The sequence below is a fragment of the Enterobacter cloacae complex sp. 372C4 genome (genome assembly GCF_050030615.1).
GTDB classification, from domain to species: domain Bacteria; phylum Pseudomonadota; class Gammaproteobacteria; order Enterobacterales; family Enterobacteriaceae; genus Enterobacter; species Enterobacter intestinihominis.
Genome location: NZ_JBLGUQ010000001.1, coordinates 3,902,094 through 3,957,586, shown reverse-complemented (window position 1 = coordinate 3,957,586; position 55,493 = coordinate 3,902,094). Strand labels below are relative to the sequence as shown.

Below are 55,493 nucleotides of genomic sequence, written 5' to 3'. Positions count from 1 at the left end.
TCTGTAAAGGCGTGGGCTTAAGCGCGGTGTAAAAGCCGGGTAATTCATCGTGCCAGTGAGCAGTAAAAGACAGGGTCATAAGTCCTCCTGCTTTAAGTGTAGAGGGTTTCCCTTGACGTAAACACGGGCGAAGAAAGGGGTTATTGCTGAACGAGGGTCGTTACGCGTTCTGCCGGGACGGCAGGCCACAGGGTTCCCTGCATTGCGCCAAAATTGAAGGGCAGCACGCGTTGTAAGATGCCGTGATCGTCAATTCCCGAGACCATGACCGACTGACAATGCGGCGCGATCTGCCAGAGAATGGCGCGCATAAATGGCTCGAAAGAGAGCGCCGAGACGCGCTGATGAATAAAGTTTTTATCCAAAATCACCCGTTTGAACAGACCATCATAAACCGGTTTAAGGGATGCAGCCCCTGCACCAAAGTTAGCCAGCACTAAGGGGAAATGGATCGCCATTCTTGCAAGCGTCAGATCGTCTTTCCCGTTATTTAAACCTGGATAGTTCTCATTAACAGTAAACTCAAGAAACGGATAACGATCAAGGATTGAAACAGCGTTCTCATTAGTTAATAAAAACTCAACAATTGCAGGTGTAATATTGATCCATGCAATTAACTGATGCTGAATAAAAAATAGCTTACAGGTATCGAGTAATTGCAGTTTTTCCTGAAACAGCACTAATTCATCTTCCTGAGAAAGATGAGGGATAACCAGTTCAGTCGGGATTCGTACGTCCGTACCCACGCCAGTAAAGTTAACCAAAATCTCTAAACCTTTAAGCAAACCTGCACTATCACGCGCCGGAAGGAGTAAAAGTTCAGACTGGTAAGCATTATCTAGCGTAATAATCATCGCCCTTGTCCTGCATTAAAGATGAGAGAGAACATCCTGGAGCAATTGCAGGCACAATTCCACTGTCTTGATTTTAATAAGATTAATTTCATTCTTTCCGTATTAATTTTCAGATTTTTCCCTGAATCTAAAATAATCTTATCCTGGTTATTGAATAATAGCCAGTTTTAGATAAAACAGGCACATGCTGACAAAAATAAGTGGGCAAAAATTTTACTTTAATCCACCAGCAAGAAAAGCCTGACGTCTATTTTCACCGCCAGGCCCTCCGCACTGCATCTTTATGCAGCGGTTAAATACGCCTGGCCTGCCAGAAATTTTTACGCCAGTAAACATTATCGAGAGAGGAGCGCATCACGCCGCGGCTGGTCGAGGCATGAATGAACTGATTATCGGTGTCATAAATGCCGACATGAAGGCCGCTTTCACCGGAACCTGTTTTAAAAAAGACCAGATCGCCGGGCAGGAGCTCGTCTTTATCAATTTCAGTGCCGATTTTCGCCTGCATACGCGTTTCACGCGGAAGCTGTAGGTCAAATTTATCGCGGAAAGTCATCAGCACAAATCCCGAGCAATCCACCCCGCCCCGGCTCATCCCGCCGTAGCGATAAGGGGTGCCGCGCCAGTTGCTGAGCTGATCATTCAGGCTGGCAATGACCGTAATGGAATCGGAAAGCCGTGGGTTAGGCGGAGGTGCACGATGGCTGCTGCATCCTGCAAGAAATAGCGCCGCAACAAGGAGAAACCAGAATCGCATTTCAGACGAATCCTCTGCTTTTTTTGTTCTTTCGGTAATTTAGCGTGCATCTATGCGGCTGTGCAAGAAAGGTTATTCCTGCGCCGTGGAAATGAGCATCTTGTGGCCTTCAATATCCAGCCTCCGGAACGACATGTGGTAAGCACTCGCAAGATTGGGGGCCGTCAGCACGCTGTCGCGCGTTCCGCTGGCAATCAGTTTGCCACGCGCCAGCAACCACACCCGATGCGCGTGGCGCAACGTATGGTTTAAATCATGGCTGCTCATCACAATGGCGATGCCCTTGCGACACAGCGCGCTGAGCAGAGTATCCAGCGCTGCCTGCTGGGCAACGTCCAGCCCGCTCATCGGCTCGTCCAGCAGCAGCAACCGCCCGTGAGGATTTCCCACCGGATGAACCTGAAGGATGACGGCGGCCAGACGCACGCGCTGCCATTCGCCACCGGAAAGCTGGCTGGCCTGTCGGGTGAGCTTATCGTCTAACCCGAGCGCCGCAGCAACGTCATGGAGCAATGCTACCTGATTTTTATCAGGCAGGTGCAGCGTCAGGTAGTGCCAGACGGGCATTGCAAAGGGCGGAATCTGCTGCTGAACCAGATAGCTTCGACGGGAGGCGAGTGTAGAGGGTAGCCAGTTGACGAGCGATTGCCCGAGAAAGGTAATCTCCCCTTCCCCGCGGGTCAGCCCCGCCATGCGCGCCAGCAGCGTGCTTTTTCCGGCGCCGTTAGGCCCAACCAGGTGAAGGATTTCACCTGCGTTGACTGCGGCGGTAACAGGCTCAAGACGTCCCTTCCCGGCAACGCCTGTGAGCTGCATAAGCAGCGTCATTATTTCGCCAGCGCCAGTTTGATTGATTCCATCACGATAGGATCTTCAGGCGTCATGTCAGGCGAGAAACGCTGCACGACCTGACCGTCACGGCCAATCAGGAATTTTTCGAAGTTCCACAGAATATCGTCCGGATAGAGCGGCGCGCGACCTTTGCTCGCCATACGCTCATAGAAACCACTCTCTTCAGGCGCAACGGCGGTCGGCGCCGCAGCCACCAGTTTGGCATACAGCGGATGACGATTTTCCCCGTTTACATCAATTTTGCTGAACATCGGGAACGTCACACCATAGGTTGTGCTGCAAAAGGTCTTAATCTCCTCTTCGCTGCCCGGCTCCTGGCCCAGGAACTGGTTGCACGGGAAGCCGAGTACGGTAAAGCCGTCTTTTTCCCAGGCTTTATGAATGTTTTCCAGCTGTTCATACTGCGGCGTAAGGCCACATTTCGATGCCACGTTCACGATGAGCAGTACCTTGCCCTTGTAGCCTTCCAGCGTGGTTTTCTCGCCGTCAATGGTAGTCACTTCGGTATTCAGAATATCAGACTGCATAGCATTCCCTCAGGTTGACTTACAGGTTGTGTTTTAACGTCCAGCTTTTAATAGTAGCCAGATAAAGACCGGTGCGCCCAGCGTCGCGGTCACCACGCCTATTGGCAACTCAGCGGCCGTCAGCGCAAGCCGGGCGATGATATCGGCAATCAGCAGTGTTGCCGCCCCGGCAGCCGCCGAGGCAGGAAGCAGGGTTCGGTGGTCCGTAATACCGCACAGGCGCAGTATATGCGGGATCACCAGCCCAATAAAGCCAATCGCCCCCGCCAGCGCCACGCTTACGCCCACCATCCAGCCGATGGCGATAACCAGCGCGTTGCGCCAGAAGCCAATCGGCATCCCGAGCTGGCGAGCAGACGTTTCGCCCAGCGCGAGAATATTTAGCGGCTGCGCCTGGAACGCCGTCCATAGGATGACTGGGATCAGGAGCACCATCAGCCACCCCTGACGCCAGTCAACGCCACCAAATCCCCCCATCATCCAGTACATTAACTGGCGCAGATCGAAAGAGGTGGAGAAGTAGACGGCCCATGTCATCAGCGCGCTACAGATGATCCCCAACGCTACACCGGCAAGCAGCAGCCGGCTGGTGGATAAATGGCGACGAGCAAAGCGCAGAAGGATGAGGGTTATCAACAGCGCGCCAAGGATGGCGCTGAGGCTAATCCCCCAAGCGGAGAGCTCGCCTCCCCCCAGCATCACGGCGGCGATAAGCCCGACGCCTGCGCCATTCGACACCCCGAGAAGTCCGGGTTCCGCCAGAGGGTTTTCAAATAATGCCTGCATGATCGTGCCGCACAGCGCCAGCGCAGCGCCGACTAAAAGCACAGCCAGCGTCCGTGGCAGGCGGATCTGCCAGACAAAGAGCTGTCCCTCAGGCGTAAACCAGCTTTCCGGTCCCAGCCACCGATCGCCCGCACACAGGCTGACGGTGGTGGCGACAATCATCAGCACCCCGAGCAGACACAGGCGGCGGAGATCGGAGCGGTGCTGAAGACGGGCAAGATCAAGCATAGACGATAGGTTATCCGGTTGAGATATCATTGATTTTACGGCGGGTTTAGCAAATAGCGCAAAGAAAAAAGGCCGCGTGAGCGGCCTTTTTAGTTAGTTCATATTACTCTGCTTTGGGCGTTGCGTTTTCGACACGGCTTTTTAACTTCTGTCCGGGTCTGAAGGTCACCACGCGGCGGGCTGTAATGGGAATATCTTCCCCCGTCTTCGGGTTACGGCCCGGACGTTGGTTTTTGTCTCGCAAATCAAAATTGCCAAAGCCGGAGAGTTTAACCTGCTCACCATTTTCCAGAGCACGACGGATCTCTTCGAAAAACAGCTCTACCAGCTCTTTGGCATCCCGTTTGCTAAGCCCAAGCTTATCAAACAGATATTCTGACATTTCAGCTTTTGTAAGCGCCATAGGTTCAATCCCTCAATGATGCCTGGAATCGCTCTTTTAATGCCTCTACACATTTGGCGACGGTAGCGGCAATCTCCTCTTCTTCGAGTGTACGGCTGGTATCCTGAAGGATAAGGCTAATAGCGAGGCTCTTGAAACCTTCTGCTACGCCCTTGCCGCGGTACACGTCAAATAAGTTTACGCCAACTACCTGATTTACGCCAACTTTCTTACATTCGGCCAAAATATCTGCTGCGGGCACATTTTCAGCGACCACAACCGCGATATCACGGCGGTTTGCCGGGAAGCGTGAGACGTCCTTTGCCTGAGGAATGACGCGGTCTGCAACCGGGTTCCACTCCAGCTCGAATACGATGGTACGGCCATTCAGATCCAGCTTACGTTCCAGCTCCGGGTGAACAACCCCAATAAAACCAACACGTTTGCCGTCTAAATAGATCGCCGCACTCTGGCCCGGATGCAGGGCTGGAATCGCTTCTGCGCGGAATTCAATTTCGGATAATTTACCGGTCAGATCGAGAATCGCTTCCAGATCGCCCTTCATATCGTAGAAATCAACCGTCCCTTTTGCCAGGTCCCAGTGCTCTTCATAGCGGTTACCGCTGATGGCGCCAGCCAGCATGAGATCCTGACGGATGCCTAAATTGGCCTGAGTATCCGGTACAAAGCGCAAACCGCTTTCGAAAATACGCACGCGGTTCTGCTGACGGTTCTGGTTATAAACGATAGTACCCAGCAGTCCCGTCCACAGGGACAGTCGCATCGCTGACATCTCGCTGGAGATCGGGCTTGGCAGGATCAGGGCTTCCTGACCCGGGTGGATCAGCTGTTGCAGCTTAGGATCAACGAAGCTGTAGGTGATCACTTCCTGGTAGCCTTTGTCGTTCAGCATGGTTTTCACACGCTTCAGTGACAGATCGGCTTCGCGATGGCTGCCCATCACCAGACCCGCCTGCACCGGCTCGTCAGGGATATTGTTGTAGCCGTAAACGCGGGCCACTTCTTCCACCAGATCTTCTTCGATCTCCATGTCGAAACGCCAGGATGGCGCAACGGCTTTCCACTCATCCTGACCTTCAGTCACTTCGCAGCCCAGACGCGTCAGAATGTCGGTCACCTGCGCATCGGCAACGTGGTGACCAATCAAACGATCCAGCTTGCTGCGGCGCAGAGTAATGGTCGCACGCTTCGGCAGCGCCGCTTGGTTGGTCACATCGATAACCGGACCCGCTTCACCGCCGCAGATATCGATCAGCAGGCGAGTCGCACGCTCCATCGCTTTGTATTGCAGCGCAGGATCCACGCCACGCTCATAGCGGTGAGAAGCGTCAGTGTGCAGACCGTGACGGCGTGCGCGGCCGGTGATGGAGAGCGGGCTGAAGAACGCGCATTCCAGCAGGACGTTTTGCGTCTCGTCGTTAACGCCAGAGTGCTCGCCGCCGAAGATACCGCCCATCGCCAGCGCTTTGTTGTGATCGGCAATCACCAGGGTGTCGGCGTTCAGTTTCGCTTCGCTGCCGTCCAGCAGAACCAGGGTTTCGCCCTCTTTCGCCATGCGCACGACGATCCCACCTTCGATACGATCTTTATCAAAGGCGTGCATTGGCTGGCCCAGCTCCAGCAGAACATAGTTGGTGACGTCAACTACGGCGTCGATAGAACGGATACCGCAGCGACGCAGTTTCTCTTTCATCCACAGCGGGGTTGGCGCTTTAACGTTAATACCTTTCACCACACGACCGAGGTAGCGTGGGCAGGCCTCAGGCGCGTCTACCTGAATCGGCAGCACGTCACTGATGGTTGCCTCAACCGGAGCGATCTCCGGCTCGTTCAGTTCGGTCTGGTTCAGAACGGCCACGTCGCGGGCTACACCGATGATACCTAAGCAGTCGGCACGGTTTGGCGTCACGCTGATTTCGATGGTGTTGTCATCAAGCTTCAGGTATTCGCGGATATCGGTACCCACTGGTGCATCCTGCGGCAGCTCGATAATCCCGGAGTGATCGTCGGAAATGCCCAGCTCGGAGAAGGAGCACAGCATGCCTTCAGACGGCTCACCGCGCAGCTTAGCCGCTTTGATTTTGAAATCGCCCGGCAGTACCGCGCCGACGGTCGCCACGGCTACCTTCAGGCCCTGTCGGCAGTTTGGCGCACCGCAGACGATATCCAGCAGACGGTCACCGCCCACATTGACTTTTGTTACGCGCAGTTTGTCGGCGTTAGGGTGCTGGCCACACTCAACCACTTCACCTACCACGACGCCGGTAAAGGCGCCAGAAACAGGATCCACGCCATCAACTTCCAGACCCGCCATGGTGATCTGGTTAGAAAGCGCGTCGCTGTCCAGCGTGGTATTAACCCATTCGCGTAACCACAGTTCACTGAATTTCATTGTTCTTTCCTGCCCTTATTTAAACTGTTTGAGGAAACGCAGATCGTTTTCGAAGAACGCACGTAAGTCGGTTACGCCGTAGCGCAGCATGGTAAGACGCTCCATGCCCATACCGAACGCAAAGCCGGAGTATACTTCCGGATCGATACCTACGTTGCGCAGTACGTTTGGATGTACCATGCCGCAGCCCAGCACTTCCAGCCATTTACCGTTTTTACCCATCACGTCAACTTCCGCAGAAGGTTCAGTGAACGGGAAGTAGGACGGACGGAAACGAACCTGCAAATCTTCCTCAAAGAAGTTGTTCAGGAAATCGTGCAGTGTGCCTTTCAGGTTGGTGAAGCTGATGTTTTTATCAACAATCAGACCTTCCATCTGGTGGAACATTGGGGTGTGGGTCTGATCGTAGTCGTTACGGTATACGCGACCCGGCGCGATGATGCGGATCGGTGGAGCCTGCTCCTTCATGGTACGGATCTGAACGCCAGATGTCTGAGTACGCAGCAGACGGGTGGCGTCAAACCAGAAAGTGTCGTGGTCAGCGCGTGCCGGATGATGGCCAGGAATGTTAAGGGCATCGAAATTGTGGTAGTCATCTTCAATTTCCGGGCCAGTCGCCACGGTAAAGCCGAGCTCACCGAAGAAACTTTCAATACGATCGATAGTACGGGTAACCGGATGCAGACCGCCGTTTTCGATACGGCGACCCGGCAGAGAAACGTCAATCGTTTCTGCCGCCAGACGCGCATTCAGTACTGCACTTTCCAGCTCGGCTTTACGTGCGTTCAGCGCCTGTTGTACCTGCTCTTTGGCTTCGTTAATCACTGCACCTGCTGCCGGGCGCTCCTCTGCTGGCAGTTCACGCAGGGTAGTCATCTGAAGGGTCAGATGCCCTTTCTTGCCCAGATATTCGACGCGGACATTGTCTAACGCGGCAACATCTGAGGCCTGGTTAATGGCGGCCGTTGCACTGGCAACCAGCTCTGCGAGATGTGACATGGTTTTCCTCATTATGTCGGTGCAGACACCGAATTGTTGGACGTAATCTCTCAAATTCAGGCACAAAAAAAGCCTCCATCGGGAGGCTTATCTGGCGCTGTTTTTCGTTTCATCTTTCACGCGCTAGCCTCCTGAAGTCAGGTGCTAAAGTAAAAGAAGAAGCGGAAAATAGCAGCATTCATGCTTGCGTTACCTTGTAGGGTAAAAACCGTTAAGACCTTATTGAAAAGCCTGGACGGGTAAATGTCAATCTTCTGATAAGGCGATATGAAAAGAGGGAGCAAAGCCCCCTCTTTCAACTGGCTTATGCCAGTGCTGCTTTCGCTTTTTCGACCAGAGCGGTGAACGCTACTTTGTCGAATACTGCGATGTCAGCCAGGATCTTACGGTCGATTTCAACAGAGGCTTTTTTCAGGCCGTTGATGAATTTGCTGTAAGAAATACCGTTCTGACGTGCTGCTGCGTTGATACGCGCAATCCACAGTTGACGGAACTGACGCTTACGCTGACGACGGTCACGGTAAGCGTACTGACCTGCTTTGATAACAGCCTGGAAGGCAACGCGGTATACGCGTGAACGCGCACCGTAGTAGCCTTTAGCTTGTTTCAAAATTTTCTTGTGACGTGCACGTGCAATTACACCACGTTTTACGCGAGCCATGTGTGCTCTCCTGTATCTATTCTAAGTTAAAAAAGTTAAACGTTAACGACTTATGCGTACGGCAGGCACGCGATGACCAGGCCCAGATCGCCTTTAGAAACCATGGCTTTTGGACGCAGGTGACGTTTACGCTTGGTAGCTTTCTTAGTCAGAATGTGACGCAGGTTAGCGTGCTTGTGCTTAAAACCACCTTTACCGGTTTTTTTGAAGCGCTTAGCAGCACCGCGTACGGTCTTAATTTTTGGCATTTTAATAACTTCCACTTCGCATTGTTAAATAAACGAAACATAGGCGAACAAAACCTATGGGGCCCGAAGGCTCCACAGATTTTGCTGCTTGAAGGCCTTACTGTTTCTTCTTAGGAGCGAGCACCATGATCATCTGGCGGCCTTCGATCTTCGTTGGGAAGGATTCGACTACTGCCAGTTCACTCAGATCTTCACGGACGCGGTTAAGCACTTCCATACCAATCTGTTGGTGGGCCATCTCACGACCGCGGAAACGCAGCGTGATCTTGGCCTTATCGCCATCTTCCAGAAAGCGAATCAGGCTGCGGAGTTTTACCTGATAATCGCCATCGTCGGTACCAGGACGGAATTTGATTTCCTTAACCTGGATAACTTTTTGCTTCTTCTTCTGTTCCTTAGAAGATTTACTCTTTTCATAAAGGAACTTGCCGTAGTCCATAATACGACAAACTGGCGGTTCGGCGTTAGGGCTGATTTCAACTAAATCTACTCCAGCTTCTTCAGCTTTTTCGATCGCTTCTCTCAGACTCACAATCCCCAGTGGTTCACCTTCAAGATCTGTTAAGCGAACTTCCTGGGCGCGAATCTCGCCATTGATACGATTCGGACGTGCCGTTTGAACTCGTTTTCCGCCTTTAATACCTTATTCCTCCAGTTGTTGAAGACTGCGGCTGCGAATCTCTTGTTGCAGCTTCTCAATCACTTCACTTACGTCCAGGCTCCCCAGGTCTTTACCACGGCGGGTGCGAACGGCAACTTTGCCTGCTTCCACCTCTTTATCACCACAGACCAACATATACGGGACACGACGTAAAGTGTGCTCGCGGATTTTAAAGCCAATCTTCTCATTTCTCAAGTCTGCTTTTACGCGAATGCCCGCATTTTGTAGTTTCTGCGTCAATTCTTTAACGTAATCCGCCTGAGAATCGGTAATGTTCATCACAACTACCTGCACTGGCGCAAGCCAGGTTGGGAAGAAGCCCGCGAACTCTTCAGTCAGGATGCCGATGAAGCGCTCCAGTGAACCGAGAATCGCACGGTGAATCATAACCGGCACCTGACGCTCGTTGTCTTCGCCAACATAAGAGGCGCTTAAACGCTGCGGCAGGGAGAAGTCCAGCTGTACCGTTCCGCACTGCCATGCGCGATCGAGGCAGTCATACAGGGTAAATTCAATTTTTGGACCGTAGAATGCGCCCTCGCCCAGTTGGTATTCGAACGGAATACCGTTCTCTTCCAGCGCCACGGCGAGATCCGCTTCTGCGCGATCCCATGTCTCATCGCTACCGATACGTTTTTCCGGACGCGTTGAGAGTTTGACCACGATCTTCTCGAAGCCAAAGGTGCTGTACATATCGTAGACCATACGAATACAGGCGTTAACTTCATCACGTACCTGATCTTCAGTACAGAAGATATGCGCATCATCCTGAGTAAAGCCACGAACACGCATCAGCCCGTGCAGCGCACCTGATGGCTCGTTACGGTGGCAGCTACCGAACTCCGCCATACGCAGCGGCAGATCGCGGTAGGATTTCAGACCCTGGTTGAAGATCTGAACGTGGCCCGGACAGTTCATTGGCTTGATGCAGTATTCACGGTTCTCAGACGAAGTGGTGAACATCGCATCTTTGTAGTTGTCCCAGTGGCCGGTTTTTTCCCACAGCACACGGTCCATCATGAACGGGCCTTTCACTTCCTGATACTGGTACTCTTTCAGCTTGGAGCGCACGAACGTTTCCAGTTCACGGAAGATTGTCCAGCCGTCGTTATGCCAGAACACCATCCCCGGCGCTTCTTCCTGCATATGATACAGGTCAAGCTGCTTACCGATTTTACGGTGGTCACGCTTAGCCGCCTCTTCCAGGCGTTGCAGGTACGCGTTCAGGGCTTTCTTATCGGCCCATGCGGTACCATAGATACGCTGCAACATTTTATTGTTGCTGTCGCCACGCCAGTAGGCGCCTGCGATTTTCATCAGTTTGAAGTGATGACAGAAGCGCATATTCGGCACGTGCGGTCCACGGCACATGTCGACATATTCTTCGTGATGGTACAAGCCAGGCTTGTCATCATGAGCGATGTTTTCATCAAGAATCGAGACTTTATAGCTCTCGCCGCGCTTCACGAAGGTTTCACGCGCTTCATGCCAGCTGACTTTCTTCTTGATGACGTCATAGTTCGTTTCGGCGAGCTCATGCATACGTTTTTCGAGCGCGTCGATATCTTCCTGTGTCAGGGTGTGGTCAAGGTCAACGTCGTAGTAGAAGCCGTTGTCGATAACCGGGCCGATCGCCATTTTGGTGTTGGGCCACAGCTGCTTAATAGCATGACCTAACAGGTGCGCACAGGAGTGACGAATGATCTCCAGACCTTCTTCGTCTTTCGCGGTGATGATCGCAAGCGTTGCATCGCTTTCAATCAGATCGGACGCGTCTACCAGCTCACCGTTTACGCGGCCTGCAATGGTTGCTTTTGCGAGTCCAGGACCGATATCCAGGGCAACATCCATTGGGCTTACAGCGTGGTCGAAATGGCGTTGGCTGCCATCAGGAAGAGTAATTACAGGCATTTTATATCCTTATTTGCAGTGATGCCCCACACATAAGAGCATATACAAAGAAAATAATCGTGATTAAACAGTAGATTACGAAACCATCTGACCAACAATCGTCAAATTGGTTCGTCATCATGCACCTGCCGATTCAGATAAATGCGGATTTACGGCAAGCAGCGTAATGGTAACACTATTAACAGGGCGAATGCACCTTCCCGCGACCGATTTGAACCGCTCATCCTTATGTCTGCGTTCATGAACTTTTGTTGACGGGGGCTCGCAATCCGAAAGTGCTGAGCTATTCTTGATCTGGTCCTTAAACATCGAAGGGGTATCACATGAATGTATCGAGCAGAACCGTTGTGATATTGAATCTACTTTCCGCTGCTGGTCTGGTATTGATACTGGCCGACAGATTCCACTGGTTTTAAGCCGAACCGCTGTTCTGGCATAACCTGTTGTCCCGGGTAAAGCGCTTTCTGGCGCAGACTTTGGTAGACTAAGGGTATCAACTGACAAGGATTGGGTTATGCCAACAAAAAGATTTGCCGTTAAGCACTGGAAAATGGTCGTGGTGTTAATCGCTATTTGCGGCGCGATGTTGCTGCTGCGCTGGGCCGCGATGATCTGGGGCTAATATTATGTCAGCGAAAACGTGCCGTGAATTTACTGAATAAATCTTAACTATCTTTACGAAAATTTATGGTCCAAAACCGGTACGTCATAATCCGGTTTTCGCCAGGCTGTGACAGCGTATATATTCCATCACATGTGGCAGTTGAAATATCAGGACCACTCACCCGCCACCAGCTTGTGTACATCAAATGCATCATTCATTGACTGGCCGGTAGACTGGGAGCCAGGGGCAATGTTGGAGCCTGCTTCAACATCAGAGGCTTTAGCGATCCCGACTGGGCTGTTAACGTCACTGGCAGGTTGCGTCATATTATCAGCAGCAAATACGCCAAATGAAAGTGCGGAAAGCACCATCGCTGCTGTAGCGGTTTTGATTTTTTTCATAATTCTGTTCTCATACTTAATTAATGCAGAAATGCCTGAGGCGAGTTTTTTGCCTGTGCCGTAAGTGTAGATCTGGATCACACTTTTGCCTAGTCAAATTATTTATCAAATCGTGTCAAATAAACTGAATAAGGCCTGGCCGCCTAATTATGGAGAAATTATGAAGACGAAACCATGCCTATTATTTCAAAACGCCGTTTAATATAAATAAGCACAGTTTCAAAAAATAAAAAACAGGCCGAAAATAGTCCCGGCCCAAAGAAATTACATTTTATAACCTAAAGAAATCGTGGTTCGGCGATCGGTATGTTCCGGCGCGGAATCAGGCGGTGAAGAGTTCCAGGTTACGTTGTACGCCACCTTGAGTCCAAAGTGTTCGTTGATAGCCACGTTCAACGCACTTTCAGAGTTCAGCGTTGTATCTTCAGCACCAAACACCGACACACCCTGGGTGAATTTAGCGTTGTCAGTCATTTGCCATGCGTAGGTGCCCGATGCATAACCCAGCGGCTGGGTTTCATCTTCGCCGTTGGTGTACTCGTCGTAACGGACACCCGGACCGAATTCAAAACGGAGGCTGTGCACCGGTCCATTCAGGAACTGACGACCATAACCCGCAGTCATGACATCGCGCTGGCGATAGCCGTTGTAGCGGTCAGTAAGCCAACTCGCCTGCCCGAACAGGTAGTCATAATCTGTCATGTTGTAACGGCTACGCCCACCTACCGCGTATTTCTCAGAGGAGCGTTCATCGTTAGCAGACGTGTTGCTGGCATTGCCCCACAGCGACCAGGCCGTGGTGTTGCCGTACCAGGTCAGGGTGCTGTCTGCGGTCATGGAGGAGCTTTTCGTGTTACCGGATTGCGCCAGATACCCGGCATTCACGTTACCTTCAAAGGGTTTTTTGGCAGTGGAGGGATCGTCCATGACAGTAAAAACGGTATCATCGGCGGTTGCATTCAGTGACGCAAATACGCCACCCGCCAGCATCAGTGCTGCGGGTACTGTCTTCAAAAGCTTCATTTATTTTAGGAGTCCGTACAACATAAAAAGAGACCGTCACGGTCTCGGAAACTTTCTTGCGGATCAATGACAAGGCGACCATAGAAAGGTAACAAATTATAAAAAGCCGCAAATAACATAGCAATAATTTCTTCTTTCATTTTTTGAATAAGAACGATCCCAAAACGCGATTTAATGTATATACCCGGCCAAGGTTTTTTGTCAGTATTCATTTTTAAAATCATACTGTTATTTACGTTGCCTTCCTGCCAAACGGTGCCAGGCTTAAAATAACCCATGATAAAAGGAGGTCATGATGGCTTCGATTTACACGCTGACGCTCTCCCCTTCCCTCGACTCTGCGACCATGACGCCGCAAATCTATCCGGAAGGTAAGCTGCGCTGTAGCGCGCCGGTGTTTGAGCCGGGCGGCGGCGGCATTAACGTGGCGCGCGCCATTACCCATCTCGGCGGAAAAGCAACCGCCATCTTCCCCGCTGGCGGCGCCACGGGTGAGCATCTGGTTGCGTTGCTGGCAGATGAACAGGTTGCCGTAGATACCGTTGACGCCAGAGACTGGACCCGGCAAAACCTGCATGTCCATGTTGAATCCAGCGGCGAGCAATATCGTTTTGTGATGCCAGGGGCGAAGTTGAGCGATGATGAGTTTCGTCAACTGGAAGAGAAAGTGCTGACCATTGAAAGCGGCTCATTGCTGGTGATCAGCGGTAGCCTGCCGCCGGGCGTCAAAACAGAAAAGCTGACGGCACTGGTTCAGGCGGTGCTCCAGCGCGGCATCCGCTGCATTGTCGATAGCTCAGGCGATGCCCTGAAGGCGGCGTTAGAGCCCGGACAACTTGAACTTGTCAAACCTAACCAGAAAGAGCTCAGTGCGCTTGTCAATCGCGAGCTCAACCAGCCTGATGACGTGCGTACTGCCGCAGAAGAGCTGGTACGCACGGGCAAAGCGCATCGCGTTGTAGTCTCTCTCGGTCCTCAGGGTGCGCTGGCCGTCGACAAGACGGGCTGCGTGCAGGTTGTTCCACCGCCGATGAAAAGTCAGAGTACTGTGGGTGCCGGTGACAGTATGGTTGGCGCGATGGTGCTGAAGCTGGCGCAGGGCGCTTCGCTTCTGGAGATGGCACGCTATGGCGTCGCGGCAGGGAGCGCTGCCACCATCAATCAGGGAACCCGTCTGTGTTCGCTTGCGGATACTCAGAAAATTGTCGATTACCTGGCGAGAAGCTGAACGTGCTTCCCCTTCCCGTGGAGGGGGAAGTCGCCAAATATGGCTTATCGACTATGCTAAGAAAACTTTCAGGATAACAACGAGGTGAATTATGAGCAGTGGTGATATCACCCGCTACGTCGTAACCGTCAATATTCATGAAGCATCGCTGACCGAACTGAATGAACTCAACAACGCTTTCACGCGGGCGAATTTTCTGCTCACGCTGACGGACGATGAGGGCAATATTCACGATCTCGGCTCGCTGGCCTTTGGCCTGATAAGCCCGCTGAGTCAGGAGGAGGTGAAGGCGCTGGCCAGTAGCCTGGTGGAAAGCGTGACTGACAAAGCCACGGAAATTGATGTGGATAGCTGGGAAAACTGGCATAAAAAAGAACAATAAGTGCCCTGTACAAAATTAAACCGCTCAGTTGTGCGTTAGTTCCTGTTTTTTTATAGCCGTTTTGCGCTAACTTTATGATCTGGCAGACAACATGGGAGAGACATCATGTGGCAGGCTATCAGTCATCTTTTAAGTGAGCAACTGGGTGAAGGTGAAATTGAACTGCGTAACGAACTGCCAGGCGGAGAGATCCATGCCGCATGGCATTTACGTTACGCCGGGCGCGATCTCTTCGTGAAATGTGATGAGCGCGAATTGCTCCCCATTTTTACGGCCGAAGCCGATCAGCTTGAGTTGTTATCGCGCAGTAAAACAGTCAACGTTCCACAGGTTTTAGCCGTTGGCAGCGATCGTGACTACAGCTTTCTGGTGATGAACTATCTTCCGGCGCGCCCTCTGGATGCGCACAACGCCTTTATTCTCGGCCAACAGATCGCCCGTTTGCACCAGTGGAGCGATCAACCTCAGTTTGGGCTCGATTTCGATAACGACCTCTCTACCACCCCACAGCCAAACGCGTGGCAACGCCGCTGGTCGACTTTTTTCGCCGAGCAGCGCATAGGCTGGCAGCTGGAGCTGGCCGCTGAAAAGGGACTAGCGTTCGGCAACATCGACGCGATTGTTGAACACATTCAGCAGCGTCTGGCTTCGCATCAGCCTCAGGCTTCCCTTCTGCACGGTGATTTATGGTCGAACAACTGCGCGCTTGGGCCTGATGGTCCCTATATATTTGACCCGGCCTGCTACTGGGGCGACAGAGAATGTGACCTGGCGATGCTGCCGTTGCACCCTGAACAGCCGCCGCAAATTTATGATGGCTATCAGTCTGTCTCGCCGTTACCTGCGGGTTTCCTTGAACGTCAGCCGGTTTATCAGCTGTACACCTTGCTAAACCGGGCGATTTTGTTTGGCGGGAGTCATCTGGTGAATGCCCAGCGAGCGCTGGATCGTATCCTGGCGGCATAGCGGGAGGGGGCGGCAATACGCCCCCTTTGATATTACAGGAAGCCGAGCAGTGTAAAGAAGAAATACCCGGCCACAATGATAATAACCGGCAGGATATAGAGCGGGAAAAACTGCACAAAAATGGTATGACGCGGAACGACAATGCGCGATTCGATCTGCTCGCGGCTCATCCCGTCAGGGCCTTTCGCCTTCTCAAGTATCAGCTGATCTTCTACCCCTTCGCGTAAAAAGCGGGTCTGGCGGCTCATGCGTGCGCCGGAGGCCTGCAACGCCATCGCGATAAAGATCAACGCATAGATTATCCAGAACCCGACATTCAGCTGGTGGTGAAAATCCGGGGTGGGCGAGTTGAACCAGAAGACGTTCAGGAATGGGGTGTTAAACCGCATCATCTCAATCATGACGTGGGCAAAATCAAGCATGACGGCATTAATGCCCGGCTGTTTTTCGCTGTGATCGTACATAAATTTAAGTACGGAGATCAGCGTTGAAATCAGGGCGGGAATGAAAATAACCCAACCAGCAATACGTTTTAAGACTGCGATGCGTCCAGCTTGTTGATACGTCATTAGTTCCTCTTCATAAAGACGCGTTATTTGTGCCTAAGTCTACCTGCTGTCGGTCATTTTCGCCCGATCTTTGAATGCAATATGCTAAATTGCTTGTGCTTAGCACCGTTCGTCTTACCCCCAAGATAAGGAGATGTTGTAATGTCGACACCGCGCCAGATACTTGCCGCTATTTTTGACATGGATGGATTGTTGATTGATTCCGAACCCCTGTGGGATCGGGCTGAACTGGACGTGATGGCCAGCCTCGGCGTCGATATCAGTCGTCGTAATGAGCTTCCCGATACCCTGGGGCTGCGCATCGATATGGTGGTTGACCTTTGGTATGCCCACCAGCCATGGGTTGGCCCGGATCGCGACGAAGTTACGGCGCGCATTATCAACCGTGCTATCTCCCTTGTAGAAGAGAATAAGCCTCTGTTACCGGGCGTACGCGACGCTATCGCCCTGTGCAAGGCGCAAGGGCTGAAAGTGGGGCTTGCCTCTGCCTCACCTCTGCATATGCTGGAAAAAGTGCTGACGATGTTCGGGCTGCGCGACAGCTTCGACGCGCTGGCCTCGGCCGAAAAGCTTCCTTACAGCAAGCCACATCCGCAGGTGTATATGGACTGCGCCGCGAAACTGGGGCTGGATCCGCTTACCTGTGTGGCGCTGGAAGATTCGGTTAACGGCATGGTGGCGTCCAAAGCCGCACGTATGCGCTCCATCGTTGTGCCGGCTGAAGAAGGCCGACACGATCCCCGCTTTGCCCTCGCGGATGTCAGGCTGACGTCTCTTGAAGAATTGACTGCCCGCCATCTGCGCGGAGAGTAACGCTCTTTCAGGCAGCTTCGGCTGCCTGTATCACAAAATCAAAACAACGTTTTACTTTATTTGCATTTCTCATTCCAGACTCCTATCCTTACGTGCAGAATGACAATAACCTGACTTCTGAGGCGCGTATGATACTGGATGCTTTTACTCTGGCAGGAAAAGTGGCGATGGTGACCGGGTGCGATACCGGTCTGGGGCAAGGCATGGCCATTGCCCTCGCCCAGGCAGGATGCGATATCGTGGGGGTAAACCGCAAGGTTCCTGACGAAACGGCAGCGCGCGTCACGGCGCTGGGACGGCGCTTTATCGCAATTCGCGCCGATCTCGGCAAGCATGAGAGTATTCAGAGCGTCGTGGATACCGCCGTCACAGAGATGGGCCGCATCGATATTCTGGTTAACAATGCCGGCACCATTCGTCGGTGCGATGCGCTGGAATTTAGCGAGAAGGACTGGGACGAGGTCATCGATCTCAATCTGAAATCGGTCTTTTTCCTCTCTCAGGCAGTAGCGAAACAGTTTATCGTGCAGGGTCAGGGCGGCAAGATCATTAACATTGCCTCCATGCTCTCCTTCCAGGGCGGCATTCGGGTGCCGTCCTATACGGCTTCGAAAAGCGGCGTCCTCGGGCTCACCCGCCTGCTGGCAAACGAATGGGCGCCGCTAGGTATTAACGTGAACGCTATCGCGCCGGGTTATATGGCGACAAATAACACCCAACAACTTCGCGATGATGAGCAGCGCAGCCAGGCGATCCTCGACCGTATTCCGGCGGGCCGCTGGGGACTTCCGGAGGATTTACAGGGTCCGGTGGTGTTTCTGGCCTCGGCGGCGTCGGATTACGTTAACGGCCATACCCTTGCCGTAGACGGTGGCTGGCTGGCGCGCTAACCGCCGGTTTGTGACAAAGAGTTACACCGTCACCTCTTTCACACACTGTATAAAAACCCTATACTGTATAGATTGACAGTTTACCGAGTTTTATCATGACGGCGGAAGGCCACCTGCTTTTTTCACTTGCCTGTGCAGTGTTTGCTAAAAACGCTGAACTGACCCCTGTGCTGGCCCAGGGGGACTGGTGGCATATTGTCCCTTCTGCCGTGCTGACCTGCCTGCTGCCGGACATCGATCATCCAAAATCATTCCTTGGTCAGCGGCTGAAGTGGATTTCAAAACCCATCGCCAGAGCCTTTGGTCATCGCGGGTTTACCCACAGCCTGCTGGCCGTATTTGGCCTGCTTACACTCTTCTATTTGAAGGTTCCCGAGAGTTGGATAGTCCCGGCGGATGCCATTCAGGGCATGGTGCTCGGCTACTTAAGCCATATCCTCGCCGATATGCTGACGCCAGCGGGCGTTCCGCTGCTCTGGCCCTGCCGCTGGCGTTTCCGCCTGCCAATCCTCGTGCCGCAAAAAGGCAACCAGCTGGAGCGCGTTCTGTGCATGGCGCTGTTTGCCTATGCCGTCTGGATGCCGCAGACAGTGCCCGAAAATGGTGCAGTGCGCTGGTCATCGCAGATGATCAACTCGCTGCAATTTCAGTTCAATCGTTTTATTAATCACCAGATTGAACATTAAACCGACAATATAATCACTTTTGTCATAAACCATTCCATATGGATATAAGCGCCACATCACACTTCTGATAACCTTGCGCCAACAGGTTCGGTAAAAACCGACCGTATAATAAATCAGGAGAACGGGGATGAATTTTCCACTCATCGCGAACATTGTTGTGTTCGTCGTATTGCTATTGCTTCTCGCCCAGGCTCGCCACAAACAGTGGAGCCTGGCGAAAAAGGTACTGGTTGGTCTGGTCATGGGCGTGGTGTTTGGCCTGGCCTTACACGCTATTTACGGCTCCGACAGCCCGGTACTGAAAGATTCCATTCAGTGGTTCAACATTGTCGGTAACGGCTATGTACAGCTGCTGCAAATGATCGTTATGCCGCTGGTATTCGCCTCAATTCTGAGCGCCGTAGCCCGCCTGCATAATGCTTCTCAACTGGGTAAAATCAGTTTCCTGACCATTGGCACCCTTCTCTTCACCACGCTGATTGCGGCGCTGGTGGGTGTGCTGGTTACCAATCTGTTTGGCCTGACTGCTGAAGGTCTGGTGCAGGGTAGCGCTGAAACCGCGCGTCTGACGGCGATTGAGACCAACTACGTGGGTAAAGTGGCCGATCTGACCGTTCCGCAGATGGTGCTCTCCTTCATTCCGAAAAACCCGTTTGCTGACCTGACCGGTGCAAGCCCAACCTCCATTATCAGCGTAGTGATCTTCGCTGCGTTCCTGGGCGTGGCTGCGCTGAAGCTGCTGAAGGACGATGCGCCGAAAGGCGAGCGGGTTCTGACTGCCATCGATACCCTGCAAAGCTGGGTAATGAAGCTGGTGCGTCTGGTCATGCAGCTGACGCCGTACGGTGTCCTGGCGCTGATGACCAAAGTCGTGGCAGGTTCTAACCTGCAAGACATCATCAAGCTTGGCAGCTTTGTGATTGCCTCGTACCTCGGTCTGGGCATCATGTTTGTTGTGCACGGCATCCTGCTGGCGGTGAACGGCGTTGGCCCGCTGAAATATTTCCGCAAAGTCTGGCCGGTGCTGACCTTCGCCTTCACCAGCCGTTCCAGCGCGGCATCGATTCCGCTGAACGTGGAAGCACAGACACGTCGTCTGGGCGTACCCGAGTCTATCGCCAGCTTCTCGGCCTCCTTTGGCGCCACCATCGGGCAGAACGGCTGTGCGGGTCTCTACCCGGCGATGCTGGCCGTGATGGTTGCCCCAACCGTGGGTATTAACCCGCTGGATCCGGTCTGGATTGCGACGCTGGTCGGTATCGTGACCATTAGCTCCGCCGGTGTTGCGGGCGTGGGCGGCGGCGCGACCTTCGCTGCGCTGATCGTTCTGCCTGCGCTGGGGCTGCCGGTAACGCTGGTTGCCCTGCTTATCTCTGTTGAACCACTGATCGATATGGGTCGTACCGCGTTGAACGTGAGTGGTTCAATGACCGCCGGTACCCTGACCAGCCAGTGGCTGAAGCAGACCGACAAAACGATTCTCGACAGTGAAGATGATGCCGAACTGGCACATCGTTAATCACTGCTGAAATAAAAAAACCGCCATCGGGCGGTTTTTTTATGGCTGTTATTCTTCAACCTCTTCATCCTGGCGGGTCTGCATTGCCCATCGCTGCGCCGATTCCGGCACCGTAAACGCAGGGGAGCGACGGAAGTGCTCGCCAATCAGCACGAAGGCAACGTATTTACCCCGCAGCATCCAGACATCGCGAAAACCATCCACCTTCAGGGCATGGTCTGGCGGCGCGGGCTCAACGCGGGGTACATAGCTAATAACCTGGCGGTTTTGTTGACGAAGAGGTTTCATAAGCGACGGGTTCACTAAAGCAAATTCTTAAAGCAGGAAATTTCTATCATAGCCGATTCTCCCCCCGCCCGTCGCGCCTGACGTATCGCAGATGGCTCCTTTCGCTAATCAATATCTGAAAACGCTTAGTTCGCCTGCTAATTCTTAACATTGTTCTATCCTTAATAGGGTTTTTAGGAATGAACAAAGGAGAAGCGTGCAATGTCGAACAATGATAAACCACATCAGTCACCCATTCATGGGACTGAAGAATCTCAACCGGGAATGGACTCACTTGCCCCAGCCGACGGCTCACACAAACCATCACCGGGTCCTTCCGCACCGGGTGAACAGCCTACCGCCCCGGGCAGCATGAAAGCCCCGGAAACGGAAAACGAAAAGCTGAAATCGCTCGATCCTCACCGCAAGGGCGGTGAAGGCCATGCGCTGACCACGAACCAGGGCGTTCGCATTGCCGATGATCAGAACTCCCTGCGCGCCGGAACGCGCGGCCCGACGCTGCTGGAAGATTTCATCCTGCGCGAAAAAATCACCCATTTCGACCATGAGCGTATCCCTGAGCGTATCGTCCACGCTCGCGGCTCCGCGGCGCACGGCTATTTCCAGCCCTACAAGAGCCTGAAGGAGATCACCAAAGCAGATTTCCTTTCCGATCCGAACAAAATCACACCGGTGTTTGTGCGTTTCTCTACCGTACAGGGCGGCGCGGGTTCGGCCGACACGGTGCGTGATATCCGCGGCTTCGCCACCAAATTCTATACCGAAGAGGGCATTTTCGACCTCGTCGGGAATAACACCCCGGTTTTCTTCATACAGGACGCGCATAAGTTCCCTGACTTTGTCCATGCGGTAAAACCAGAACCACACTGGGCCATACCGCAGGGACAAAGTGCGCATGACACATTCTGGGACTACGTCTCCCTGCAACCGGAAACCCTTCACAACGTGATGTGGGCGATGTCTGACCGGGGGATCCCGCGCAGCTATCGCACCATGGAAGGCTTTGGTATTCATACCTTCCGTCTGATTAACGCTGAAGGTAAAGCGACGTTTGTGCGTTTCCACTGGAAACCGGTCGCAGGGAAAGCGTCGCTGGTGTGGGATGAAGCGCAGAAGCTGACCGGACGCGATCCGGACTTCCACCGTCGCGAACTGTGGGAATCCATTGAAGCCGGTGATTTCCCGGAATACGAGCTGGGGTTACAGCTGATCCCGGAAGAAGACGAGTTCAAATTCGACTTCGACCTGCTCGACCCGACCAAGCTTATTCCTGAAGAGTTGGTGCCGGTTCAGCTGGTGGGTAAAATGGTGCTTAACCGCAACCCGGATAACTTCTTCGCGGAAAATGAACAGGCAGCGTTCCACCCGGGCCATATTGTGCCGGGGCTGGACTTCACCAACGATCCGCTGCTGCAGGGTCGTCTGTTCTCTTACACCGATACGCAGATCAGCCGTCTTGGTGGACCTAACTTCCATGAGCTCCCAATCAACCGTCCGACCTGTCCGTACCATAACTTCCAGCGTGACGGGATGCATCGCCAGGATATCGATACCAACCCGGCGAACTACGAGCCGAACTCCATTAACGATAACTGGCCGCGTGAAACCCCGCCGGGGCCAAAACGTGGCGGATTCGAGTCGTATCAGGAGCGCGTGGACGGAACAAAAATTCGCGAGCGCAGCCCGTCATTCGGCGAATATTACGCTCAGCCTCGCCTGTTCTGGAACAGCCAGACCCCGATCGAACAGCAGCACATTATCGGCGGCTTCAGCTTCGAGCTGAGCAAAGTGGTGCGTACCTACATTCGCGAGCGCGTGGTCGACCATCTGGCGCATATTGATATCCAGCTTGCTCAGGGCGTGGCGAATAATCTCGGCATTACGCTGACTGACGAGCAATGCCATGCTGCACCGCCTAAAGACGTGAACGGGCTTAAGAAGGATCCGTCCCTGAGCCTGTACGCGGTACCTGGCGGGTCGATCAAAGGCCGCGTAGTGGCTATCCTGCTGAACGATAAACCGCGCGCCAGCGACGTGCTGGGGATCATGAGGGCGCTCAAGACTCAGGGCGTACATGCCAAACTGCTTTACTCACGCATGGGTGAAGTGACGGCCGATGATGGCTCCGTCCTGCCGATTGCTGCGACCTTCGCCGGGGCACCGTCCCTGACGGTTGATGCGGTGATTATGCCGTGCGGCGACGTTGAGAGTTTGCTCGGTAACGGTGATGCCGCCTATTATCTGCTGGAAGCCTATAAGCACTTGAAGCCAATCGCCCTCGCAGGCGATGCGCGGAAGTTTAAATCGCTGCTGAAGGTACCGGACCAAGGGGAAGAAGGCATTGTCGAAGGTGATAACATTGACGATGCGTTTATGACCCGGCTGTTTGACCTGCTCGCCGCGCACCGCGTGTGGTCGCGCAGCAGCAAGATTGACCAGATACCGGCGTAAAAAAAACCGGGTGGCGCTACGCTTACCCGGCCTATATTTCGACTGATGTTGTAGGCCCGGTAAGGCGAAGTCGTCCCCGGGCTTTATTTTACTCACAAATCCCTGAACGTCCCCAGACGATACCCACGCTCGGCAATCGCGTACTTCAACGACGCCGACGTCAGCACATCCAGTTCCGCCAGACGCGGCCAGCAGTAGGCGCTCTTACGTACGATGTTATCGACAAACGCCGGGTGCGCCATTACCTCAAGCGAGCGCTCCCCTTTCGCGGCGGACTCATCCAGCACCTTCAGGAACAGCGCTTCGTCGATCTCGTCGCCATAAAATGCGCTGCTGAACCCCTCCGTTGACGTCACCGCGACGTCCGGCAGTCCGCGCACCTCACGATCCACGCGCATCGCCACGCCTTTACGTTGCGCAAATTCTGCCACAAGCGGGAAAATCGCCGGGATCATATGCACATGATGATGACTGTCGATATGGGTGGGCTCGCGGCCAAACACATCCACAAAGCGGTTAAACTGGCAGTCCAGCTCGCGGGCAATCTCATCAAGCGGCAGAGCGTCCTGCTCCGCCATTTCCCAAATCCATTTACCCAGTTGTCCGTCGCGCGTCAGCCCCGGCATCGGTGAAAGGGGCAACCCAAGCGTCAGCACGAAGTGCATGCCCACGCCCAGTTCGGGCAGCTCACGGCTTAGCTGCGCCGCATGTTCCACCGCCTCACCGTTGATGAGCGCTGTTGTAGAGGTCACGACGCCCCGGCGACAGGCTTCGATAATGCCGTAGTTCTGCCCTTTTGACAGGCCGAAATCATCGGCATTGACGATCAGCAGGTTTTCCATCGCGCCTCCTCTTAACGGTGTGTGAGTTTCAGTTTCTCAACCGTTGCAGCAAAGTTTGGCAGCCATTTCTCATGCGCCAGGATCATCTCACTCGCGAGTTTTTCAGCGTCACGGTCAGAATGCACCAGCGGGCTCAGGTTCAGCGCCAGCAGCACGTCATTCAGCTCGCCGCTCAGGGCCGCATTGCTCGCCGCCACTTCAAAGCCTTTAATGGTGTGAATCAGGCCCATCACCTTATCGTCGAAGTGGGTAATGCGGGGATGCGGTTTTGCACCCTCGCGCCCAAGGATGCAGGTCATCTCCACGGCCCAGTCTGCCGGGATATTGTCGATGTGCCCATGATGCGGAACGTTCACATAGTGCTCGGCCTGCTTGTCATTGTAAATGGCGTTGATCACTTCACACGCGGCATCTGAATAGTATGCCCCACCGCGCTGCTCAAGCTCTTTCGGTTTGACGTTCAGGTTCGGATCTTTATACAAATCAAAAAGCTGCTTCTCTACTTTCTGTACAACCTGAGCGCGTGCGCCACCTTTGTAGTATTCGCCCATTTCAATCGCCAGCATCTCTTTCTGCTTGAAGTAGTAAAGCAGATACGAGCACGGCAGCAGATTCAGGGAGCGGATCAGCCCTTCGCTGAACGGCAGATCGAAGATGTTTTTCACCGAGGCCGCGGTCAGGCGACCAGAGGCAACGCCATCAAGCAGTTCCGCAAAGCGCGATTGCCCGTTCACAATCACATCTTTGATAAAGACCATGTGGTTCAGGCCGAACAGGTCAATGGACAATTCATCGTTATCGGTTAGCGCCAGCACATCGCGGATGAACATCTTCATGCCGATCGGAATATTGCAGACGCCGATAAAGCGTTTGAAACCGGTGTGACGATAGACTGCCTCGGTGACCATCCCGGCCGGGTTGGTAAAGTTAATCACCCACGCGTTCGGGCAGATCTCCTCCACGTCTTTAATGATGTCAAAAATGACCGGAATAGTACGCAGACCTTTAAACAGGCCACCAGCCCCGTTGGTTTCCTGGCCCAGATAACCGTGGCTCAGCGGAATACGCTCGTCCAGCTCACGCGCCTTCAGCTGGCCGACGCGCAGCTGGGTGGTCACGAAGTCAGCATCTTTCAGCGCCAGGCGGCGATCCAGCGTTTTATGCACGGTTAAAGGCACGCCCGCTTTTTCAACCATGCGTTTGCACAGTTCAAAAATAATATTTAGCTTCTCCTGACCTTCTTCAACATCCACCAGCCATAATTCGCTGACCGGTAATTCATGATAACGTTTCAGGAAACCTTCAAGTAATTCCGGGGTATAGCTGCTGCCGCCACCAATGGTTACGACTTTTAATTTCTTTTGCATAAACTCTCCCTTAGCTTATCAGGGTAATCGCCTGCAAGGTATAGCGTACTCTTCCCGCTATTTGGGCAAGCCATTACGTCAATATTCCTGCGGATAAACCGCCGAAAGTTAATTAATTACCGTTAAATTTTTGCGGTAACTGTTCGGTGTGAATGAAGTCATTTTCTTAAAGGTTTTAATAAACAGGCTGGGGCTGCTGTAACCCGATTCGTAAGCGATATCGGTGACAGAGTAGTTAGTAATTTCCAGCTGTTTTTTGGCAAAATTGATGCGGATTTCATTAATAATTTGAACAGGCGTTTTACGGTAATAGCGCTGCGTGGCGCGCGTTAAATATTCCTGCGATTTACCCGACAGCGCCACCATGTTTTCCAGGGCGTTATCGCTGAACTGTCCTTTGTCGTGCATCAGCTCCACGGTACTGCGCAGCCACTGAGGAATATCATCCACCACCTGCTGTTCTTCTCGGTGATGGCGAAGACGGTTCATGACGTAGAACGTCACGGTTTCAATAAATTCATCAAATTCATTGTCGCGGAAATTCAGCGAGGCGATAACCGTTTCAATCCAGGTCATAAACTCATTTTTAACGCGATACACCTGTGACGCCACAAAGCAGAACGGAACCAGCGGCAGATAGTGCTTCTCGAAGAAACGCCTGCTCACCCCTACGTTAAGAATGCGCGTCGCACCAAACTCATAAAAGCTCTGGTGATAGGACCCCATCGGCAGGAAGACGAAATCGCCACGCTCAAGCAGGACGCGCTTACCGTTAATCTCCTGATAGTAGCGGCCGGTCAGAACAATCGTGAACTCGTAGTAGTCATGCTGGTGCAGACCGCTGGCGCTCTCCGTTTTGTTGTAAATCACCACGTGAAAATTCTTGCCATTAAACAGCTGCTGCTCATGTGCGGTTTTGATTTCCATCGTGCTGACCTCCTGGTACCTGTTCAGACTTACTGCATCTTCTCGTGAAGCTCGATGAGCTCCGCTACCATCTCGCGCGCCAGCATGGAGGTCATCAGGTGATCCTGCGCATGTACCAGCACCAGACTCACTTTCATCTTCCCTTCGCCCTGGTCGCTTTCGATGAGTTTCGTCTGCACCAGATGCGCTTCGTTTAACGCCGTACGGGACTGCTCCATCATGGTTTTCGCGGCAACAAAATCGCCCTGCTTAGCCTGCTTAAGCGCCGCATACGCCAGGCTTCGCGCCTGCCCGGAATTGATGATGAGCCCCATCACCACCTCTTCCAGATCGTTCACTGCAGTTTCTTCGGCAACGATACTCTCTAAATCTAACATCTTTAAGCTCCTTTACGCTGGCGCGGGTTGCCCCGCGCCGTGCAATTTTAGAATTTCAGTGCGAGGGCGATATCCTCTTCGCTCTCTTCTTCATCGATAACCGTTGCAGCCTTGTTCGCAATCGCCACGAACGGCATGTAGAGCAGGGTTGCAATCCCGAGGTTGAATATCGCCAGCAGGAAGGCGGCCACGCTACCGTTGGTGTTGAAGAACGCGCCCAGACCAGCTGGCATCGTCCACGGCGCAATGTTGGTCACCGGCGGGATAATGCCCAGGTAATACGCCGTCAGCGTAATCGCGGCCAGCAGCGGCTGAACCAGGATGAATGGAATGAACATCACCGGGTTCATGATAATTGGCAGACCAAACAGGATCGGCTCGTTAATCTGGAAGATGCCTGACGGCAGGGCCAGCTTCGCAACCTGACGATGGTCAGCGCGGCGAGAGACAATAAAGACCGCGATGATCAGACCCAGCGTCGCCCCGGTACCGCCCAGGAAGATATAGGAGTCAAGCATCGGCTTCGCCCACACATGGAAGGTTTTACCGGCCGCCAGCGCCGCATCGACGGAGCCGTATTGCTGGTAAAGCGCGACGTTTTCCAGTGCCCACGGGGTCATAATACCGCTGTCCAGCGCCGCCAGTGCCAGTGAACCATGCACGCCGAAGAACCACAGCAGGGAGGTAAAGATGACATACGCCCAACCGACCACGCTACCCATCGACGCCAGCGGCGTTGAGATAGAGTCCATAATGATCTGGTGGAAGTTAGTCCCCCAGTGAGAGAGCGCCCAGGCAATAATCCCCATGATGGAGAGAATAATGAAGCCCGGTATCAACGCGGAAAATGAACGAGAAACGGAGGCCGGAACGCTATCCGGCAAGCGGATAACCCAGTTGCGGCGAATAATAAAGGTGAACATTTCGGCCACCACCAGTCCGATAATAATACCGGAAATGATGTTTGCCCCACCCAGCCAGTTGGCGCCCACGGCGTAAGCGTCGCCCACGCTGTACGGCGTGACGGTCATAAACGCGGCAATGGACAGTAAGCCCGCCGCCAGCGGATCCACTTTACGCTCTTCCGCCAGCGCCATTCCAATAAAGAAAGGCGCCATTAGCGACATAATACCCAATGTACCGTTGTATACGTTGCCGCCAATGGCTTTTAAACCATTAAGGGTTTCAATAGTGGAAGCATCTAACCTAATTCCTAATGAATAAAAAAAGGAACCTTCTCCAAAGCTGAGAAAAACGTTGTTAATTAAAACGAACATTGCCCCGGCTAATGTCAACGGCATTAATTTAATAAAGCCGTTCTTAATGGCATTAACGTGAGGCTGCTTTCCTATTTTAACAGCAAAAGGAAGGAGTACCTTTTCAAGTGAAGCGATGACTTTACTCATAGGAAAATACCCTTAAATGCCGCAACGACCGTTACGGCGTATTGTGTGTGAAATAACTCTTTGACGGGAAAAATAAAAAATTAATTAGCAGCTTTTTTAATCGCCGCAACAGCAGCTTTTAATACACCTAAACCATCAATCTTGCCGTATAAAACGGAATCGATCACTTCGACCGGCTTATTAGGGAGCAAACGTTGAATTTCTGGCAGCATATAAGCGATTTGTGGCCCGAGTAAAATTACATCTGCTGTCTGGCCCTTTTCGCCCGCCAGCGTTTCCGGAAACGCCTCAATCACCACAGGGACTTCATATTTTTCGGCCTGCGCGCGCATTTTTGAAACCAGCAGCGAAGTGGACATGCCCGCAGAGCAGAACAAGTAGATATGTTTCTTTTCCATGATAATTTCCCTCTTATTGGACTGACCGCCGTCGCGCTATCAATCGACTCGCTATCCTGGCTGACGGGCAGTGTGCTGAACATTGTTTGTCGTTGAAGTGAGTATACGCAATGGTACAGGGAGGGGATAATTCTGGATAGACTAAAATTGTCTCTCATTGACCTGGCTTGTTGACTACCTTCACATTTCAGGCAAATATTTCGCGCTAAGAAATAAGATTTACGTATGCATAAAAAAACCGGCCATCAGGCCGGTTTGTTAACACTTTCAGGCAAGCGCGGTTACTGCGCCTTAGGTGCCTGTGGATCGGTGTCGTATTCAGCGCAGGTCTGGTAACCCGAATTGATCACGTGACCGGTATCATCCAGGGCGACAAAGTAGGTTTCTGCCTTACCATTACGTTGACCCAGAATATAGGTCTGGCAGGTGCCACGCGCGTGGATCATAGTGACTTCTGAAGAAGGTTTACCGGCAATGGCTGCAACCTGGGAACGCGTCATGCCTTTTTTGACGTCTTTTACCACTGGCTGTGTGAACTGATCTGTGGTGCGATCGTAAGCTGTACACCCAGCCAGCATAGTCAGTACCGCCGCTGCGCTTAAAATTCCTGCTACGTTCTTGTTCATATTCCGTCCTCTTGTTTATCAGCGTGTTAACTAAGCATGGGATAAAAATTACTATTGTTCAACTTTGCGAGTTACGCCAGACGAATTTCGGAAAATTCTAATAAAACAACGATAAGCTGCTAAATCGCTGTAAAACAGTACACTCAAAACTGTGATCCTTGTCGTTTCCCCGACAAAGGGTTAGTTTTAACAGATCACACTTTCTGTTTGGTTCTGCATAGGGAGGGCGTAATGGCTCTGCAACAAGAAATTATTCAGGCGCTGGGCGCGAAACCTGCGATTAATGCCAATGAAGAGATCCGTCGTAGCGTTGATTTTTTGAAAGCTTACCTGTCCGCACACCCTTTCCTGAAGACGCTGGTACTGGGTATCAGCGGCGGTCAGGACTCCACTCTGGCCGGTAAACTAAGCCAGATGGCCATCACCGAGCTGCGTGACGAGACCAGTGACACCGCACTGCAATTTATTGCCGTACGTCTGCCGTATGGCGTGCAGGCCGACGAGCAGGACTGTCAGGATGCGATCGCCTTTATTCAGCCGGACCGTGTTCTTACCGTAAACATCAAAGGTTCGGTACTGGCAAGCGAGCAGGCCTTGCGTGAAGCCGGTATTGAACTGAGCGATTTTGTTCGTGGCAACGAGAAAGCCCGTGAGCGCATGAAAGCGCAGTACAGTATCGCAGGGATGACCAAAGGGGTCGTCGTCGGCACCGACCACGCCGCGGAAGCCATCACCGGTTTCTTCACCAAATACGGCGATGGCGGCACGGACATCAACCCCCTCTTCCGCCTGAACAAGCGTCAGGGTAAGCAACTGCTGGCGGCGCTGGGCTGCCCGGAGCACCTGTATAAGAAGGCGCCAACGGCAGACCTGGAAGACGATCGCCCTTCCCTGCCGGATGAAGCCGCGCTGGGTGTGACCTATGACAACATCGATGATTATCTGGAAGGCAAAACGCTCGACGAAGGTACCGCAAAAATTATTGAAGGCTGGTATCTGAAAACCGAGCACAAACGCCGTCCACCCATTACGGTGTTTGATGATTTCTGGAAAAAGTAAAAGCAAAACGGTAACTCAGTTTTGCAGGCCGGGTAAGGCGTAACCGCCACCCGGCTCTTTTTTAACCACCAAACACCTGCTACACTGTATGCCTGAACAGTATATGGAGCAGTATGTGAGCAGGCGTCAATCCGCCCCGCGTCTTGAGTTTGAAGCGGCGGCTATCTACGAATATCCCGAGCATCTTCGCCCCTGGCTTGAGGCGCTGCCTAAACAGCCTGGCGTCTATTTCTTCCACGGCGACAGCGACACCATGCCGCTCTATATCGGCAAAAGCGTAAATATCCGCAGTCGGGTGATGTCGCACCTGCGTACGCCGGACGAAGCGTCGATGCTCAGACAGTCCCGGCGGATCACCTGGATCGAGACGGCAGGTGAACTGGGCGCGCTTCTGCTCGAAGCCCGGCTCATCAAGGAACAGCAGCCGCTGTTTAACAAACGCCTGCGCCGCAACCGCCAGCTGTGTTCCTTGCAGGTTAACGCGGGAAAACCGCAGGTCGTTTATGCCCGGGAAGTGGATTTTTCGCATGAACCGAATCTTTACGGTCTGTTTGCCAACAAACGTGCCGCACTGCAAACTCTGCAATCCCTTGCTGATGAATTACAGCTTTGTTACGGACTGTTAGGACTGGAAGCGACTACCCGCGGTCGCGTCTGTTTCCGCTCCGCGTTGAAACGCTGCGCCGGGGCGTGCTGTGGAAAAGAGAGCGTTGAAGAACATCATGCCCGGTTTATGGCTGGCCTGGCCTCAATCAGCGTCAACTGCTGGCCGTGGGAAGGCGCGGTGGCGTTGAAAGAGACCCGCGATGCGATGACGCACTATCACGTCATCCGCAACTGGCTCTGGCTTGGCGCGGTTGAAAGTCTGGATGACGCTGCCGCCCTGCTGCGCACACCTGCCGGGTTCGATCAGGATGGCTACAAAATTCTCTGTAAGCCGCTGTTAACCGGTAAATATGAGATAGTCATGCTCAATGACCCGGCAGCCAGGTAATTTCACTGAACAGCAGCGACCCCTTCGTTTCCAGTAGACGGAGGGTATGGCTGCCCTCTTGCCAGCTGGCGCCCTGATCGGCGGTCAGTAATTTATCGCCCAGTTGCCAGGCGCCGCTTAATACGAACGCCACGCCACCGCGTGATGCGAAGGTAGTGAACGTCCGGGTAGCAACGCGCACTTTTGCCTGGCAGTGCTCCCGTCGGGTCATGACATTGAAATCCATCGACATCTGCCCCTCCGTGAGCACGGCTTTCACCGTCAAATCGCCCGCAAAGCCGTAAGGCTGATGGTGTTTCAGGGTATGGCAAAACGCCCTCCCCGCATCCAGCGTCACCTCGCCGCCTTCCAGCAGCGTAATCACCCGGTCAACGCCCGGAAACGCGGAGAATTCGCCGTTACTGGCGATGGAGGCGATGCTGGCCCGCCAGGAAAAATCCCGCGTCGCGGGAGGGAAACAGCAAATCTCACGCGTCTCACCCGCGCCGTTACGCCAGAGACTGACGGGTATTTTACGGATATCAAAGAATTCCATGACCACTCCTGAAGGACGCACCGTGCGCCAGGGCATTTTCACAGACGTATTATCGGCAACGGTATGGCCAGACCTTAGGCATGGGGCAAAAGAAAAACCGCCGGTCCTGTCCACAGCGTTTTCGCTTGTGTAGACAGGAGCCCGGCGGTCTTAAGAGAGTGAACCGATTATTCGGCTGGTGCAGGCATTTTACCTTCCGGCGCTGCACGTTCTGTCAGACGCTTCTCAAAATTGGCATTAAATTGCTTTTTCTGTTCCGGCGTCAGAATGTTGTAAATCTTGTTCTGGGTTTCCATGTGGCCCAGCATGCGCGCTTTATGCTGCTCGGCCATTTTGTCGATCTGCGCTTCTGCTTTTGCTTTGTCGAAGCTGTCGCTGGCAATGATGTCATGCATCGCGCGGCGCTCTTCCAGCGGAGGACGTTTCATCTGGTCACGCTGACTTTTCCTGATGTCGCGGATCTGCTGCTTCTGCGCATCGGTCAGGTTCAGATCTTTAAACATCATCATCTCATGATGCATACCCGGCTTGCCTTTATGATGCATCATCATTTTGCCTTCTGCCGGCGCGGCGGTAGTGGTCGCGGTATCGGCGGCGAACGCCATGCTGGTAGCGCCCAGAGCCAGGGTAGAGGCAACAAACAGTGCAGTTAATTTACGCATAATGTCTTTCCTTACTTTCAGTTATTCTTCGGCGCTATGCCGTGTTGACGAGATTAACTTTACGGGGTTTATCGTCAATTAGTCAGAGCAACGGTAAAACAATGAAAGTATAAAAAACACGTTTTCGCCAATTATGGAGAAATTAAGGAAAAAGCGTGGAGAGATGAAACAAAAATATTCAAAAGGATGATTTCAAAGAGATTATGGAGGAGTATAGCGAAGTGCCGTTTAATAATAAAGCAATTCTCCAGGAATATTCCGCAAACACTTCCAGAGCGCTTTTAACGTTAAGAAATTAATTCTTCGTTTCCCCTCCGGTCTGCGCGAGGGGAGACGATCAGGGCATTTTTTCCAGCATCAACCCGGCTCGTAAACCAAACGCGACTGACGGGTTAGGAAATAAAACATATTCCGTGGGGTTCTGTACCGCATAGCGCGTCTCACCATCTTCCGCCAGCAGGACGCCCTGGCGAAACGGCGTGAAGTTCAGCGTATGGGGCGCCATATGAAGCTGGAAAGCTTCACTTTGACGCGTGATCTGCTGTACGACCCGATAGCGCACGACGGGTTCCCGGGTGGGTTCCGGCGCAACCCCTGCGAGCAACGCCCGAAGCGCCTGATGCGTAGGGGCAAAACGCGTCAGGTCGTTTTGCCCGAACGGCAGCGCTTTTCCCAGCTCCAGCGTGCAGGACAGCGCGCCGAAATTCTCGCAGGTGAAGTGGGTAAACGTGCCGCCCGGCGTCTGGTGGAAAACCAGCGCTTCCAGTCCCGCGTCGCCAAGCCAGGTCAGAAACGCCTCATCCCACGGCTGATGGCGCTGCGGTAACACGCCAAAACGTACGTGGTACGAGGCGCGGATGGCGGTATGCAGATCGAGGTGCCAGCGCGTCTCCCCCGCCCCGGCAAAAAACGCCGTGACCACCTTCTCCAGCCATTGCGCACGTGTCGTTTCATCACTCTGTGGAAATTGCGCCCAGCGGCCACCAAACATTCGGTTGATGTCGCTCACGAGATACCGTTTGTTTTGCGCCAGCGCAGGCGGATTTCCCAGTACCACCAGCAGACGGCAGTGCAGCGTGATCTCTGCGCGATACAGCGCGCGCAGCAACAGATCGACAATCTCCACGGGCGCGGTTTCATTCCCGTGAATGCCGGTAGAAAGCAGCAGCGACAGGTTATATTGCCCCGTCGGCGTCAGTTCAAGCACGCCCGGCCCCAGCCATCGCCAGTGGAACGAGGGGCCTTCCCCCTCGTGCCGCTCCGGTGTCTCTTCAGCCAGCGTCAGCGCCAGAAAGTTTTCCATATCGTCTCCTTAGCGCTGGAACGGATAAACCGCTCCCAGTTGCAGGATGGTCGATAATGCATCCAGCGCCTCGCGGCCTTCGCGCAGCAGCTGCGGATCAACCAGATCGGCCTGAACCAGACGGTCACGATAGTAGCGGTCCACCCAGTCATTGAGGGTATTGAACAGCGTGTCGTTCATCATCACCGCCGGATTCACGGCCTGCATTTCCTCCGGCGTTAACACCACGCGCAGTCGCAGGCACGCCGGTCCCCCGCCGTTGGCCATACTTTCCCGCAGATCAAACACGCGCAGTTCATCAATCGGGTTATCCGCCTGCACCAGTTCGCTGAGATAGCGCCAGACGCCCTGATGGTTGCGGGACTCCTGCGGCAGCACCAGCATCATGCTGCCGTCATCCCGGCTCAGCAGTTGGCTGTTGAACAGATACGTTTCGACCGCATCCTGCACGCTTACCGCCTGCGTGGGCACCTGAATCGGCATAAATCCCGGCACGCGTTCGCGCAGCGTGGCCAGCAACTTTTCCTGATGGGCAAACGCCTGCTCGTGGCAGAACAGCACCTGACGGTTGGAAACGGCAATCACGTCGTTATGAAACACGCCCTGGTCGATCACCTGCGGATTTTGCTGGGCAAAAATCACCTGAGTAGGATTAACCTGGTTCAGCCGTGCAACCGCCTGGCTTGCGGCTAAGGTTTGTCTCGCCGGATAACGAACCGGCGCGGCGTGGCCGCCCTCTTCCCGTCCATAGATAAACAGCTGCAAACCCGGATCGCCGTAATCGCCACCCAGACGGTTGTGGTTTGCCGCCCCTTCGTCGCCAAACATCGCGACCTGCGGCAGCGCCGAATGCACCTCAAAATGCGCATCATGATTAAAAATGGCGCGCAGCACGCGCCCGGTGGTCTCCGCTTCGCTGGCGCGGTGGAATTTGTTGTTCAGGTTAGCGACAGTCAGATGCACTTTGCCGTCCAGCGTATCCGCCGACGGCGCGACGGTGGCGGCATTCGCTACCCACATTGAAGAGGCTGAACTGGCCGCGGAAAGCAGCTGTGGGGACTGCGTACCGGCTTTTTCAACCACCTGTTCATCCGTACCGCTGAAGCCCAGCTGGCGCAGCACGGCCACGTTCGGCCGCTCCTGCGGCGGGATCACCGCCTGCGGGAAACCGGCATCGGACAGCGCCTTCATTTTCAATAGCCCCTGCTTGGCCGCCAGCTTCGGGTTCGAGACCTGGAAACGGTGCTTCGTCGAAGCTTCATTGCCGAACGACAGCCCGGCATAGTGGTGCGTCAGCCCCACCAGTCCGTCAAAGTTAACCTCACGCGCTTTCATGGGCGTCACCCTCTGTAAAATCCAGCCCCGGATTCAACGTCTCCGGCAGCGTCAGCGCCGGGGTTTCCAGGCTTGCCATCGGCCACGCGCAGTAATCGGCGGCATACCAGGCGCTGGCGCGATGGTTGCCCGATGCCCCTACGCCACCAAACGGCGCGGTGCTCGCCGCGCCGGTCAGCGGTTTGTTCCAGTTCACGATCCCGGCGCGCGCTTCCAGCAGCAGCTGGTCGAATTTCTCGCGATGCGGGGATATCAGGCCGCTCGACAGGCCGTAGCGGGTGTTGTTGGCCATCTCGATCGCCGATGCAAAATCGTCATAGCGCCAGACGCACAGCAGCGGGCCAAAGACCTCTTCATCCGGCACGTTGCTCGTCGCACTCATCTCAATAATCCCCGGCGTCAGCAGCGATGTGCCCGGCTGAACCAGCTTCGGCTCCAGCAGGGTTTTCGCCCCGCGCGCCACGTGCTCCTGCCACGCTTTCAGCACGTTCAGCGCCGCCTGCCCGGAGATCAGCCCGCCGATAAACGGCTGCGGCTCGGTGTCCCATTTCGCGGGAACCAGACGCCCGCTCACCTCCACCAGACGCTTAAGAAACGCATCCCCCTGCGCGCCGCGTTTAACCAGCAGGCGGCGGGCGCAGGTGCAGCGCTGTCCGGCGGTAATGAATGCCGACTGAATGGTCAGGTGGACCGCAGCATCGATATCATCCGGATCTTCCACAATCAGCGGGTTGTTGCCACCCATCTCCAGCGCCAGAATTTTTTCCGGCTGCCCCGCCAGCTGACGATGCAGCTGATAACCCGTTCCGGCACTGCCGGTAAACAGCAGACCGTCAATGTCGCTCAGCGCACTCAGCGCCTGACCGGTTTCACGCCCGCCCTGCACCAGATTCAGCACGCCCGGTGGCAGCCCCGCCTGCTCCCAGAGTTTTACTACTGCTTCTCCGGTTAAGGGGGTTAACTCACTCGGCTTGAAGATGACGGTATTTCCCGCCAGCAGCGCAGGCACAATATGCCCGTTCGGCAGATGCCCGGGGAAGTTGTACGGGCCAAACACCGCCAACACCCCGTGCGGACGGTGGCGCAACGTGGCGGCGCCGTCCGGCATCCCGGTATGCTGCTCACCGGTGCGGGCGTGGTACGCCTTCACCGATATACCGATTTTATTGATCATCGCCGTCACTTCGGTTGTTGCCTCCCAGCGCGGCTTGCTGGTTTCGCAGGCAATGATGCGGGTCAGCTCTGCTTTATTGGCCTCCAGCAGCGCAGCAAATTTCTCAACCAGCGCCTGGCGCTCGGAGAATGGCCGTTTCGCCCATGCCGGAAACGCGCGGCGTGCAGCCTGGCAGGCCTGCTCAACCTGCCCGGCGCTGGCGTCGCTCCCCGACCAGAGCACCTCCTGGCCGACCGGGTTAGTTTTTGACCGCGCATCACCTTCGCCCGTTACCCAGTCACCGTTAATCCATAGAGTCATGCTGTTTTCTCCTCAGGGCAGAGCCGCACCAGGCGAACCGTGGCGCCAGCGTTACATTTCAGGGCATCCAGTTGCGCAGCCGTCAGTACCAGACGCTCGCATGTTGGGTTGGTTCGCACCAGCATGGCGCGGAAGTTGGCGTAATTCTCGTTCGAGACCAGGCAGGCTGGCCACTCGCCCGGCGCGGGCTGGCCTTCTGAAACCTCAACCAGGCGGCTTTTTCGGATGGCGCGTACGCGGTCAATATCGCATTCCAGCGTCGGGCCGCCGTCAAAGATGTCGACGTAATTACGGTAGCGAAAACCCTCTTTCTCCAGCACTGCACGGGCCGGAGCGGTTTGCGGGTGAACTTCGCCGATCACCGCCTGCGCTTCCGGCGTTAAGAAATGGGTATAAATAGGATGCTTCGGCATTAACTCGGCGATAAACGCCTTCTGACCGGTACCGCACAGGTAATCCGCCCGGCTGAATTCCATGGAGAAGAAGCGTTCGCCCAGGCTCTCCCAGAACGGCGAGTAGCCCGTCTCATCAATTACGCCGCGCATCTCCGCGACCACTTTTTCGTTGAAGCGGTCGCGAAAGGCGGCCATAAACATGAAGCGCGATTTGGAGAGCAGATAACCGTTACCCTCTTTGCGCCAGTCCGGATCGAGAAACAGGGTGCAGAGTTCGCTGGCGCCGGTATGGTCATTACAGAGAAAAAGCGTCGGAAGCGCGTTGTAGACGTTCAGCTCTTTCGAGGCGTGGACCATCGTGCCGACGCGGTAGTTGTACCACGGATCGTTGAGCCCGACGGCCACCTCGATGGCGCAAATCCCCGCCACGGTTCCCGTGTCGGTCTCTTCCAGCACGAACACATAGCCCTGTTCGCTTTTTGGCAACGTCCCCTGCCAGGTTTGCAGGGCGCGCTCAATGCGCGCCGACAGCGTTTTTTCATCGGCAGGCAGCGAGGTCAGCCCGCCCCCTGTCTTACCGGCAAGCTGCATAAGCCCGGCGAGATCGCCGTGCGCAACGGGACGGATGACCATCATGATGACACCCCGGACTTCACCTGTTCGCAGGCCAGCGCAAAACGATCTAACCCGGTTCTGACCTCTTCCTCACTGACGATCAGCGCAGGGGCAAACCGCACCACGTTAGCGCCGGCAATCAACACCATCACGCCCTGCTTTGCCGCTTCCTGTGAAATCAGCTTCGCTTTGCCAGCAAACTCAGGGGCAAGCTCACAACCTATCAACAGCCCCAGACCGCGGATCTCTTTGAACATGCCGGTCTGGTTATTGATGGCGGTAAGACGCTCAACAAACCACTGGTGACGCTGCTTCACGCCGCTAAGCACCTCAGGAGTGTTGATGATATCCAGCACCTGTCCGGCGACAGCGGTTGCCAGCGGGTTACCGCCGTAAGTGGTGCCATGGGTGCCCACGGTCATCACGCTGGCGAATGTATCGGTGGTCAGCATTGCCCCCACCGGGAAGCCGCCGCCGAGCGCTTTGGCTGTTGAAAGCACATCCGGGGTCACGCCATAGTGCATGTAGGCGTACAGCTCACCCGTGCGGCCCACGCCGGTCTGGACTTCGTCAAAAATCAGGACCGCGTTATGCCGATCGCACAGCTCGCGCAGCCCTTGCAGGAACGCTTTCTGGGCGGGCATGACGCCGCCTTCCCCCTGCATGGGCTCGACAATCACCGCACAGGTGGTGTCGTCAATCAGCTCGCTGGCAGAGTGTAAATCGTTATACGCCGCATGACGGATATCCGGCGGCAGCGGCGCAAAATCCTGAGAATATGAGGGCTGACCACCCGCACTGACGGTAAACAGCGTGCGGCCATGGAAGGCATTTTTAAAGGCTACGATGCCGCTCTTGTGCGGGCCGAATTTATCGTGCGCATATTTGCGCGCCAGCTTCAGCGCCGCTTCGTTCGCTTCCGCGCCGGAGTTACAGAAAAAGACTTTTTCTGCGAAAGTGGCGTCGATCAGCTTCTTCGCCAGACGTAACGCCGGTTCGTTGGTATAACCGTTGCCGGTATGCCAGAATTTCGCCGCCTGATCATTCAGCGCCTGCCGCAGAGCCGGGTTTGCATGCCCCAGCGCATTCACCGCAATCCCACCCGCAAAGTCGATATACTCTTTGCCCTGCTGATCCCACAGGCGAGAGCCCTCCCCACGTACCGGAATAAAAGCCGCCGGAGCGTATACCGGCATCATCCATTCATCGAAATTTTCACGCGTAACTGACAGAGACATAGCGACCTCATCCGGTAAATAAAAGGTTGTTTAAATGTTAAATAATTGAGTGTTTGCACTGTGAATGTAGATTGCAGCGTTCGTGCCAGCCAGCGATAAAAATGCATAAACGGATTTGGGTAACAGAATATCAATGAGTTACAATATGGAGTTATTCACTATTAATGCATAAATAGTGAATATTTTTACAGCAAGCGGCGCTTTGCCGCACGAAAACAAGAAAGAGTATGCACATGCCAAATATAATTCTGGAATTGTGATCGCTCGCGAAATTTATCGGTCCTTTACGCCCTGTTCGAGGGCAAAACGCGTCGAAATGGTGCAAATATTGCACCGTCGGCATTATCTGTCGCAGTAATTGGGCGAAGCGGATAACAGACGACGTAAATTCTGCTACCATCCTTGCACTATTCACCTTGCATTGGCAGCGACTATGAAATTTGTCTCTTTTAATATCAACGGCCTGCGTGCCCGCCCTCACCAGCTCGAAGCGATTGTTGAGCAACATCAGCCAGATGTGATCGGCTTGCAGGAGACAAAAGTTCACGACGATATGTTCCCGCTCGAAGAGGTAGCGAAGCTGGGCTATAACGTTTTTTACCACGGTCAGAAAGGCCACTACGGCGTTGCGCTGCTGACCAAAGATACGCCGGTGTCGGTGCGTCGTGGCTTTCCGGGTGACGGTGAAGAAGCACAGCGTCGTCTCATCATGGCTGAGCTGCCTTCCCCGCTGGGTAACATCACTGTGATTAATGGTTACTTCCCGCAGGGTGAAAGCCGCGACCACCCGACCAAATTCCCGGCCAAAGCCAAATTTTATCAGGATCTGCAAAACTACCTTACGACCGAACTCAACAAAGATAATCCGGTGCTGATCATGGGGGATGTGAATATCAGCCCGACTGATCTGGACATTGGCATTGGCGAAGACAGCCGCAAGCGCTGGCTGCGCACCGGGAAATGTTCCTTCCTGCCGGAAGAGCGCGAGTGGATGCAGCGCTTGCTTGACTGGGGGCTGGTGGATACCTTCCGCACCGCTAACCCGGAGACGCAGGATCGCTTCTCGTGGTTTGACTACCGCTCTAAAGGCTTCGATGACAACCGGGGCCTGCGTATTGATCTGCTGCTGGCGAGCGCCCCCCTGGCCGAACGCTGCATCGAAACCGGTATCGACTATGATATTCGCAGCATGGAAAAACCGTCCGACCATGCGCCGGTATGGGCAACGTTCAAGCTGTAATCCTCAGTGAATATAAAAAAAATCAGTCTCCTGTGCGCCCTTCTGGGCGCATTTGTTTTAATCGTTGTTTTGCTTCCTCCGGGCATGCTCTCCCTCGACACGCTAAAAATACACCAGCAAACGTTGCTCGATCGTGTGGAGCAGGCGCCCCTTCAGAGCGCGCTGATCTATTTTGCGGTTTACGTTCTGGTCTCTGCGCTGTCGATACCCGGGGCCGCGCTTCTGACGCTGCTCGGCGGGGCGATTTTCAGCCTGTGGGAGGCGATGCTGTTGGTGTCATTGGCCTCGACGCTCGGCGCCACGCTTGCCATGCTCGTCAGCCGTTATCTGCTGCGTGACTGGGTGCAACGGCGCTTTGCCGCACAGATGAACACGATCGATGTGGGGATGGTTCGCGATGGCGCGCGCTACCTTTTTGCCCTGCGCCTGATGCCGTTGTTTCCGTTCTTTCTGGTCAATTTGCTGATGGGGCTAACACGTATCCAGGTGCGTCACTACTGGTGGGTCAGCCAGCTTGCGATGCTACCTGCCACCGTCATTTATCTGAACGCCGGACGCGAGCTGGGAAAACTCACCACGCTGCGCGATATTGTGTCGCCGGGACTGCTGTTCGCCTTTACACTATTAGGGTTATTACCGCTGGTCACTCGCTGGCTGTTTTCCCGTTACATCCCTTCGATTAAAAAGTGAGGCATTATGCGCCGGGTGCGTTTTTGCGCGTTTCTGACGAGTCTGCTGCTGGCAACCTCTGCCTTCGCCGCAGAAAGCTGGCAATCCATTCAGCAACAGGCCACCGGGCAGACCGTCTGGTTTAACGCCTGGGGCGGTGACGAGGCCGTTAACCGCTACCTCGACTGGGTGAGCGGCGAGATGAAAACGCACTACGCCATTAACCTGAAGATCGTTCATCTGGCCGATGCCGCCGATGCGGTGAAGCGGATCCAGACGGAACAGGCCGCAGGACGCAGCAGTAACGGGTCGGTGGATCTACTCTGGGTAAACGGGGAAAACTTCCGCACGCTGAAGGAGGCAAACCTGCTGCTCACCGGCTGGGCGCAAACCCTGCCCAACTGGCGTTACGTCGATACCCGTAAACCGGTCACGGAAGATTTTGCCATCCCGACCGATGGGGCGGAATCCCCATGGGGCGGCGCGCAGTTAACCTTCATCGCCCGTAAAGCGAGTACGCCGACGCCTCCGGCAGATCCCCACGCGCTGCTGGCTTACGCTCAGCAGCACCCTGGCAAGGTGAGCTATCCGCGACCGCCGGATTTTACCGGCACGGCGTTTCTTGAACAGCTTCTGCTGGCATTGACCGCCCATCCGGAGGCGTTAAAAAACGCGCCGGACGGCACCTTTGCAGAGATCACCGCGCCGCTGTGGGACTATCTTGATACGCTGCATCCCCTGCTGTGGCGCGAAGGGAACGATTTTCCTCCATCGCCTGCGCGCATGGATACGCTGCTGGCCAGCGGCAGCCTGAACCTGTCGCTCACCTTTAACCCCGCCCACGCGCAGCAAAAGGTGGCGAGCGGTGAACTGCCTGCCGACAGCTACAGTTTCGGCTTTCTCAAAGGCATGATCGGCAACGTCCATTTTGTCGCTATCCCGGCAAATGCCAGTGCGAGCGCAGGGGCGAAAGTGGTGGCAAATTTCCTGCTGTCACCGCAGGCGCAGATCCGCAAAGCCGATCCTGCCGTCTGGGGTGACCCGAGCGTGCTGGATGGTGCCAAACTACCTGCGAAAGCGGCAAAACAGCTTCATGCCTTTACCCCTTCAGGCACGCCTGATGTGCTTCCCGAACCGCACGCCGCCTGGGTTAACGCCCTGGAGCAGGAATGGCTTCGCCGCTACGGAACCCGCTAAGCGGGCTGGTATGGGCGGCAATGGCGGTCATCTATCTGCCACTGCTTCCCGCCAGCGGCATGCTGCTGGCCCCGGCGTTTTCTCTCAGTAACTGGGCGGCGCTGTTTGCCGACCCGCAGCTGCCGCAGGCGCTGGCCGCTACGCTGGTATCAACCCTCATCGCGACGCTGGGTTCACTGTTTATCGCCCTGAGCCTGCTTGCGCTTCTCTGGCCGGGTGATGGCTGGCAGCGCCTGAGCACCCGTCTGCCGTGGCTGTTAGCCGTGCCGCACGTCGCCTTCGCCACCAGCGCGCTGCTGCTGTTTGCGGAAGGCGGTCAGTTTTACCGGATCTGTACAGTCTGTTCGCCGCAGCTTGACCGCTACGGTATCGGGCTTGGCCTGACGCTTGCGGTCAAAGAGAGCGCGTTCGTTCTGTGGGCAATCTACGCCGCACTGCCTGAAAAGCGCCTCGCACAGCAGAAAATTGTCCTGCATACCTTCGGCTACGGACGAATGCAGGCGCTTAACTGGCTCGTCCTCCCGGCTATCGCCCCCGCGCTGGGCGCCGTGATGCTGGCGGTGCTCGCCTGGTCGCTTTCCGTGGTGGATGTGGCGATCGTGCTCGGGCCGGGCAACCCACCTACGCTGGCGGTGCTGGCCTGGCAGTGGCTCACCCAGGGCGATGCGCAGCAGCAGTCAAAAGGAACGTTGCTGTGTCTGGTGTTGCTCCTGCTGCTGGCCGCACTTGCCGCGGTGGGATACAGCCTCTGGACGGCTTGGCGGCGCGCCCAGCCTGACGTCTCGGGGGTACGTCGCGCTTCGCATACCGCGTTGCCCGCACGGACGCTGGGCGGGTTACTGCCGCTGTGCGGCGTGCTCTGTGCGCTGGTTCTGCTGATGCTGGCACGCCGGGGCGACATCGGCCCCGTCAGCGACAGCCTTTCACTGGGACTGCTGTCCAGCCTGACAGCGCTGGCCATCCTCATGATCTGGCTTGAGTGGGGACCCCAGCGCGGCGCGGTGTGGATCTGGCTGCCGCTTGCCCTCCCGGCGCTGCCCCTCGTGTCCGGGCAGTATGCCGTGGCGCTGTGGCTGGGCATCGACGGCCAGTACGCTGCGGTGCTCTGGAGCCATATGCTCTGGGTTCTCCCGTGGATGCTCCTGGTGCTGCAACCGGCCTGGCGCAGGCTCGATCCCCGGCTTATCCTCACCGCCAGAACGCTGGGCTGGCGACAGGCGAAAATTTTCTGGTTAGTGAAATGTCCCCTGATGGTTCGTCCGGCCCTGCTGGCCTTTGCGACCGGCTTTTCCGTGAGCATGGCCCAGTACATGCCCACCCTCTGGCTGGGAGCGGGTCGTTTTACTACTCTGACGACGGAGGCGGTCGCCCTCAGCAGCGGCGGCAGCGTTCCGATCCTCGCCAGCCGGGCGCTGGGTCTGTTGCTGTTAACCAGCAGCGTATTTGCCCTTGCCGCGCTGCTCGCCCGGTTCGTGGGCCGTCACAGACAAGGATTACGTTAATGCTGAACGTGAAAAATCTCACCATTGCGCCACTCTTACGTGAGGTCAACTTCCGCGTCCCGGCAGGGGAGATTCTCACGCTGATGGGACCCTCCGGGAGCGGGAAATCGACCCTTTTCGCCTGGATGGTGGGGGCGCTATCCACTGATTTTAAGGCGCACGGCGAGCTGTGGCTGAACGATCGACGCTGCGATCTGCTCCCCGTGGAAACGCGCGGGATCGGCATTCTGTTTCAGGACGCCCTGCTGTTTGACGCCTTCAGCGTGGGGCAAAACCTGATGCTGGCGTTGCCGGCGCACATTGCCGGACGCGCGCGGCGCGACGCGGTAGAACAGGCTCTTGAATCTGCCGGGCTGGCAAACCTCTACGCCAGCGATCCGGCGACCCTTTCCGGCGGCGAGCGCGCCCGGGTCAGCCTGCTGCGCGCCCTTCTCGCCCAGCCGCAGGCATTGCTGCTCGACGAACCGTTCAGCCGACTGGATAAAACGCTCCGCGCTTCATTCCGGGCGTGGGTATTCGAAACCACTCGCCAGCGCAAGATCCCGGTGGTGCTGGTCACGCATGATGAGGAAGATATCCCGCCCGGCGGAGAGGTGTTTGAGATTTCTCGCTGGCAATAATGTGCTAACGCAATGTTTTTGGCTTCAGGAGAGACGACAATGCCACCCTCTTTTAATGACGTCAGGTTTTTCGATGAAACGTGTTTCTCAACTGACCGCGCTGGCTCTGATCTGCGGCCTCGCCTCACTCTCCTCCATGGCGGCTGATATGCCCCACTCCCTCACGCTGGACCGGCTCCAGGCGCAAAACGGCGCGGTAATTGATACGCGCATCAGTGCGTTCTATAACGGCTGGCCGCAGACGCTGCGCGGAACGTCCGGGCATGAACCCGCCGCGCTTAATCTCTCTGCAGGCTGGCTTGGGGCAATGAGCGATGAACAGCTCAGCGGCTGGGCAAAACAGCATCGGATTACGCCCGACATGCCGGTTGCGCTCTATGGCAACGATGATGACAACAAGACCGTCAAAACGCGGCTGGAAAAAGCGGGTTTTACCCACGTTTCCATCCTGAGCGATGCCCTGCAACAATCCGACCGTTTGCAACGTCTGGCACATTTTGAACAGCTGGTTTATCCGCAGTGGATCCACCTGTTGCAGCAGGGCAAACCCGTTACCGCCGCACCAGCCGGAGAGTGGAAGGTGATCGAGGCTGGCTGGGGTGCGCCGAAGCTTTATCTCCTGAGCCACATTCCCGGCGCGGGCTACATCGACACCAATGAAGTGGAAAGCGAACCGCTGTGGAATAAGGTCTCTGACGAAAAGCTGAAAGCGATGCTGGCGAAGCACGGGATCCGTCACGATACCACCGTCATTCTGTACGGTCGCGACGTATATGCCGCCGCGCGCGTGGCGCAGATCATGCTCTACGCGGGCGTGAAGGATGTGCGTATTCTGGACGGCGGCTGGAAGGCATGGTCAGACGTCAGCCTGCCCGTTGAGCGCGGAACGCCTGCAAAGGTGAAGCCAGCCCCTGATTTTGGCGCGCCGATCCCGGGCCAGCCCCGGCTGATGGTGGATATGGAACAGGCCCGGGGAATGCTGCACCGTCAGGATGCATCCCTGGTGAGCATTCGTTCCTGGCCAGAGTTTATCGGTGAAACCAGCGGCTACAGCTATATCAAGCCAAAAGGTGACATTGCCGGTGCGCGCTGGGGCCATGCGGGTAGCGACGCGACCCACATGGAAGATTTCCACAATCCGGATGGCACCATGCGCAGCGCCGATGACATCGCCGCCATGTGGAAGACGTGGAATATCCTGCCGGAGCAGCACGTTGCGTTTTACTGCGGCACCGGCTGGCGCGCGTCTGAAGCCTTCATGTACGCCCGCGCCATGGGCTGGCAAAACGTTGCCGTCTACGACGGCGGCTGGTACGAATGGAGCAGCCATCCGCAGAACCCGGTCTCCACCGGGGAGCGTGGACCGGAGAGCGCACGCTAGCGGGGGAGTGACTTCAGCGTCACGTAACCGCTCCAGATGCGCGTTGTGGTGGTCAGCCAGCACAACGCGCCAAACGCCCAGGCAAACAGCGTGAAGTGTGCCGGAAACAGGCAGCACAGCACAAACAGCGCGATGGTCTCCGTTCCTTCCGTTAATCCTCCAATGTAATAAAGCGACTTGTGCGCGTAGCCGGGGTTGTCAATATTATGCTTCCCCGCCAGCGCGGCAAAGGCCAGGAAACTGCTGCCCGTCCCCATAAACGCTAACAGCAGCCAGGCGGCGGCGATCGCATTGTCAGCCGGAGCGGCCAGCGCGAAGCCAAACGGTACCAGCGCGTAAAACAGGAAGTCGAGGGCGATATCAAGAAATCCTCCCGCGTCCGTCAGGCCACGGCGACGCGCCAGCGCACCGTCCAGACCATCCAGCAGCCGGTTCAGCACAATGGCGACCAGCGCTGGCAGATACCAGCCCAGCGCCAGAAACGGTAACGCCAGTACGCCAATCGCAAACCCGGCGAGCGTTAACCCATCAGGCGTAATAAACGGTTTATCCAGCGCGGCGGCCAGCTGATTTAACCCGGGCTTCAGCCGTGGATGCAGATGTTTATCCAGCATGCGGTTCACCTTTAAACGTGGCACACAGGCCCTGAGCCGGGATATCCAGCGCGGCGTTAAAGCGGGCGGAAAGGTTCTGAAAGGCAATCAGAGCCGTCATTTCGGTGATAGTCTCTTCGCTAAAGTGGCGCTTCAGCTGGTTTTTGATATTTTCATCCACCTGAGGCGGCGTGGCGGTGACCGCTTCCGCATAGGCCAGCGCCGCGCGCTCCTCTTCGCTGAACAGGGTGGAATTTTGCCAGTCGTTGACGGCCTGCACTTTATCCAACGCCCCGCTCCGCTCGGCCAGACGCAGGCTGTTGGCATCAATACAAAATGCGCAGTGGCAGATCTGCGAGACCCGCGTCATTAGTAACGAACGCAGAACCGGCGTCAAACGCGCCTTGCGCCGCTCCAGATAGCCGACAAATAGCGCTACCAGCCAGAAAAGACGCGGCATACGCCCCCACCAGCGCGTGGGGTTCAGCACCGCGCCGAAGTGTTTTTTCTGCATGGCAGCAATGGGCTTGAGGCTGACGGGAAGGGTTTCCATGGGCGCAACCCAGGCGGCTGTCTCTTTCACCTGATTCTCCTGATGACTGGACTCTTTGGCAGGGCACGATAATATGTCGTTTTTCGCTATTAATTATTGACGAACATGCTGAAAACACTCGATGTTGTTGCGGCCATCCTCGAAAAAGAGGGCAAGATCTTGCTGGCGCAGCGTCCCGAACATGCCGATCAGCCAGGAATGTGGGAATTTGCGGGCGGAAAGGTTGAAGCCAGTGAGACCCAGCAGGAAGCGCTGATCCGCGAACTACGCGAAGAGCTCGGCATTGAAGCCGTGCCCGCGCGGTATGTGGCAAGCCACCAGCGGGAAGTGTCGCAGCGGCTGATCCACCTCCACGCCTGGCACGTGCCGGAATTTAGCGGCGAGCTGAAGGCGCACTACCACTCGGCGCTGGTGTGGTGCACGCCAGAAGACGCGTTCACGTATGATTTAGCCCCGGCGGATATACCGCTTCTGGAAGCGTTTATTCTTTTACGCGACGCCAGACCAGCGGGTTTGTACTGAGGGTGCGTTCATCACGCTGGCACTGCAACAGCACGCCATCCGCCCTGACCACTGCGCCTTCGGAATAGTTTTGATCCTGATAGATACAGCACTGATTACACGGCTGCGCACGCTGGCCGCCAGCGCTAAAAACCTCTGGCGGCACGTTAACTTCGACATCCGGGCGAATGCGATCAGCCTGTGCCCCGGCGGACACCATCAAACATAACGCGGCCATTGCGAAACGGTTCATAGACTTAATTTCCTTTGCATCGTTTATATCTATAACGGTAGATCCTGACGGGATCTTTAATTTATCTCGTCATCGCTTTTGGTTATGACGCGCGCCTTGTCATTAATTTCCCTTTCGGCCTAAATTTCTGCTTGCCTCTCAAAGCGGTGCGGGTGGTATAGTCAAAAAAACGACACAAAACATCTCCGCCACACGCACAAATTATTATAAGAGGTTCTTATATCTATGGATCAGACACGCTCTCTGGAAAGCTTTCTTGCCCATGTTCAGCAGCGCGACCCGCACCAAAGCGAGTTTGCCCAGGCCGTTCGTGAAGTCATGACCACCCTGTGGCCCTTCCTTGAGGAAAATCCGCGCTACCGCCAGATGGCGCTGCTTGAACGTCTGGTGGAGCCGGAGCGCGTCATCCAGTTCCGCGTGGCGTGGGTGGACGATCGCAATCAGGTACAGGTCAACCGCGCGTGGCGCGTGCAGTTTAACTCCGCCATTGGGCCGTTTAAGGGCGGGATGCGCTTCCATCCCTCGGTGAACCTGTCGATTCTGAAATTCCTCGGCTTCGAGCAGACCTTTAAAAATGCGCTCACTACCCTGCCGATGGGCGGCGGTAAAGGCGGGAGTGATTTCGATCCGAAAGGCAAGAGCGAAGGCGAAGTGATGCGCTTCTGCCAGGCGCTGGTCACTGAGCTCTATCGCCACCTTGGGCCGGACACCGACGTTCCTGCCGGGGATATCGGCGTGGGTGGTCGTGAAGTGGGCTTTATGGCCGGGATGATGAAAAAGCTCTCCAACAACAGCGCCTGCGTCTTTACCGGCAAAGGTCTGTCGTTTGGCGGCAGCCTGATTCGTCCGGAAGCGACGGGTTACGGTCTGGTCTATTTCACTGAAGCGATGCTTAAGCGTCACGGGCTGAGCTTCGAGGGGATGCGCGTGGCGGTCTCCGGCTCCGGCAACGTAGCGCAGTACGCTATCGAGAAAGCGATGGCGTTTGGCGCGCGCGTAGTGACCGCCTCCGACTCCAGCGGCACCGTGGTGGATGAAGCTGGCTTCACAGCAGAAAAACTGGCGCGTCTGTGCGAAATCAAAGCCAGCCGTGACGGCCGCGTGGCGGATTATGCCCGAGAGTTTGGCCTGACCTATCTGGAAGGTAAACAGCCGTGGGGTGTGCCGGTGGATATCGCCCTGCCGTGCGCGACGCAAAACGAGCTGGACGTGGATGCCGCCCGGACGCTGATTAGCAATGGCGTGAAGGCGGTAGCGGAAGGGGCAAATATGCCCACCACCATTGAAGCGACCGATCTGTTCCTGGACGCGGGCGTACTCTTTGCGCCAGGCAAGGCGGCGAACGCGGGCGGGGTGGCAACATCCGGTCTGGAAATGGCACAAAACGCCGCGAGAATGGGCTGGAAGGCGGAGAAAGTGGATGCCCGTCTGCACCACATTATGCTTGATATTCACCATGCCTGCGTGGAGTACGGCGGTGAGGCTTCACAGACCAACTACGTGCGCGGCGCCAACATCGCCGGGTTCGTGAAGGTGGCCGATGCGATGATCGGGCAGGGTGTGATTTAGTTTCGCTGCATTCTCGCCCTTGCAGGCCCGGTAAGCGTTAGCGCCACCGGGCTTTTTTCAGGCCGCAGAGCTGCTTTTTGCCGGGTGGCGGCTTCGCCTTACCCGGCCTACGGTTTAAGCGGTGGTATTTTTGGCTGCGCTTTTTTTCTTTTTGAACGGTTTCTTCGCCCCGCCACCCGGGGCAACCATCCCCCGGAATCGCTTCACTGGCGTGCTGCGCGCCTGATCAATCAGCTGATAAAGCGTCCCCACCAGCGGCTGCATAAAGTCCTGGTAACGGCACTGCTTTTCGCTGATCTGCGTCAGCACCGACTCCCAGTGCGCGGTCATGTCCGGTCTGGCGGCCAGCTCTGGCAAGGAGTGAATCAGTGCCCGGCCCGGCTCTGTCGAATGAATATAGCGCCCTTTTTTCTCGAGAAAACCACGCTTAAACAGCAACTCGATAATCCCCGCGCGGGTTGCTTCCGTACCCAGACCGTCGGTGGCGCGGAGGATCTTCTTCAGATCTTTATCCTGCACAAAACGGGCGATCCCGGTCATGGCCGAAAGCAGCGTCGCATCGGTGAAGTGGCGCGGCGGCTGGGTCTGACGTTCAACCACTTCGCCTTTTTCGCACAGCAGTTCATCGCCTTTGGCTACGACCGGCAGCGGCGTGCCGTCGTTCTCTTCGTCACGCTCTTTGTTGCCGAGCAGCGTGCGCCAGCCCGCTTCCGCGAGGAAACGCGCTTTGGCGATAAATTTGCCTTTGGCAATTTCCAGCTCAATAACGCACTTGCGGAAAACCGCGTCCGGGCAGAACTGCATCAGATACTGACGCGCGATCAGGTTATAGACCTTTGCTTCGTTGTCGGTCAGGTTGACGTTGCTGGTGCGCGCCGTCGGGATTATCGCGTGGTGGGCATCGACTTTTTTATCGTCCCAGCAGCGGTTATGGGTATCCGGGTTTACCGCCGGTTGCGGCAACAGATCCGGCGCATGGACACCAATGGCATTCATCACCGAGTGGCGTCCGGCGAAGTGTTCCTCCGGCAGATAGCGGCTGTCCGAACGCGGATAGGTGATCAGCTTGTGGGTTTCATAGAGCTTCTGGCAGATATCGAGCACGTTCTGCGCGCTCAGGCCAAACTTTTTCGCGGCCTCGATCTGCAACGCCGAAAGGGAGAACGGCAGCGGTGCGGGCTCTGATTCCCGTTTGTCGTTATAGCTGGTAACGATCGCGGGCTGGCCGGTAATGCGGTTAACCACGTGCTCCGCCAGCGGACGATGCAGCAGCCGTCCCTCTTCGTCCTGATATGACTCACAGGCATCGCTCGGCTGCCAGACGGCGGTAAAGCGTTCGTCTTTCGGCGTGACGATATGCGCTTTGACTTCGAAGAAGTCTTTGGCGACGAAATTTTCGATCTCTTCGTCGCGACGCACCACCAGCCCCAGCACCGGGGTTTGAACACGCCCAACAGAGAGTACGCCCTGATAGCCCGCATTGCGTCCCAGGATGGTGTAGGCGCGGGTCATGTTGATCCCGTACAGCCAGTCGGCACGCGCACGCGCCAGCGCGGAGACACACAGGGGAATAAATTCGCTGTTGGCGCGCAGGCGCGAAATCGCGCGCTCCACCGCCTGCGGGTTGAGGTCGTTAATTAAACAGCGCTGCACCTGCTGGCGCTTTTCCGGTGCCAACTCCAGGTAGTCGAGCACTTCGTCGACAAGCAGTTGCCCTTCCCTGTCCGGGTCACCCGCGTGGACCACTTCCGTCGCCTCATGCAGGAAACGCTTAATGACGTTGAGCTGTTTGGTGACGGAAGGACGCGGTTGCAGACGCCACTTTTCCGGCACGATCGGCAGATCGTTGAGGTTCCAGCGGGCGTAGCGGTTGTCGTAGACATCCGGCTGCGCCTGTTCAAGCAGGTGACCGATACACCAGGTGACCACCTGCCCGTTACCGCATTCGATAAAGCCATCACCTTTGCGATGCGGCTTGGGCAGCACGTCGGCGATGGCTCGCGCCAGACTCGGCTTTTCGGCAATAAACAACCGCATCGAATTAACGGATCTCAATCATCGGGCGGCCACCGCGGGCGGTCACCAGCTCGCCAATGGCCGTCAGGGTGATGCCAAACTCGGCCGCCGTTGCCTGAACGTCAGCTTCTGCTTCCGGCGTCACCGCCAGCAGCAGGCCGCCGGAGGTTTGCGGATCGCACAGCAGATTGCGCCACGCTTCCGGCATTTCGCCCATTAAATGGCCGTAGCTGGCGAAGTTGCGCTGCGTCCCGCCCGGAACGGCGCCCTGAGCAATGTACTCTTCCACGCCCGGCAGCTTCGGCACATCCTGATACCAGACCTGCGCCTGCACGCCCGCGCCCTGACAGACTTCAGAGAGGTGTCCCAGCAGACCAAAGCCGGTCACGTCGGTCATGGCCTTCACGCCGTCGATACTGGCGAATGCCGCACCGGCAAGGTTCATCTGGCACATCACTTCCGTTGCCAGACCAATATGCTCGGGCTTCAGCAGGGATTTTTTCTCGGCGGTTGTCAGTACGCCAATGCCCAGCGGCTTGGTGAGGAACAGCTTGCAGCCCGCCTGCGCGGTGCTGTTGCGCTTCACGCGTTCGGTCGGCACCACGCCGGTGACGGCCAGGCCGAAGATCGGCTCCGGCGCATCGATAGAGTGACCACCGGCCAGGGCAATACCCGCCTGCTGGCAGGCAAAGCGTCCGCCTTCGATGACATCGCGGGCAATCTCCGGCGGGAGGGTGTTAATCGGCCAGCCCAGAATGGCGATCGCCATAATCGGCTTACCGCCCATCGCGAAGATATCGCTGATGGCGTTGGTGGCCGCAATGCGTCCGAAGTCGAACGGGTTGTCGACAATTGGCATAAAGAAGTCAGTGGTGCTGATAATGCTGGTGCCGTTACCTAAGTCATAAACCGCTGCATCGTCACGCGTTTCGTTACCGACAAGCAGGTTCGGGTCGACAAACTTCGCCTGTTCACTGTGCAGGATGGTCTCCAGCACTTTCGGGGAAATTTTACAACCGCAACCGGCTCCGTGGCTGTATTGCGTTAAACGAATGGTTTGCTCACTCATGGACGTCTCCTGTCATCTCAATCGCGCTATGGTAGCGCTCATTCCATAAAGAGGTAAGTATGACTGTCTGAATTCTGCGGCGGATGCTCAGAATCCAGACAGTTTAGCGCGTGTAATTAAAAACGGCTGACGAAAGGCGTGGTGTCCGGCACGCTAATGGTGCTGGAGGCTTTAAGCTGCGGGGTGCCGAGATAGAGGAAGCCGACAATTTTATCGTGTTCACCGCAGGAGAAACCTTCCCGCACGGCGGCGCTCCCGGTCAGCGGCCCGGTACGCCAGATGCCGTTAAAGCCCTGCGCGACGGCGGCCATCTGCATTGCCATTACCGCGCAACCGGCAGACATCTCCTGCTCCCAGACCGGCACTTTATGGTCGGCCTGGCATTTTGCGACTACCGCGATGATCATCGGCGCACGGAACGGCGCGTTGCGGGCTTTATCAATCCCCTTCTCATCCTGGCCTGCGGCAACCGCCCCCTGCTCCAGCAGCTGGCTGAAGCGGTCGCGCCCTTCGCCTTCAATAATAAAGAAGTGCCACGGCTGCAATGTGCCATGGTCCGGCGCACGCATTCCGGCACGCAGAATGTTTTCCAGCTGCTCGCCGACGGGGGCCGGGTCGGCCAGGCGGGAAGCGCTACGACGGTTAACAAGCAGTTCAAGTGCGTCCATTGGTTAACTCCTTTCGTGAAATTTACTCACAAAATTAACACGACAGCAGAATTTGTTACAGCGTGGCAGGCGATTCCTGCTGACAAGTGGCGGTTGGGTCATTACGATAACCGCACATTACCGTCCTGTGGCGACGGAAACAGTCCTTTTCTGGTTAGGGAGAATACATGCGAACCCTTTGGCGAATCTTTGCCGGTTTCTTTAAATGGACGTGGCGACTGCTCAACTTCGTCCGCAACCTGGTGATGAATATCTTCTTCATCTTCCTGGTCCTGGTATGCGCAGGTATCTGGATGCATCTCAGCAGCGCCAGCCAGGCGCAGAATTCGACGCGCGGCGCACTACTCCTCGATATCACAGGGGTAATTGTTGATAAGCCATCGACCAGCAATCGTCTGGGCGTGATTGGCCGCCAGCTGTTCGGCGCGACTTCAGACCGCCTGCAGGAAAACTCCCTGTTTGATATCGTCGACACGATCCGTCAGGCCAAAGACGATCGCAACATTACCGGTATCGTGCTGGATCTGAAAGATTTTGCCGGAGCCGATCAGCCTTCGATGCAGTACATCGGGAAAGCGCTGCGGGAATTCCGCGACAGCGGTAAACCGGTCATTGCCGTCGGCGACAGCTACACCCAGGGGCAATATTATCTGGCGAGCTTTGCTAACAAAATCTGGCTCTCTCCGCAGGGCACGGTCGATCTGCATGGCTTCGCCACAAATGGTCTGTACTACAAATCGCTGCTCGACAAGCTGAAGGTCACTACCCACGTCTTCCGCGTCGGGACCTATAAATCTGCCGTGGAGCCGTTTATCCGTGATGATATGTCCCCTGCCGCCCGTGAAGCGGACAGCCGCTGGATTGGCGAGCTGTGGCAGAACTATCTCGGCACCATTGCCGCTAACCGTCAAATGACCGCTGAGCAGGTCTTCCCGGGCGCGCGCGGTGTGCTGGAGGGCCTGCGCAAAGTGGACGGCGATACAGCGAAATACGCGCTTGATAACAAACTGGTCGATCGGCTGGGTTCCAGCGCTGAAATCGAAAAAGCGCTGACCAAACAGTTCGGCTGGAGTAAAGAGGACAAGAACTACAGCGCCATCAGCATGTATGACTACGCCGCGAAAAAGCCGGATGACAGCGGTGACAGCATCGCCGTGGTGTTTGCTAACGGGGCCATTATGGACGGTGAAGAAACGCCGGGGAACGTCGGCGGGGACACCACCGCGTCGCAGATCCGCGATGCGCGTCTGGATCCGAAAGTGAAGGCGATTGTCCTGCGGGTGAACAGCCCTGGCGGCAGTGTCAGCGCCTCCGAGGTGATCCGTGCTGAGCTGGCCGCCGCGCGTGCCGCGGGCAAGCCGGTCGTGGTCTCGATGGGGGGCATGGCGGCTTCAGGGGGGTACTGGATCTCGACGCCAGCCAACTACATTGTGGCTAACCCAAGCACGCTGACCGGCTCGATTGGCATCTTCGGCGTGATCAACACCGTAGAGAACAGCCTGGATTATCTCGGCGTTCATACCGACGGCGTTTCCACCTCGCCGCTGGCGGATGTGTCCGTGACTAAATCTCTGCCGCCTGAGGTGTCCGAGATGATGCAGCTCAGCATTGAGAGTGGCTATAAGCGCTTCATCACGCTGGTGGCGGATTCCCGTAAAAAGACGCCAGACCAGATTGACCAGATCGCGCAGGGCCACGTCTGGACCGGCCAGGATGCGAAGAGCAACGGTCTGGTAGACAGCCTGGGTGACTTCGACGATGCCGTGAAGAAAGCGGCGGAACTGGCGAAGCTCAAGCAGTGGCACGTTGACTATTATCAGGACGAACCGACGTTCTTCGATATGGTCATGGACAGCATGTCCGGCTCCGTCCGCGCCATGCTGCCGGAAGCGCTTCAGGCGTATCTGCCGGCGCCGGTGGCGACGGCGGCTAAAGCCATGAAAGCGGAGAGCGATAAGCTCGCGACTTTCAACGATCCGCAAAGCCGTTACGCGTTTTGCCTGACCTGTGCGAACGTGCGTTAAAAACCGTCCCCTCTTCCCGTTAAGAGGGGATTTTTTCTTTTGAAGAACAAGAACTCATTACCATGCAGAAGAAATCAATATATGTCGCCTATACCGGCGGTACCATCGGTATGCAGCGCTCAGAAAATGGCTATATTCCGGTTTCTGGCCACTTGCAGCGCCAGCTGGCGCTGATGCCTGAATTCCACCGTCCGGAAATGCCGGACTTTACCATCCACGAATATGAGCCGCTGATGGACTCCTCCGACATGACGCCGGAAGACTGGCAGCATATTGCGGACGATATTAAAGCCCATTACGACCAGTACGACGGCTTCGTGATCCTGCACGGCACCGACACCATGGCGTTCACCGCCTCGGCGCTCTCCTTCATGCTGGAGAACCTGGGCAAGCCCGTCATCGTGACCGGTTCGCAGATCCCGCTGGCGGAACTGCGTTCAGACGGGCAGATCAACCTGCTTAACTCCCTGTACGTGGCCGCTAATTACCCGATCAACGAGGTAACGCTGTTCTTCAACAACCGACTGTACCGCGGGAACCGTACCACTAAAGCGCACGCTGACGGCTTTGACGCGTTTGCCTCACCTAACCTGCAACCGCTGCTGGAAGCGGGGATCCATATCCGTCGTCTGGGCACGCCGCCCGCGCCAAATACTGCAGGCGAGCTGATCGTTCACCCGATCACCCCGCAGCCGATTGGCGTGGTGACGATTTATCCGGGTATTTCCGCCGACGTGGTGCGCAACTTCCTACGCCAGCCGGTGAAGGCGCTGATCCTGCGCTCCTATGGTGTGGGTAATGCCCCGCAGAACGGTGAGTTCCTGAAAGAGCTTCAGGAGGCGAGCGATCGCGGGATTGTGGTGGTGAACCTCACTCAGTGTATGTCCGGTAAGGTCAATATGGGCGGCTACGCCACCGGCAACGCCCTGGCGCACGCTGGCGTGATCAGTGGTTTCGATATGACCGTTGAGGCAACGCTGACTAAA

At 55.6% G+C, this 55,493-nt stretch carries 60 protein-coding genes, 1 pseudogene and 1 other annotated feature (2 of these 62 cut by a window edge); of the genes and pseudogenes, 22 read left to right on the top strand and 39 right to left on the bottom strand.

What is annotated here, in order from left to right; translation table 11 throughout:
- From selO to thrS, 14 genes are all read right to left on the bottom strand, one after another.
- Positions 1 to 79, bottom strand: partial view of a protein adenylyltransferase SelO gene (gene selO / locus ACQG11_RS19275; protein ID WP_426728669.1) — the 5' portion only. Its footprint begins 1,364 nt before the window's first position; only the first 79 of its 1,443 coding nucleotides appear in the window; its start codon is at positions 77 to 79; its stop codon lies off the left edge, out of view.
- A gap of 61 nt (positions 80 to 140) precedes the next feature.
- Positions 141 to 854, bottom strand: a complete 714-nt coding sequence (locus tag ACQG11_RS19270; RefSeq protein ID WP_022647843.1) for an EAL domain-containing protein — start codon at positions 852 to 854, stop codon at positions 141 to 143.
- Between the two features lie 292 nt (positions 855 to 1,146).
- Entirely contained in the window at positions 1,147 to 1,611 is a 465-nt protein-coding gene (locus ACQG11_RS19265; RefSeq protein ID WP_015570730.1) for an NlpC/P60 family protein, read from the bottom strand.
- A 72-nt stretch (positions 1,612 to 1,683) separates the two neighbouring features.
- A complete protein-coding gene (gene btuD, locus ACQG11_RS19260) occupies positions 1,684 to 2,439 on the bottom strand; it encodes a vitamin B12 ABC transporter ATP-binding protein BtuD (RefSeq protein WP_023305966.1) in 756 nt (251 codons plus the stop codon).
- Positions 2,439 to 2,990, bottom strand: coding sequence for a glutathione peroxidase (locus ACQG11_RS19255; RefSeq protein ID WP_022650905.1), 552 nt, complete (start codon positions 2,988 to 2,990; stop codon positions 2,439 to 2,441). Before ACQG11_RS19255 ends, btuD begins: the two co-directional genes overlap by 1 nt.
- Before the next feature lie 33 nt (positions 2,991 to 3,023).
- Entirely contained in the window at positions 3,024 to 4,004 is a 981-nt protein-coding gene (btuC, locus tag ACQG11_RS19250; protein ID WP_426728668.1) for a vitamin B12 ABC transporter permease BtuC, read from the bottom strand.
- 103 nt (positions 4,005 to 4,107) lie between these two features.
- Complete coding sequence (gene ihfA / locus ACQG11_RS19245; protein ID WP_003857805.1) at positions 4,108 to 4,407, bottom strand: integration host factor subunit alpha; 300 nt, start codon at positions 4,405 to 4,407, stop codon at positions 4,108 to 4,110.
- A 4-nt stretch (positions 4,408 to 4,411) separates the two neighbouring features.
- Entirely contained in the window at positions 4,412 to 6,799 is a 2,388-nt protein-coding gene (gene pheT / locus ACQG11_RS19240) for a phenylalanine--tRNA ligase subunit beta (RefSeq protein WP_063849310.1), read from the bottom strand.
- A gap of 15 nt (positions 6,800 to 6,814) precedes the next feature.
- Entirely contained in the window at positions 6,815 to 7,798 is a 984-nt protein-coding gene (gene pheS, locus ACQG11_RS19235) for a phenylalanine--tRNA ligase subunit alpha (RefSeq protein WP_022647837.1), read from the bottom strand.
- Between the two features lie 62 nt (positions 7,799 to 7,860).
- Positions 7,861 to 7,985 (bottom strand) — a sequence feature (Phe leader region).
- On the bottom strand, positions 7,936 to 7,980 hold the full coding sequence (gene pheM / locus ACQG11_RS19230) for a pheST operon leader peptide PheM (protein WP_001386830.1): 45 nt from the start codon (positions 7,978 to 7,980) through the stop codon (positions 7,936 to 7,938). Its footprint overlaps the feature before it by 45 nt.
- 117 nt (positions 7,986 to 8,102) lie before the next feature.
- Complete coding sequence (rplT, locus tag ACQG11_RS19225; protein ID WP_000124850.1) at positions 8,103 to 8,459, bottom strand: 50S ribosomal protein L20; 357 nt, start codon at positions 8,457 to 8,459, stop codon at positions 8,103 to 8,105.
- Positions 8,460 to 8,509: 50 nt separating this feature from the next.
- Positions 8,510 to 8,707, bottom strand: a complete 198-nt coding sequence (gene rpmI, locus ACQG11_RS19220; protein ID WP_001124225.1) for a 50S ribosomal protein L35 — start codon at positions 8,705 to 8,707, stop codon at positions 8,510 to 8,512.
- Between the two features lie 97 nt (positions 8,708 to 8,804).
- Entirely contained in the window at positions 8,805 to 9,347 is a 543-nt protein-coding gene (infC, locus tag ACQG11_RS19215) for a translation initiation factor IF-3 (protein ID WP_059443439.1), read from the bottom strand.
- Positions 9,348 to 9,350: 3 nt separating this feature from the next.
- The gene (thrS, locus tag ACQG11_RS19210) at positions 9,351 to 11,279 is read right to left on the bottom strand and encodes a threonine--tRNA ligase (RefSeq protein WP_006809077.1); all 1,929 of its coding nucleotides are present in this window, start codon (positions 11,277 to 11,279) and stop codon (positions 9,351 to 9,353) included.
- A gap of 323 nt (positions 11,280 to 11,602) precedes the next feature.
- Between thrS and yncL the strand changes: the two genes are divergently transcribed.
- On the top strand, positions 11,603 to 11,695 hold the full coding sequence (yncL, locus tag ACQG11_RS19205; RefSeq protein WP_071785204.1) for a stress response membrane protein YncL: 93 nt from the start codon (positions 11,603 to 11,605) through the stop codon (positions 11,693 to 11,695).
- Positions 11,696 to 11,793: 98 nt separating this feature from the next.
- Complete coding sequence (gene yniD / locus ACQG11_RS19200; protein WP_003857815.1) at positions 11,794 to 11,901, top strand: small membrane protein YniD; 108 nt, start codon at positions 11,794 to 11,796, stop codon at positions 11,899 to 11,901.
- 149 nt (positions 11,902 to 12,050) lie between these two features.
- Here yniD and ACQG11_RS19195 read toward each other — a convergent pair whose 3' ends face one another.
- From ACQG11_RS19195 to ACQG11_RS19185, 3 genes are all read right to left on the bottom strand, one after another.
- A complete protein-coding gene (locus ACQG11_RS19195; RefSeq protein ID WP_032622263.1) occupies positions 12,051 to 12,284 on the bottom strand; it encodes a hypothetical protein in 234 nt (77 codons plus the stop codon).
- A gap of 264 nt (positions 12,285 to 12,548) precedes the next feature.
- Entirely contained in the window at positions 12,549 to 13,307 is a 759-nt protein-coding gene (locus ACQG11_RS19190) for a DUF481 domain-containing protein (RefSeq protein WP_022647833.1), read from the bottom strand.
- Positions 13,308 to 13,312: 5 nt separating this feature from the next.
- The gene (locus ACQG11_RS19185) at positions 13,313 to 13,585 is read right to left on the bottom strand and encodes a hypothetical protein (RefSeq protein WP_193543736.1); all 273 of its coding nucleotides are present in this window, start codon (positions 13,583 to 13,585) and stop codon (positions 13,313 to 13,315) included.
- A 17-nt stretch (positions 13,586 to 13,602) separates the two neighbouring features.
- Here ACQG11_RS19185 and pfkB point away from each other — a divergent pair, with 17 nt between their 5' ends.
- From pfkB to ACQG11_RS19170, 3 genes are all read left to right on the top strand, one after another.
- Positions 13,603 to 14,535 carry a 6-phosphofructokinase II gene (gene pfkB / locus ACQG11_RS19180; RefSeq protein WP_022647831.1) on the top strand — a complete coding sequence of 311 codons (933 nt, stop codon included), beginning with the start codon at positions 13,603 to 13,605 and terminating at the stop codon, positions 14,533 to 14,535.
- Positions 14,536 to 14,626: 91 nt separating this feature from the next.
- Positions 14,627 to 14,917 carry a type V toxin-antitoxin system endoribonuclease antitoxin GhoS gene (ghoS, locus tag ACQG11_RS19175; protein WP_003857822.1) on the top strand — a complete coding sequence of 97 codons (291 nt, stop codon included), beginning with the start codon at positions 14,627 to 14,629 and terminating at the stop codon, positions 14,915 to 14,917.
- A 105-nt stretch (positions 14,918 to 15,022) separates the two neighbouring features.
- Positions 15,023 to 15,883, top strand: a complete 861-nt coding sequence (locus tag ACQG11_RS19170; RefSeq protein ID WP_022647830.1) for a fructosamine kinase family protein — start codon at positions 15,023 to 15,025, stop codon at positions 15,881 to 15,883.
- A gap of 32 nt (positions 15,884 to 15,915) precedes the next feature.
- On the opposite strand, the gene ACQG11_RS19165 is transcribed toward ACQG11_RS19170, so the two are convergent.
- On the bottom strand, positions 15,916 to 16,452 hold the full coding sequence (locus ACQG11_RS19165) for a YniB family protein (RefSeq protein WP_015570741.1): 537 nt from the start codon (positions 16,450 to 16,452) through the stop codon (positions 15,916 to 15,918).
- Positions 16,453 to 16,593: 141 nt separating this feature from the next.
- On the opposite strand from ACQG11_RS19165, the gene hxpB reads away from it, so the two are divergent.
- The 4 genes from hxpB to tcyP all read left to right on the top strand — a co-directional run bounded on the left by hxpB (position 16,594) and on the right by tcyP (position 20,360).
- Complete coding sequence (gene hxpB / locus ACQG11_RS19160) at positions 16,594 to 17,265, top strand: hexitol phosphatase HxpB (RefSeq protein WP_022647828.1); 672 nt, start codon at positions 16,594 to 16,596, stop codon at positions 17,263 to 17,265.
- Between the two features lie 128 nt (positions 17,266 to 17,393).
- Positions 17,394 to 18,155 (top strand): 2-dehydro-3-deoxy-D-gluconate 5-dehydrogenase KduD, encoded by a 762-nt coding sequence (kduD, locus tag ACQG11_RS19155; RefSeq protein WP_023299906.1) that lies wholly within the window; start codon positions 17,394 to 17,396, stop codon positions 18,153 to 18,155.
- 95 nt (positions 18,156 to 18,250) lie between these two features.
- The gene (locus ACQG11_RS19150; RefSeq protein WP_317578971.1) at positions 18,251 to 18,841 is read left to right on the top strand and encodes a metal-dependent hydrolase; all 591 of its coding nucleotides are present in this window, start codon (positions 18,251 to 18,253) and stop codon (positions 18,839 to 18,841) included.
- 127 nt (positions 18,842 to 18,968) lie between these two features.
- Positions 18,969 to 20,360, top strand: coding sequence for a cystine/sulfocysteine:cation symporter (gene tcyP / locus ACQG11_RS19145; RefSeq protein ID WP_022647826.1), 1,392 nt, complete (start codon positions 18,969 to 18,971; stop codon positions 20,358 to 20,360).
- Between the two features lie 48 nt (positions 20,361 to 20,408).
- Here the strand turns inward: tcyP and cedA are convergent, their stop codons facing one another.
- Positions 20,409 to 20,648, bottom strand: coding sequence for a cell division activator CedA (gene cedA / locus ACQG11_RS19140; RefSeq protein ID WP_022647825.1), 240 nt, complete (start codon positions 20,646 to 20,648; stop codon positions 20,409 to 20,411).
- A gap of 201 nt (positions 20,649 to 20,849) precedes the next feature.
- Between cedA and katE the strand changes: the two genes are divergently transcribed.
- Positions 20,850 to 23,099 carry a catalase HPII gene (gene katE, locus ACQG11_RS19135; RefSeq protein ID WP_022647824.1) on the top strand — a complete coding sequence of 750 codons (2,250 nt, stop codon included), beginning with the start codon at positions 20,850 to 20,852 and terminating at the stop codon, positions 23,097 to 23,099.
- A 92-nt stretch (positions 23,100 to 23,191) separates the two neighbouring features.
- On the opposite strand, the gene chbG is transcribed toward katE, so the two are convergent.
- From chbG to osmE, 7 genes and pseudogenes are all read right to left on the bottom strand, one after another.
- Positions 23,192 to 23,941, bottom strand: coding sequence for a chitin disaccharide deacetylase (gene chbG / locus ACQG11_RS19130; RefSeq protein ID WP_017693595.1), 750 nt, complete (start codon positions 23,939 to 23,941; stop codon positions 23,192 to 23,194).
- 11 nt (positions 23,942 to 23,952) lie between these two features.
- Positions 23,953 to 25,308, bottom strand: coding sequence for a 6-phospho-beta-glucosidase (locus ACQG11_RS19125; protein ID WP_022647822.1), 1,356 nt, complete (start codon positions 25,306 to 25,308; stop codon positions 23,953 to 23,955).
- Between the two features lie 108 nt (positions 25,309 to 25,416).
- Complete coding sequence (gene chbR, locus ACQG11_RS19120; protein ID WP_255508387.1) at positions 25,417 to 26,262, bottom strand: transcriptional regulator ChbR; 846 nt, start codon at positions 26,260 to 26,262, stop codon at positions 25,417 to 25,419.
- A gap of 2 nt (positions 26,263 to 26,264) precedes the next feature.
- Positions 26,265 to 26,612, bottom strand: a complete 348-nt coding sequence (gene chbA / locus ACQG11_RS19115) for a PTS N,N'-diacetylchitobiose transporter subunit IIA (RefSeq protein ID WP_022647820.1) — start codon at positions 26,610 to 26,612, stop codon at positions 26,265 to 26,267.
- Positions 26,613 to 26,659: 47 nt separating this feature from the next.
- Positions 26,660 to 28,018, bottom strand: coding sequence for a PTS N,N'-diacetylchitobiose transporter subunit IIC (gene chbC / locus ACQG11_RS19110; protein ID WP_017384664.1), 1,359 nt, complete (start codon positions 28,016 to 28,018; stop codon positions 26,660 to 26,662).
- Positions 28,019 to 28,098: 80 nt separating this feature from the next.
- Positions 28,099 to 28,428, bottom strand: a pseudogene (locus ACQG11_RS19105) (PTS sugar transporter subunit IIB); the annotation flags it as partial.
- A gap of 269 nt (positions 28,429 to 28,697) precedes the next feature.
- Positions 28,698 to 29,042: an osmotically-inducible lipoprotein OsmE gene (osmE, locus tag ACQG11_RS19100; RefSeq protein WP_022647818.1), complete on the bottom strand. Its 345-nt coding sequence runs from the start codon at positions 29,040 to 29,042 to the stop codon at positions 28,698 to 28,700.
- A gap of 231 nt (positions 29,043 to 29,273) precedes the next feature.
- Between osmE and nadE the strand changes: the two genes are divergently transcribed.
- Both nadE and cho read left to right on the top strand, forming a co-directional pair.
- Complete coding sequence (gene nadE / locus ACQG11_RS19095) at positions 29,274 to 30,101, top strand: ammonia-dependent NAD(+) synthetase (RefSeq protein WP_252065746.1); 828 nt, start codon at positions 29,274 to 29,276, stop codon at positions 30,099 to 30,101.
- 115 nt (positions 30,102 to 30,216) lie between these two features.
- Positions 30,217 to 31,095, top strand: coding sequence for an excinuclease Cho (cho, locus tag ACQG11_RS19090; RefSeq protein ID WP_426728667.1), 879 nt, complete (start codon positions 30,217 to 30,219; stop codon positions 31,093 to 31,095).
- Here cho and ves read toward each other — a convergent pair.
- The 7 genes from ves to astC form a co-directional block, all read right to left on the bottom strand.
- Positions 31,073 to 31,630, bottom strand: coding sequence for an environmental stress-induced protein Ves (gene ves, locus ACQG11_RS19085; protein ID WP_022647815.1), 558 nt, complete (start codon positions 31,628 to 31,630; stop codon positions 31,073 to 31,075). The genes cho and ves overlap by 23 nt on opposite strands.
- A gap of 167 nt (positions 31,631 to 31,797) precedes the next feature.
- The gene (gene spy, locus ACQG11_RS19080; protein WP_426728666.1) at positions 31,798 to 32,292 is read right to left on the bottom strand and encodes an ATP-independent periplasmic protein-refolding chaperone Spy; all 495 of its coding nucleotides are present in this window, start codon (positions 32,290 to 32,292) and stop codon (positions 31,798 to 31,800) included.
- 337 nt (positions 32,293 to 32,629) lie between these two features.
- A complete protein-coding gene (astE, locus tag ACQG11_RS19075) occupies positions 32,630 to 33,595 on the bottom strand; it encodes a succinylglutamate desuccinylase (RefSeq protein ID WP_038415886.1) in 966 nt (321 codons plus the stop codon).
- Between the two features lie 9 nt (positions 33,596 to 33,604).
- Positions 33,605 to 34,930: an N-succinylarginine dihydrolase gene (astB, locus tag ACQG11_RS19070; RefSeq protein WP_063152001.1), complete on the bottom strand. Its 1,326-nt coding sequence runs from the start codon at positions 34,928 to 34,930 to the stop codon at positions 33,605 to 33,607.
- Entirely contained in the window at positions 34,917 to 36,404 is a 1,488-nt protein-coding gene (astD, locus tag ACQG11_RS19065) for a succinylglutamate-semialdehyde dehydrogenase (RefSeq protein WP_252065747.1), read from the bottom strand. The genes astB and astD overlap by 14 nt, the downstream gene beginning before the upstream one ends.
- On the bottom strand, positions 36,401 to 37,435 hold the full coding sequence (astA, locus tag ACQG11_RS19060; protein WP_426728665.1) for an arginine N-succinyltransferase: 1,035 nt from the start codon (positions 37,433 to 37,435) through the stop codon (positions 36,401 to 36,403). Before astA ends, astD begins: the two co-directional genes overlap by 4 nt.
- Positions 37,432 to 38,652 carry a succinylornithine/acetylornithine transaminase gene (astC, locus tag ACQG11_RS19055; protein ID WP_022647809.1) on the bottom strand — a complete coding sequence of 407 codons (1,221 nt, stop codon included), beginning with the start codon at positions 38,650 to 38,652 and terminating at the stop codon, positions 37,432 to 37,434. The genes astA and astC overlap by 4 nt, the downstream gene beginning before the upstream one ends.
- Before the next feature lie 433 nt (positions 38,653 to 39,085).
- Between astC and xthA the strand changes: the two genes are divergently transcribed.
- The 6 genes from xthA to ACQG11_RS19025 all read left to right on the top strand — a co-directional run bounded on the left by xthA (position 39,086) and on the right by ACQG11_RS19025 (position 45,261).
- Positions 39,086 to 39,892, top strand: coding sequence for an exodeoxyribonuclease III (xthA, locus tag ACQG11_RS19050; RefSeq protein ID WP_023299900.1), 807 nt, complete (start codon positions 39,086 to 39,088; stop codon positions 39,890 to 39,892).
- A 6-nt stretch (positions 39,893 to 39,898) separates the two neighbouring features.
- On the top strand, positions 39,899 to 40,582 hold the full coding sequence (locus ACQG11_RS19045; RefSeq protein WP_032624404.1) for a TVP38/TMEM64 family protein: 684 nt from the start codon (positions 39,899 to 39,901) through the stop codon (positions 40,580 to 40,582).
- Between the two features lie 6 nt (positions 40,583 to 40,588).
- Positions 40,589 to 41,758 carry an ABC transporter substrate-binding protein gene (locus ACQG11_RS19040; RefSeq protein WP_192935506.1) on the top strand — a complete coding sequence of 390 codons (1,170 nt, stop codon included), beginning with the start codon at positions 40,589 to 40,591 and terminating at the stop codon, positions 41,756 to 41,758.
- Positions 41,731 to 43,260, top strand: coding sequence for an ABC transporter permease subunit (locus tag ACQG11_RS19035; protein WP_063150460.1), 1,530 nt, complete (start codon positions 41,731 to 41,733; stop codon positions 43,258 to 43,260). Before ACQG11_RS19040 ends, ACQG11_RS19035 begins: the two co-directional genes overlap by 28 nt.
- Positions 43,260 to 43,880, top strand: a complete 621-nt coding sequence (locus ACQG11_RS19030; protein ID WP_126292073.1) for an ATP-binding cassette domain-containing protein — start codon at positions 43,260 to 43,262, stop codon at positions 43,878 to 43,880. The genes ACQG11_RS19035 and ACQG11_RS19030 overlap by 1 nt, the downstream gene beginning before the upstream one ends.
- A 73-nt stretch (positions 43,881 to 43,953) precedes the next feature.
- Positions 43,954 to 45,261, top strand: a complete 1,308-nt coding sequence (locus ACQG11_RS19025; protein WP_426728664.1) for a sulfurtransferase — start codon at positions 43,954 to 43,956, stop codon at positions 45,259 to 45,261.
- Here ACQG11_RS19025 and ACQG11_RS19020 read toward each other — a convergent pair.
- On the bottom strand, positions 45,258 to 45,875 hold the full coding sequence (locus tag ACQG11_RS19020) for a CDP-alcohol phosphatidyltransferase family protein (RefSeq protein WP_063150458.1): 618 nt from the start codon (positions 45,873 to 45,875) through the stop codon (positions 45,258 to 45,260). The two genes, ACQG11_RS19025 and ACQG11_RS19020, sit on opposite strands and share 4 nt — an antisense overlap.
- Positions 45,865 to 46,437 carry a carboxymuconolactone decarboxylase family protein gene (locus tag ACQG11_RS19015; RefSeq protein WP_038415879.1) on the bottom strand — a complete coding sequence of 191 codons (573 nt, stop codon included), beginning with the start codon at positions 46,435 to 46,437 and terminating at the stop codon, positions 45,865 to 45,867. The genes ACQG11_RS19020 and ACQG11_RS19015 overlap by 11 nt, the downstream gene beginning before the upstream one ends.
- A 75-nt stretch (positions 46,438 to 46,512) precedes the next feature.
- Between ACQG11_RS19015 and ACQG11_RS19010 the strand changes: the two genes are divergently transcribed.
- The gene (locus tag ACQG11_RS19010; RefSeq protein WP_319022384.1) at positions 46,513 to 46,929 is read left to right on the top strand and encodes a pyrimidine (deoxy)nucleoside triphosphate diphosphatase; all 417 of its coding nucleotides are present in this window, start codon (positions 46,513 to 46,515) and stop codon (positions 46,927 to 46,929) included.
- Here ACQG11_RS19010 and ACQG11_RS19005 read toward each other — a convergent pair.
- Positions 46,889 to 47,161 carry a YnjH family protein gene (locus tag ACQG11_RS19005; RefSeq protein WP_022647799.1) on the bottom strand — a complete coding sequence of 91 codons (273 nt, stop codon included), beginning with the start codon at positions 47,159 to 47,161 and terminating at the stop codon, positions 46,889 to 46,891. The genes ACQG11_RS19010 and ACQG11_RS19005 overlap by 41 nt on opposite strands.
- 225 nt (positions 47,162 to 47,386) lie before the next feature.
- On the opposite strand from ACQG11_RS19005, the gene gdhA reads away from it, so the two are divergent.
- Positions 47,387 to 48,730 carry an NADP-specific glutamate dehydrogenase gene (gene gdhA, locus ACQG11_RS19000; RefSeq protein ID WP_015570765.1) on the top strand — a complete coding sequence of 448 codons (1,344 nt, stop codon included), beginning with the start codon at positions 47,387 to 47,389 and terminating at the stop codon, positions 48,728 to 48,730.
- A gap of 114 nt (positions 48,731 to 48,844) precedes the next feature.
- On the opposite strand, the gene ACQG11_RS18995 is transcribed toward gdhA, so the two are convergent.
- The 3 genes from ACQG11_RS18995 to ACQG11_RS18985 all read right to left on the bottom strand — a co-directional run bounded on the left by ACQG11_RS18995 (position 48,845) and on the right by ACQG11_RS18985 (position 52,483).
- Positions 48,845 to 50,767 carry a DNA topoisomerase III gene (locus tag ACQG11_RS18995; protein WP_063854042.1) on the bottom strand — a complete coding sequence of 641 codons (1,923 nt, stop codon included), beginning with the start codon at positions 50,765 to 50,767 and terminating at the stop codon, positions 48,845 to 48,847.
- 4 nt (positions 50,768 to 50,771) lie between these two features.
- A complete protein-coding gene (gene selD / locus ACQG11_RS18990) occupies positions 50,772 to 51,815 on the bottom strand; it encodes a selenide, water dikinase SelD (RefSeq protein WP_022647796.1) in 1,044 nt (347 codons plus the stop codon).
- Positions 51,816 to 51,931: 116 nt separating this feature from the next.
- Positions 51,932 to 52,483 (bottom strand): NAD(P)H nitroreductase, encoded by a 552-nt coding sequence (locus tag ACQG11_RS18985; RefSeq protein WP_022647795.1) that lies wholly within the window; start codon positions 52,481 to 52,483, stop codon positions 51,932 to 51,934.
- 167 nt (positions 52,484 to 52,650) lie between these two features.
- On the opposite strand from ACQG11_RS18985, the gene sppA reads away from it, so the two are divergent.
- Positions 52,651 to 54,507 (top strand): signal peptide peptidase SppA, encoded by a 1,857-nt coding sequence (gene sppA, locus ACQG11_RS18980; RefSeq protein WP_023299888.1) that lies wholly within the window; start codon positions 52,651 to 52,653, stop codon positions 54,505 to 54,507.
- Between the two features lie 62 nt (positions 54,508 to 54,569).
- On the top strand, positions 54,570 to 55,493 hold the 5' portion of the coding sequence (gene ansA / locus ACQG11_RS18975; protein WP_023305945.1) for an asparaginase. It continues 93 nt past the right edge of the window; 924 of the gene's 1,017 nt are visible here — the first part of the coding sequence; its start codon is at positions 54,570 to 54,572; its stop codon lies beyond the right edge, outside the window.

Bases quoted from the DNA above. Each gene is read 5' to 3' on its own strand.
- thrS (WP_006809077.1), bottom strand. From the start codon at position 11,279: ATGCCTGTAATTACTCTTCCTGATGGCAGCCAACGCCATTTCGACCAC.
- sppA (WP_023299888.1), top strand. From the start codon at position 52,651: ATGCGAACCCTTTGGCGAATCTTTGCCGGTTTCTTTAAATGGACGTGG.
- ACQG11_RS19025 (WP_426728664.1), top strand. From the start codon at position 43,954: ATGAAACGTGTTTCTCAACTGACCGCGCTGGCTCTGATCTGCGGCCTC.
- ghoS (WP_003857822.1), top strand. From the start codon at position 14,627: ATGAGCAGTGGTGATATCACCCGCTACGTCGTAACCGTCAATATTCAT.
- ACQG11_RS19190 (WP_022647833.1), bottom strand. From the start codon at position 13,307: ATGAAGCTTTTGAAGACAGTACCCGCAGCACTGATGCTGGCGGGTGGC.
- rplT (WP_000124850.1), bottom strand. From the start codon at position 8,459: ATGGCTCGCGTAAAACGTGGTGTAATTGCACGTGCACGTCACAAGAAA.
- nadE (WP_252065746.1), top strand. From the start codon at position 29,274: ATGGCTCTGCAACAAGAAATTATTCAGGCGCTGGGCGCGAAACCTGCG.
- chbC (WP_017384664.1), bottom strand. From the start codon at position 28,018: ATGAGTAAAGTCATCGCTTCACTTGAAAAGGTACTCCTTCCTTTTGCT.
- chbG (WP_017693595.1), bottom strand. From the start codon at position 23,941: ATGGAAAACCTGCTGATCGTCAATGCCGATGATTTCGGCCTGTCAAAA.
- btuD (WP_023305966.1), bottom strand. From the start codon at position 2,439: ATGACGCTGCTTATGCAGCTCACAGGCGTTGCCGGGAAGGGACGTCTT.
- btuC (WP_426728668.1), bottom strand. From the start codon at position 4,004: ATGCTTGATCTTGCCCGTCTTCAGCACCGCTCCGATCTCCGCCGCCTG.
- ACQG11_RS19165 (WP_015570741.1), bottom strand. From the start codon at position 16,452: ATGACGTATCAACAAGCTGGACGCATCGCAGTCTTAAAACGTATTGCT.
- xthA (WP_023299900.1), top strand. From the start codon at position 39,086: ATGAAATTTGTCTCTTTTAATATCAACGGCCTGCGTGCCCGCCCTCAC.
- yncL (WP_071785204.1), top strand. From the start codon at position 11,603: ATGAATGTATCGAGCAGAACCGTTGTGATATTGAATCTACTTTCCGCT.
- tcyP (WP_022647826.1), top strand. From the start codon at position 18,969: ATGAATTTTCCACTCATCGCGAACATTGTTGTGTTCGTCGTATTGCTA.
- ACQG11_RS19195 (WP_032622263.1), bottom strand. From the start codon at position 12,284: ATGAAAAAAATCAAAACCGCTACAGCAGCGATGGTGCTTTCCGCACTT.
- chbA (WP_022647820.1), bottom strand. From the start codon at position 26,612: ATGTTAGATTTAGAGAGTATCGTTGCCGAAGAAACTGCAGTGAACGAT.
- spy (WP_426728666.1), bottom strand. From the start codon at position 32,292: ATGCGTAAATTAACTGCACTGTTTGTTGCCTCTACCCTGGCTCTGGGC.
- pfkB (WP_022647831.1), top strand. From the start codon at position 13,603: ATGGCTTCGATTTACACGCTGACGCTCTCCCCTTCCCTCGACTCTGCG.
- ACQG11_RS19005 (WP_022647799.1), bottom strand. From the start codon at position 47,161: ATGAACCGTTTCGCAATGGCCGCGTTATGTTTGATGGTGTCCGCCGGG.
- yniD (WP_003857815.1), top strand. From the start codon at position 11,794: ATGCCAACAAAAAGATTTGCCGTTAAGCACTGGAAAATGGTCGTGGTG.
- pheT (WP_063849310.1), bottom strand. From the start codon at position 6,799: ATGAAATTCAGTGAACTGTGGTTACGCGAATGGGTTAATACCACGCTG.
- ACQG11_RS19265 (WP_015570730.1), bottom strand. From the start codon at position 1,611: ATGCGATTCTGGTTTCTCCTTGTTGCGGCGCTATTTCTTGCAGGATGC.
- hxpB (WP_022647828.1), top strand. From the start codon at position 16,594: ATGTCGACACCGCGCCAGATACTTGCCGCTATTTTTGACATGGATGGA.
- ACQG11_RS19150 (WP_317578971.1), top strand. From the start codon at position 18,251: ATGACGGCGGAAGGCCACCTGCTTTTTTCACTTGCCTGTGCAGTGTTT.
- ACQG11_RS18985 (WP_022647795.1), bottom strand. From the start codon at position 52,483: ATGGACGCACTTGAACTGCTTGTTAACCGTCGTAGCGCTTCCCGCCTG.
- astB (WP_063152001.1), bottom strand. From the start codon at position 34,930: ATGAAAGCGCGTGAGGTTAACTTTGACGGACTGGTGGGGCTGACGCAC.
- ACQG11_RS19170 (WP_022647830.1), top strand. From the start codon at position 15,023: ATGTGGCAGGCTATCAGTCATCTTTTAAGTGAGCAACTGGGTGAAGGT.
- astC (WP_022647809.1), bottom strand. From the start codon at position 38,652: ATGTCTCTGTCAGTTACGCGTGAAAATTTCGATGAATGGATGATGCCG.
- cedA (WP_022647825.1), bottom strand. From the start codon at position 20,648: ATGAAACCTCTTCGTCAACAAAACCGCCAGGTTATTAGCTATGTACCC.
- astD (WP_252065747.1), bottom strand. From the start codon at position 36,404: ATGACTCTATGGATTAACGGTGACTGGGTAACGGGCGAAGGTGATGCG.
- ACQG11_RS19255 (WP_022650905.1), bottom strand. From the start codon at position 2,990: ATGCAGTCTGATATTCTGAATACCGAAGTGACTACCATTGACGGCGAG.
- rpmI (WP_001124225.1), bottom strand. From the start codon at position 8,707: ATGCCAAAAATTAAGACCGTACGCGGTGCTGCTAAGCGCTTCAAAAAA.
- ACQG11_RS19010 (WP_319022384.1), top strand. From the start codon at position 46,513: ATGCTGAAAACACTCGATGTTGTTGCGGCCATCCTCGAAAAAGAGGGC.
- ACQG11_RS19030 (WP_126292073.1), top strand. From the start codon at position 43,260: ATGCTGAACGTGAAAAATCTCACCATTGCGCCACTCTTACGTGAGGTC.
- ACQG11_RS19125 (WP_022647822.1), bottom strand. From the start codon at position 25,308: ATGCAAAAGAAATTAAAAGTCGTAACCATTGGTGGCGGCAGCAGCTAT.
- gdhA (WP_015570765.1), top strand. From the start codon at position 47,387: ATGGATCAGACACGCTCTCTGGAAAGCTTTCTTGCCCATGTTCAGCAG.
- ACQG11_RS18995 (WP_063854042.1), bottom strand. From the start codon at position 50,767: ATGCGGTTGTTTATTGCCGAAAAGCCGAGTCTGGCGCGAGCCATCGCC.
- katE (WP_022647824.1), top strand. From the start codon at position 20,850: ATGTCGAACAATGATAAACCACATCAGTCACCCATTCATGGGACTGAA.
- ACQG11_RS19185 (WP_193543736.1), bottom strand. From the start codon at position 13,585: ATGGGTTATTTTAAGCCTGGCACCGTTTGGCAGGAAGGCAACGTAAAT.
- ACQG11_RS19035 (WP_063150460.1), top strand. From the start codon at position 41,731: ATGGCTTCGCCGCTACGGAACCCGCTAAGCGGGCTGGTATGGGCGGCA.
- ves (WP_022647815.1), bottom strand. From the start codon at position 31,630: ATGGAATTCTTTGATATCCGTAAAATACCCGTCAGTCTCTGGCGTAAC.
- ACQG11_RS19270 (WP_022647843.1), bottom strand. From the start codon at position 854: ATGATTATTACGCTAGATAATGCTTACCAGTCTGAACTTTTACTCCTT.
- pheS (WP_022647837.1), bottom strand. From the start codon at position 7,798: ATGTCACATCTCGCAGAGCTGGTTGCCAGTGCAACGGCCGCCATTAAC.
- osmE (WP_022647818.1), bottom strand. From the start codon at position 29,042: ATGAACAAGAACGTAGCAGGAATTTTAAGCGCAGCGGCGGTACTGACT.
- ACQG11_RS19020 (WP_063150458.1), bottom strand. From the start codon at position 45,875: ATGCTGGATAAACATCTGCATCCACGGCTGAAGCCCGGGTTAAATCAG.
- astA (WP_426728665.1), bottom strand. From the start codon at position 37,435: ATGATGGTCATCCGTCCCGTTGCGCACGGCGATCTCGCCGGGCTTATG.
- selD (WP_022647796.1), bottom strand. From the start codon at position 51,815: ATGAGTGAGCAAACCATTCGTTTAACGCAATACAGCCACGGAGCCGGT.
- kduD (WP_023299906.1), top strand. From the start codon at position 17,394: ATGATACTGGATGCTTTTACTCTGGCAGGAAAAGTGGCGATGGTGACC.
- ACQG11_RS19040 (WP_192935506.1), top strand. From the start codon at position 40,589: ATGCGCCGGGTGCGTTTTTGCGCGTTTCTGACGAGTCTGCTGCTGGCA.
- astE (WP_038415886.1), bottom strand. From the start codon at position 33,595: ATGGAAAACTTTCTGGCGCTGACGCTGGCTGAAGAGACACCGGAGCGG.
- ihfA (WP_003857805.1), bottom strand. From the start codon at position 4,407: ATGGCGCTTACAAAAGCTGAAATGTCAGAATATCTGTTTGATAAGCTT.